The sequence below is a fragment of the Streptomyces sp. NPDC002886 genome, assembly GCF_042888445.1.
In the GTDB taxonomy this organism is placed as follows: domain Bacteria; phylum Actinomycetota; class Actinomycetes; order Streptomycetales; family Streptomycetaceae; genus Streptomyces.
The window spans coordinates 1-48116 of the sequence record NZ_JBIAPV010000021.1; the positions used below are offsets into that span (position 1 = coordinate 1).

A 48116-nucleotide genomic window follows, 5' to 3' on the forward strand; every position below is an offset into this window, starting at 1 on the left:
TTTAGGCGCCCTGCCTCCGACTCCGACAGGGTGCGGGGTGCTCTAGCGCCACAAATCACGTTTTACGTCCAGGCCAACACCCCACCCCGCCCCCGTCCCCGACCCCGGTACGCAGCCTGAGCCATTTCAGCCGTCCGGCGTTTGAGGACCGGGGTCTGGGGCGGAGCCCCAGGGGTCCGGGCGCAGCCCGGGACCTCTTTGCTTTTAGCCCGTCCGGCGTTTGAGGACCGGGGTCCGGGCAGCGCCCGGGGAACGGTGGAAGGGCGGGTAGGGGAACTCCGCCCCGCAGGGCCCACCCAGTCGCACCCGCCCACCGGACCCCGCGCCGGGACGGCGGTGGCGAGCACCCCGACCGGCCACCGCCGGACGGAGTCCGGCGCAGCGCGGCGCGTCAAGGAGGGGCGGCCCGCCAGGGACGCATCGTGCGAGCGGTGCCTGGGAGGGGCGGGGCTCAGTGGCAGATGGCGAGCGCGTCCAGCGCCACCGCCCCCTGCCCCCGCGGCAGCACCATCAGCGGGTTGATGTCCAGCTCCGACAGCTCGTCGCCCAGTTCCATCGCCATCCGCTGGACCCGGAGGATGACCTCCACCAGCGCGTCGACGTCGGCGGGGGGCGCCCCCCGTACGCCCTCCAGCAGTGCGTGCCCGCGCAGCTCCCCGAGCATCGCCCGCGCCTGGTCCTCGCCGAAGGGCGGCACCCGTACGGCCACGTCGTGCAGCACCTCCACCAGGACTCCGCCCAGGCCCACCGTGACGGTCGGGCCGAAGAGGTCGTCCTGGGTGACCCCGACGACCATCTCGACTCCGCGTTCCACCATCTGGCACACGAGGATCCCGTCCAGCGGGACGTTCTCGTAGCGGGCGATGTCCGTCAGTTCGCGGTAGGCGTCCCGGATCTGGCTGGCCGAGGTCAGGCCGATCTTGACCAGTCCCAGTTCCGTCTTGTGCGCGAGCTGGGGCCCCGAGGCCTTCATGACGACCGGGTATCCGACGAGTCCGGCCGCCCGTACGGCCGCTGCGGCGCTGGTCACCAATTGCTCGCGGGGCACCCGGATCCCGTAGGCGCGCAGGAGTTGCTTCGCCGCGTGCTCGCTGAGCTGCTGGCCCGGGCGCATGAGGGCCTGGGCCTTGCGGAAGGAGGGGGAGGTGGTGCGGGGGGCGTCCTCGAAGGGGGAGCGGTAGGCGGCGGTGAAGCGGTGGTGGCCCAGGTAGGCGCGGACGGCGGTGATGCAGTTGCCGAAGGTGCGGAAGGTCGCGACCCGGGAGGAGCCGAGGAGGGTGGTGCGGTAGGCCTCCTCCGTGCCGACCGGGGAGCCCCAGATCACGCAGATCAGCTTGTCGGTCTGCTCGGCGGCGTCCACCAGGTCCTGGGCCAGTTTGTCGCTCATCGGGGGGAAGGGGCCCGTGATCGGACAGATCAGGACTCCTACGGAGGGGTCCGCGAGGATGGCGTCGATGATCTTGCGGCCGCGCCAGTCGCCCACCGGGTGGCCGCCGTTGTCCACGGGGTTGGAGACGCCCAGGTACTCCGGGATCCACTGGTGCAGTTCGTCCTGCTTGGCCTGCGAGAGGGTGGGGATGCTGAGGCCCGCCTCGGTGGCCAGGTCGGAGAAGTGGGCGCCGGTGCCGCCGGAGATGGAGTAGACGACCACTCCGTCAGCGAGGGGCTTGCGGGCGCGCGCCAGGAGGGCCGCGGTGTCCTGGAGTTCGTCGAGGCCGTCGACCCGGATGACGCCGAACTGGCGCATGGCGGCGTCCACGACGGTGTCCGCGCCGGTGAGCTTCCCGGTGTGGGAGGCGGCCATGCGGGCGCCGGTCTCGGTGCGGCCGACCTTGACGGCGACGACGGGGACGCCGTTGCGGGCGGCGCGGTCGGCGGCCAGGAGGAACTGCCGGCCGTCCTTGAGGCCTTCGACGTAGCAGGCGATGGCTCCGACCTCGGGCTGCTCGGCGAAGTAGGAGATGAAGTCGGAGGTTTCGAGGTCGGCCTCGTTGCCGGTGGGCGCCCAGTGGGAGAGGCGGATGCCCAGCTCCTGGAGGGTGTAGACCGGCCGGCCCTGGTGGCCGGACTGGGTGATGAGCGCGATGGCCGGGCCGTCGAGGTCATCGCGGAACTTCTCGAAGGCGTTGAGGTTCGTGTTGGGGCCGAGCAGGCGCAGGCCGGAGCGCCGTACGGCGGCGCCCAGGCGGGCCTGTGCGGCGGCGCCCTCGTCGCCGGTCTCGGCGAAGCCGGAGGCGAAGGCGACGGCGAACTTGACCTTGGCTTCGGCCAGTTGCTCCACGATGGGGAGCGGGTCGGCGACCAGGAGGACGGCGAGGTCCACCTGTTCGGGCAGGTCGGCCACGGAGGCGTGGCAGGGCAGCCCGAAGACCGTGGCCCGGGTGGGGTGCACGGGGTGCAGCCGGGCACCTACGCGTTCCGCCCAGGCGATGAGCTGGCGGGTGATGCCGGTGTTCGGTCTGCCGTCGGCGTCCGAGGCGCCGATGACCGCCACGGACTCGGGCCGGAAGAACCGGTCCAGGTCGGGGGCGTCGGCGTGCAGGGGTCGACCGCTGACGTCCAGCGCGACCGTGTCCTCGGCGGACGGGGCCGCTGTGGAGTGGACGGCCGTCCTGGGGGTCTCCCCGCAGGCCTCGACACGTGCGCGGAAGTCGGTGGTGAGGGTGCCGTGAGTAGATCCAAGCATCGTTCCGCCCGCTCCTGCTCGATGAACCTCGACGAATCTCAATAACTGACGCGTAGTCAGATTACTGAACTGACGTGCCGTCAGGAACAGGGATGCACAGGAAAGCTGGTGGAGGTGATGTGTGGAACGCCCACGGCCCGGCTTCCGGGGTGCGGTGTACGGGCGTTCAGGGAACGGTCTCAGATTGCCGGGGGCCGGTCCAGACCAGTATTCGGCCGAGGTCAGAGGGCGTGTGGGCCGCGCCGCTCACCGGGTGCTCACCACTCGCGGGGGGCGATGAGCTCCTCTATGTCCGCGTCCGGGAATCCGTAGGCGGAGGCCACGAACGCGAAGTCCTCGGCTATCTCCTCGCGCGCCACGGTCTCGATCTCGCTCCCGGCGGCCTCGAACTCCGCTTCCAGCAGGTTGAACTCCTCGGTCGCCGCCCCCGTCAGCACGTACAGCGCGGCCAGGTGCGGGGGCTGCTCGGCCTCGATGCGCGCGCAGAGGCGGAGCAGGATCTCCCGGCCCTTGTCGAGGACGTGATCCGGGTAGTACGCGTCCGCGTAGAGCGGCTTCAGGAAGGAACGGCCCGCCGCTTGCTGGTTCGTGATCGACACGATGTCCCCCGTGGTTCCGCCGGATCCGTGGGCGGTCGGTCCGTCCGTTCGTCCGGCATTCCGATGGTCCACCAGACCACTGACAACGGGTCTCGACGAGGAGTCCCCTCGGCCGGATGCCTGCACGCGCACCCCGGCCTAGGTGCGGACCCTCCGGGCGATGGACTTGGCGATCTTCTCCGCGTCCAGGGCCAGTTCGCGGAGGTTGCCGCTGATCGGGTTGGTGAAGCCGGTGAAGTACAGGCCCGGGGCGCCGGGCGGGGTCGTGGCGCCGTGCGTGCGGGGGCGGCCGCGGTCGTCCAGTACGTCGAGGCCGTCGAGCAGGCCCTCCAGGGCGCGGCGGTAGCCGGTGGCCGCGATGACGGCGTCCGGGGTGATCCGGGAGCCGTCCGCGAGGACCACCTCGGCTCCGTCGAAGGAGTCGACGGCCGCCACGGGCTCCACCCGGCCCGTGCGGACCGCGTCGATCAGGCCGACGTCCTGGATCGGGATCGCCCCCTGCTTGACCCTGCTGTACAGGCCGGTGGTGGGGCGCGGGAGTCCGTACGCGGACAGGTCCGGGACCGAGGCCCTGCCGACGATCGCGCCGAGCCGGTCGACCAGCCGGACGGGCAGGCGCCGGACCAGGATCCCGGTCCGCTGGGAGGGCCAGCCCGCGGTGGAGCGGCGCAGGATGTGCGGGGCCGTGCGCACCGCGAGCCGCACGCGGGAGGCGCCGCCTTCGGCGAGGTCGACGGCGATCTCGGCACCCGTGTTGCCGACGCCGACGACGAGGACGTCCCGGCCGGCGTAGGGGGCCGGATTCCGGTACTCGGCCGCGTGCGCGAGGGGGCCCGGATAGGCGTCCCGACCGGGCCAGTCGGGCACGAAGGGGGTGTGGTTGAAGCCCGTCGCGATCACGACCGCCCGCGCCGCCATGACGCGGCCGCCGGTGGCGTGCAGGGTCCAGCCGGGGGCGCCGGTGCCGTCGGGGCCGGAGTCCGCGGAGGGCTCGATGTGGGTCACCTCGATGCCGGTGGCGATCTCCAGCTCGTGGAACTCGGCGTACTTCTCGAGGTACCGGACCACGTTCTCGCGCGCCACCCAGCGTCCGAAGCGGCGCGGTATGGACAGGCCGGGCAGGGCGGAGAGGCGGCGCGTGGTGTGCAGGTGGAGGCGGTCATAGTGCCTCCGCCACGAAGCGCCGACCGACTCGGACTTCTCCACGACCACCGCACGGACCCCGCGGGCGCGCAGCGCGGCGGCGACGGCGAGGCCGCCGGGGCCGGCGCCGATCACGTAGACCGGGCGGGGCTGGGTGGACAGGTCGGGTGCTGCGGGGACTCCGGGCATGAGGTGTGAGCGTATCGCCGTACGGGGGCGGTGGGTCTCGGACGAGGAGGGAATCGGTTGCGGATCGATTACGGGGAGTGGTGGGGCCGCGCCGTGGGAGCCCGGGGTGCGGGAGCCGGGGCGCGGGGCCCCGGGGGTGGGGACTTGTGGGATGGGGCGGGATCCGGTGAACTGACGGTACGTCAGGTCAGTGGATGGTGTGCCCCGGAGGAGTGGTGTCGTGAGTACTGGAGCCGGTACGGCTGCGCGGTTCGACCTGCCGGAGATCGACGATTTCACGCGGCCCTACTGGGACGCGGCGGCACAGGGCCGGCTGCTGCTGCGCCGCTGCGGGGAATGCGGCAAGGCGCACCACTACCCGCGGGAGTTCTGCCCGGCCTGCTGGGCGGGGGAGGACCGCGTGACGTGGGAGACGGCGAGCGGGCGGGCCACGCTGTACACCTGGTCGGTGATCCACCGGAACGACCTGCCGCCCTTCGGGGAGCGGGTGCCGTACGTGGCGGCGGTGGTGGACCTGGCGGAGGGCCCGCGCATGATGACCGAGGTCGTGGGTGCGCCGGGGCCGGAGCTGCGGGTGGGCATGGACCTGGTGGTGACCTTCCGCGAGGCGGCGGAGGGGATCTGGGTGGCGGTCTTCACCCCGGCGGAGCCGGCGGCCTGAGGGCCGCCGGCGCGATCGCCGGGCACGGCCGCCGCGACGGCCGCCGCCGGGCCGCCGCCGCCTTGGACCCGGGGTGTCACGGCCACAGGAGGTGGTGGGTCCAGGGGGTGGTGGGCGTACGGGTGTAGTGGAGGCGGGTGTGGAGGCGGGCGGCGTCCCCCTGGAAGAACTCGATCTCCGTGGGGGCGAGGACGTACCGGGTCCAGGTCGGCGCCGGGGCATCCGGCTCCGCACCGGCCCGCTCCCAGGACCGCGCCGCCGCGGCGACCAGCTCCTCCCGGGAGGCCAGCACCTCGCTCTGCCGCCCCGTCAGCGCCGCCGCCAGCGCCCCGCGGGTGCGGGCCGCGAGGTCGGCCCGGCTCTCCACCGCGTCGCAGGCGGTGACCCGTCCCCGAATGCGGATCTGGCGGGCCACGGCAGGCCAGTAGAAGCCCAGCGCCGCGTCCGGCCGCCCGGCGAGCTGGCGGCCCTTCGCGCTGGTGGCGTGCGAGGCGAAGTGCAGGCCGCGCTCGTCGGCGTCGTGCAGCATCAGCGTCCGTACGTCGGGCCGCCCGTCCGCGTCCACCGTCGCCAGGCTCATCGTGTGCGGCTCGGGCTGCCCCGCCTTGGCGGCGTGCGTGAACCACTCCCGGAACAGTTCGAGCGGATCGGCCGGCGCGGTGGCCGGGTCGAAGGAGGGCAGCGGGCCGTCCCAGACGCGCAGGGAGTGCAGGGTGGTGTGGAAGTCGCCCAGGTCGCTCGGGTCGCTCATGTCGTTCGGCTCACTCGTCATTTCCCAATCGAACACCACGCGGCTCGGCCGTCACTACGATGTGTGCGTTTTACGTGCTTTACGTGAGTCGTGAGGGTGGGGAGACATGGGAATGGACAAGCGGGTCGGCGTCATACGAAGAGCCCTGGTGGCACTGCTCGTTGCCGGAGTCGCGGTGGCCTGCGGGCCCGCGTCGGGGGGTGGCGGGGCCCCGGCCGTCCCGTCGGGCTCCGCACCGGCCACCTCCGCACCGGCCACCTCCGCACCGGCGAGCTCCGCGCCGGCGAGCTCGCCCCCCGCCAGTTCGTCCCCGCCGACCTCCGCGGCGCCGACACCGGCTCCGACGAAGGCCCCGCCGCAGACCCGGACCCCGGCTCCCGCCGATGCGAAGCCGGCTCCGAAGCCCAGCCGCAGCACGGCGAAGCCGCCGGTCGCGAGCAAGACGCCGCAGGAACCTCCGAGCGGGGTCTGCGAGATCGTCTCCAACGCCGGGAACTGCTACAAGGCCGGTCAGTTCTGCCGCAAGGCCGACGTCGGACGCTCCACCCACGCCGCGAACGGGCGGATGATCTACTGCCGCATGGACGGCGCGCAGCCCCGCTGGCAGTACTAGGAACGCAGGGCGCACTGCGCGACGGGGGCGCTCCGCCCGGCCGTAGAGGTCGGGTGGAGCGCCCCCGTCAGGGCGTCACCGGATCAGTCGAGGACGTCCGGGATGGGCTCGGTGGTGGCGCTGCGCTGCAGCGACGACGTGGTGGCCGGGCCGGCGGCCCAGTCGATGAGCTTGATCGCGTCCGCGTAGCGCTCCTCGTCCTTCAGCAGGACGCCGATGACGGTCTTGCCGTTGCGGGTCGCGGCGAAGACGATGCACTTGCCCGCGGCCGTGCCGGTGCCGGTCTTGACGCCGATGGCGCCCGGGATCCCGTACCCGGTGGGACGGGGCTGGATCAGCAGGTTGGTGTTCTTCCACGTGGCGACGGTGGACGTGCCGCCACTGCTGTACGCGGTGGTCTTCACGATCGCCTTGAAGTTCGTGTAGCGCATCGCGGCGCGGGTGAGCTTCGCGAGGTCGCGCGCGGTGATGTGGTTGTTGCCGCGCGAGATGCCGTCGAAGGTGTCGTAGTGGGTGTTCGTCATCCCAAGGTCTTTCGCCTTGGTGTTCATCTTCGAGATGAAGCTCTGGACGCGTGCCGCCCGCGTCGAGCCCTGTCCGAAGGTGTCGGCGAGCGCGTAGGCGGCGTCGCAGCCCGAGGGCAGCATCATCGCGTACAGCAGCTGGCGGACGGTGGGCTTGGCGCCGGCCTTCAGGTAGGCCGAACTCGCGCCCTCCCGGGCGACGTAGTTCAGGTGCTCCTGCTGGATCGTGACCTTCTTGTCGAGGTCGAGGCCCGTCCTGGTGAGGACGACCAGGGCCGTCATGATCTTCGTGGTGCTGGCCCCCTCACGCTTGACGTCGCCCAGCTTGCTGGTGAGCGTGGCGCCCGTGGAGGCGTTCATCACGAAGGCGGAGGCGGCGGTGGTCGGCGGCGCGGAGGCGGCCTGGGCCGGTGAGGCGACCGTCAGGAGGGCGCCGGTGGCGACGGTGACGGCGAGAGCGGCGCGCGAGCGCCGCAGCAGGTTCGATATCAAGTCAGTTCCCGTGATGGCTGGAGGTTCCCCGAGCGGGCCGCGGACACCTGGGCGCCGGACCCTCCGGGAGCTTACGCAGCCGGACCGGAAAGGAGGCCGGTCGCGTCCGGGATTGAGGGTGCCCGGGGAACGGAACAGCCGCCCGCGGCCGAGGGGATGGACCGTTGTGGGGGTTTCGCGGTGTTTTGCGTACACGGCCCGCGTGCCCGCCTCGCTGCGGGGATGCGGGGGCCGCGGGGGATGCGGAACGGGGGCGCCCCGCCCGGCCGGAGAGGTCGGGTGGAGCGCCCCCGTGGATGTCACGACATCAGGGCGTCACCGCATCAGTCGAGGACGTCCGGAGTGCGATCGATGCTGCGCTTGGCCGGGGCACCGGCGGCCGGGCCGAGGGCCCAGTCGGTGAGCTTGATCGCGTCCGGGTAGCGGTCGTCGGACTTCAGCAGGACACCGATGATCGTCTTGCCGTTGCGGGTCACGGAGAAGACGAGGCACTGGCCCGCTGCCGTGCCGGAACCGGTCTTGACGCCGATGGCGCCGGGGGTCTGGTAGGCGTGTCCGGGCTTGATCAGCAGGTTGGTGTTGGTCCACGTGGCGTCCGTGGAGGTGCCGTCGCTGCTGTAGGAGGTGGTCTTCACGACCGACTTGAAGGTGGTGCCCTTCATCGCGGCGCGGGTGAGCTTCGCGAGGTCGCGGGCGGTGGACTGGCCCTTCCCCGCGGGCGAGATGCCGTCGAAGCTGTCGTAGGTGGTGTTGGCCATACCGAGGGTCTTCGCCTTGGCGTTCATCTTCGCGATGAAGTCCGCGACGCGGGCCGCCCTGGTCGTGCCCGAGCCGAAGGTGTCGGCGAGCGCGTAGGCGGCGTCGCAGCCCGAGGGCAGCATCAGCGCGTACAGGAGCCGGCGGACGGTCGGGGTGGCGCCGGCCTTCAGGTGGGCCGAGCTGCCGCCCTCCCGGTAGACGTAGTCCAGGTACTCCTGCTGGACGGTGACCCGCTTGTTCAGGTCGATGCCCGGCGTGGTGAGGACGACGTAGGCCGTCATGATCTTCGTGGTGCTGGCGACCTCGCGCTTGGTGTCCCCCAGCTTGCTGGAGAGCGTGGTCCCCGTGGTGCCGTCCATCACGAAGGCCGAGGCGGCCAGGGTCGGCGGCCCGGAAACGGCCTGGGCGGGCGAGGCGACCGTCAGGATGGCGCCGGTCGCGACGGTGATGGCGAGAGCGGCGCGCGAGCGCCGCAGCAGGTTCGATATCAAGTCAGTTCCCCGTGATGGCTGGAAGTTTCCCCGAAGAGGGCCGTGGGCACCGAGGTGCCCGGCCCGTCCGGGAGCTTACGCAGCCGCACCGACAGGACGATCAGTCGCGTCCCAGGATCACGGTGCCCGACGAGCAGAACCAGCCGCCCGTGCCCGAGGCGATGGCCACCTGTGGGAGGGTTCCGCCGCGTTTGCGTACTTGGCCCTCGCCCGCCTCGCCGCGGAGTTGGCGTACCGCTTCGACGAGGAGGAAGAGGCCGCGCATGCCGGGGTGGCAGGCGGAGAGTCCGCCGCCGTCCGTATTGACCGGGAATTCGCCGTCCCGCAGGAGGCGGCCTTTCTCCACGAACGCACCGCCTTCGCCCTTCGCGCAGAAGCCGAGGTCCTCCAGGGTGACGAGCGTCATATAGGTGAAGGCGTCGTAGATTTCGGCGAGGTCCACGTCCGCCGGGGTGAGCCCGGCGCGGGCGAAGGCCTGGCGGCCCGAGACCGCCGCCGGGGAGACGGTGAAGTCTTCCCACTCCGACATCGTGGTGTGCGAGACGGCGGTGCCGGAGCCGAGGATCCAGACGGGCTCCTTGGCCGTGTCCGGCACGTAGTCCTCCGCGGCCAGCAGGACCGCGCAGCCGCCGTCCGAGCGGATGCAGCAGTTCAGCTTCGTGAAGGGGTCCGCGATCATCCCGGAGGACAGGACGTCGTCGACCGTGATGGGGTCGCGGAACATCGCGTCCGGGTTGGTGGCGGCGTTCGCCCGTGCCTGGACGGCGACTTCGGCGAGCTGCTCCAGCGTCGTGCCGTACTCGTGCATGTGGCGGCGCGCGGCCATCGCGTACTTGGAGACGAGGGTGTGCCCGTACGGGACCTCGAACTGCAGCGGTCCCCGCGCCCCGAAGGAGAGGTTCGAGGTGCGGCGGCGGGCCTTGATGTCGGCGCGCGCGGTGGATCCGTAGACGAGGAGGACCGCGTTGGCGTGGCCGGCCGCGATGGCGTCGGCGGCGTGGGCGGCCATGACCTCCCAGGTGGAGCCGCCGACCGAGGTGGAGTCGACCCAGGTGGGGCGCAGGCCCAGGTACTCGGCGACCTCCACGGGCGCCAGGATGCCGAGGCCGGCCGAGGCGAAGCCGTCGATCACCGAGCGGTCCAGGCCGGAGTCGGCCAGGGCCCGGCGGGCGGCCTGTGCGTGCAGGGCGTACGGGGTGGGGCCGTCCACCCGGCCGCAGTCCGAGAGGGCGACACCGACGACGGCGACCCGCCGGCGGGGCGGGGCCTGATGGCCGGCGGTGGCGGTGGTGGCGGGTGCGGAGAGAGGTCCAGGCATGCCCTGACGGTACAACTGACGAACCGTCAGATGCTAGAGGGTCCGGATGGGTTGAGTGGGCCGCGGCGCCCTCCTATGCTGCGCCGCGTGATGGAGGCCGCTGAGGTGCTGTCCGTGCTGGAGCTGCTGCGCGGGGCGGGGGTGGACGTCTGGGTCGGGGGCGGGTGGGGGATCGATGCGCTCCTGGGGCGCCGGACCCGGGATCACCGCGACCTGGACCTGATGCACCGGCGGGAGCATGAGCCCGCCCTGCTGGCGGCCCTCGCGGGGGCGGGGTTCACGGAGACCGTGGACTGGCGCCCCGTGCGGTTCGTCTTCGCGCACGCCGACGGCCGGGAGATCGACCTCCATCCCCTGGTCTTCGCGGCCGACGGCTCGGCGGTCCAGGCGTCGCTGGAGCCGGAACGCCCCTTCCGCTACCCCGCCTCGTGCTTCGTGACGGGCGCGATCGCGGGGGTCGCCGTCCCGTGCCTGTCCGCCGAGCAGCAGGTGTACTTCCACCAGGGCTACGAGCCCACCGACCGCGACCGGCGGGACATGGCCCAACTCCGGCGGGCCTTCGGGGTCACCACCCACTTCTGAGGCGGTGGCTCCGTGGCGGCCGGGCGGGGCCCCGCCCCCTCCGCTCCGGCGATCGGCTTCGGGGTGGTCCGCCCCCTGTGCTTATGGCGCCGCTCGCCCTAACATGACGGCCCGTCAGATACGGGGAGGAGCCCGACGATGGATGCCGCCTTCACCGCGGAGCAGGACGAGATACGGCGTACCCTGCGCGAGATCCTGGGCAAACGCTGCGGCCCGGACGAGGTCAAGGCCGCCGTCCGCACCGCCGCCGGACACGACCGCGAGTTGTGGCAGCAGCTCGCCCGCCGGCTGGGGCTGCCGGGCATCGCCGTGGCCGAGGAGTACGGGGGCGTCGGCTGCGCCCCCGCCGACCTGGTCCTGGCCTGCGAGGAGACCGGGCGGGCGCTGCTGCCCTCACCGCTGCTGGCCACCGCCGTGCTCGCCGTGCCGCTGGTCACCGCCCTGGGCACCGGCGACCAGCGCTCCGCCCTCCTGCCGCCGCTCGCGGCGGGCGGGCTCACCGGCGCGCTCGCCGTACCCGGCCCCGCGCTGGCCACCGCCCTCGCCCTGACCGGGGACAACGCCCCGGGCGAATGGGCCGGTGGCGGCCGGGCCGGCGGGGTGCAGGCCCGCGCCGTGGACGGCGGCTGGCGACTGTACGGGGAGGTGGCCCAGGTGCTCGACGGTCACAGCGCCTCGCTGCTGCTGGTCGCCGCGCACACGGGAGGCTTCGCCCGCAGCCGCACCCTGCTGTTCCTCGTCCGGGAGGACGCGCCCGGCCTCGTACGGACCCGGCAGACCACCCTGGACGAGACCCGCCCGCAGGGCCGCATCCAACTCCGTGACGTCGAAGCCGAGTTGTTGGGTGGCGAAGACGCCGACGTGGCCGGGGCCCTCGCCGCCACCGGGCGCGGCGCCGCCGCCGCCCTGGCCGCCGAGGCGGTCGGCGCGGCCGCGCAGGCGCTCGCCCGCACCGTGGAGTACGTGCGGCAGCGCGAGCAGTTCGGCCGGGCCATCGGCTCGTTCCAGGCGGTCAAGCACCGCCTCGCGGACCTCTACGTACAGGTCCAGGCGGCCCGCTCCGCCGCCTACTACGCCGCCTGGGACCCGGAACAGGGCGGGCTCGCCCTGGCCCAGGCCCTCGAGGCGCTGCGGATCACCGCCGGGGAGGCCATCCAGCTGCACGGCGGCATCGGCTTCACCTGGGAGCACGACGCGCACCTCTACTTCAAGCGGGCGGCCGCCGACGAACTGCTCTTCGGCCCCGTCCACCGGCTGCGCGCCCACGCCGCGGAAGCCGCCGGGCTGTTCGCGCCCCTCGCGCCCGCGCCCGTACAAGCCCCCGCCCCCGCCCCACGGAACGAGAAGGTGGCCGTCTGATGGCGCCCGGAGTCAAGCTGATGCAGAAGGTCTCCTCGACCATGCTGTTCGCCAAGATCGCACCGCACTTCATCCCCGCCATGGACAAGGCGGTGCACAAGCTGACCCGCGGCAAGGTCATCCTCAGCGCCCAGATGCTCCCCGGCGTGATCCTCACCGCCAAGGGAGCCAAGACCGGCGAACCGCGCACCACCCCGCTCGCGTGCATGCCGGAGCAGGACGGGGCGAGCTGGATCCTGATCGGCTCGAACTTCGGCCGCCCCGGACACCCGGCGTGGACCGGGAACCTGCTCAAGAACCCTGATGCAGACGTGAGTTGGAAGGGTCAGGACATCGCCGTACGCGCCCGCCTGCTGGCGGGTGAGGAACGCGCGGCGGCGTGGCAGGCGGTACTGAAGTTCTGGCCGCCGTACGCGGCGTACCAGGCGCGCATCGAGCGCGAGATCCGGTTGTTCCGCCTGGAGCGTCGCTGATCGCGGCGGAAGTCCCGTGAGGCCGGGGTCCGGTGAGGCCGGGGTCCCATGAGGGCGAGGCCCCGCAAGGGCGAAGCCTCGCAAGGGCGAAGGCCCGTAAGACCGAAGCCCCGTGAGGCCGAAGGGGCGGCGGACCCGGTGGGGGTCCGCCGCTTACTTCGTGGGCTTCTTGCCCGTGATGCCCAGGTGGACCAGGAGCGCCAGGTTCGGCTTCAGTTCCGCCTGCTTGACGCCCCAGGTCTGGAACCCCTTCTGGTGCGAGGCGACCGCCGCCAGCATGGCGACCAGCGAACCGGCCATCGCCGCCGGACTCACGTCCTTGTCGACCTTGCCCTTGGCCTGGAGCTCCTTCATCGACTCCGTGAGGGAGTTGGTGACGGAGTTCAGGATCTTCATGCGGATCTTGTAGAACCGCTTGTCTCCCTCGGCCGCGCCGAGGTCGACGACCCGCAGGATTGCGTCGTTGCGCCGCCAGAACTCCAGGAAGCCGTCCACGAGTTCCTCGGCCGCCGCCCAGCCCGCCTTGCCGACCCACGCGCGCCCCTCGACCAGTGAGGTCAACTGGGCGCCCTCGTTGGCCATGCGCTCCGCGATCTCCAGGACGGCGCCTTCGACGTCCGGGAAGTACTGGTAGAAGGTCGCGGGGGAGGTACCGGCCTTGCGGGCGACGTCGATCACCTTGACGTCGCGGTACGGCGAGGAGCTGAGCATCTCGCTGAGGCAGTCGAGCAGCTTCTGCCTCGTCGCCTGACCGCGCCGGCCGGCAACGCGACCGTCGACGGTGCGTACTTGTCCTGTCATGCCGTCAGCTTACCGAGGGGTGATCGGCGCGCGATTCGGCCGCCTGCAAATGGGGTTACGGGACGCCTGGCCTGGGCGTACGCCGCTCCCGACCCGTCACGGCGACCGATTCCGGCCGCGTGGGGGCCCCGGGCGCGCCGTCCGGCTTCGGAGCCTATCCCCCGAATAGTCTTATCAACAGGCTGTGGACAAGTTTTCGGGCACATCATGATCCGGAGGACATGGCTGGGCGAGCGAGGCAGAACGTGCGCGGACGGTGCACACCCTTGCACACCCCCGCACAACGGAAGGAACCGGGCTCATGGCCGCATTCGCGGAAGGCTCACCCTGCTGGGTCGACGCCTCGCTGCCGGACGTGGAAGCCGGCAAGCGCTTCTACGGTGAGCTCTTCGGGTGGACCTTCGCCGACAGTGCGGGAGCCGAGTACGGCCACTACACCCAGGCCTACAGCCGCGGCCGCAATGTCGCCGCCCTCGCCCCCAAGCCCGACGGGCGCATGCCGACCGTCTGGGGGATCTACCTCTACACCACCGACGCGTACGCCTGCGCCCAGCGCATCCGCGCCGCCGGCGGCCAGATGGTGATGGACCCGATGCCGGTCGGCCCCTACGGGACCGCCGCGATGGCCGCCGACCCCGGCGGGGCCGTCTTCGGGCTGTGGCAGCCCGGCACCCACCACGGCTTCGACGCCCAGAACGAGCCCTACACGTACTGCTGGTCCGAGGTGTACACCCGGGCCCGCGATGCCGTGGACGTCTTCTACGCCAAGGTCTTCGGCTACGTCCCCGAGGACCAGAACGACGACGTGTCGGGCATCGAGTACCGCGTCTGGTCCCCGCCCGGCAAGGCGCCCGGCTCGGAGACCGCCGTCCTGGGGCGCAGCCTGATCACCGACGCCTTCCCGGAGATCATGCCCGCGCACTTCCTCGCGTACTTCGCCGTGCCGGACTGCGACCAGTCCGTGGCGATGGTGCAGCGCCTCGGCGGCCGGGTGACCGCCGACCCCTTCGACACTCCGTACGGGCGCATCGCGGTGGTCGCGGACAACCAGGGGGCGGTCTTCGGCCTGCTCTCGGAGCCGCGGACCAGGACGGGCCGCTAAGCCGTCTGTCCTGGTCCCGGTCCCGGTCCCGTCCCGTACGGGCTACGGCTTCACGGTGACGTCGTCCCGGCGGCTCTCGGCGTCGAAGTGCTTGCCGTCGGCGTCGCGGTAGCGGGCGATCCAGGCGCCGGTGCCCTCGGCGGTGAAGGCGTGGGAGAAGGCCCCGTCGTCGGTGGTCACCGAGTGGCCCTTGTAGACGTACTCCTGGCTGCCGGCGGGCTGGAAGTAGAACAGCACGAGCTGGCCGCCGTAGGCCTCCTCCGGGGTCCCGTGCCGCAGGGTGCCCTTGACGGAGAAGGTCTCGCCCTCGCGCAGCGGCTCCGGACCCGCGTTGAACTTCGTGAACTCCGTCGCCGTCCGGGTCAGCCGCACCGGCTCGGTGACGGAGCCCTGCATGCGCGCCGCCGCGGCGTAGCGGAGTCGCCAGTAGCCGTCCGCCTCGCCCGGCAGGGTTTGCTCGAAGCGGGCGGAGACCAGGTCGACGGTGAACACGTCGCGGGTCTTCCAGTCCGTCTTGCCGTCGGCCGAGTACTGCACCTCGACGAGGGTCGGGGCCGGGCTGAGCGGCTTGTGCGCGAGCCCTCCGCCGAAGGTCACGCCGTCGGCGCCGATCGTCGTCTTGACGTCCGTGAAGTAGCTGACCTCGACGACCTCGACCTTGGTGGCCGCGCTGACGTACCGCAGCCACGGGGACCTGCCGCCCGCCCACGTGGTCTTCACCGGGCCGCGGTGGACCGTCGTCAGCTGCCGCTCGAACCGGCCGTCCGCCGTCGTCTTCGGCTCACCAGTGAGGTCCGCGAGCATCGGCGTGCCCTCGGGGACGGGCTTCTGCGTGCCGTCCGCGGCGGTCCTGAGGGCTTGGCCCGTGATCGTGGTGGTGGCTCCGTAGCGGGCCTTGATCTTCCGGGACTCGGGGTCGAGGACGATCTCGGCCTTCTGGCGGACCGCGCGGGCGGTCTCGCTGCCGCTTCCGGGGCTCAGGTCCGGGGTTTCCGGGACGTCGACGCGCACATCGGTGTGGTCCTCCGTGCCCTGGAAGGTGAACGGAGCGGACACGTGGCCCCGCGCGTCGGTGGTGGCCTCCTGCGAGGTGCGGTCACCGGAGATGAGGACCTTGGTGTTCTTCAGCGGTGCGGTCGCCCCGGTGCGCGGGTCGAGGGTGGTGACGTCCGCGGACACGGTGGTCCCGAGCTTGTCGAGGGACACCCCGTCCGCCGCGTCCACGTTGCCGACCACCGAGCGCAGCCGGTAGTCGAAGTCCCCGCAGACGACGGGCTCGGCGGCGGAGCCGAGTTCGAGCGTGTACATCCCGAGGTCGGCCGGCTTGAGCGGCTCCGAGACCAGCTGGAAGTCGGGGAAGACGCCGTCCGGGTCGGTCACCTTGCGGAACGTGTCGACGGAGGCCACGCGCAGCCCCGTCTTCTTGTCCCGCAGGTGGACGACGAGGCCTTCGGGCACGCCCGTCCCGTCCTGCGCGCTGTGGACGCTGAGGGATCCGTCCTGCTTGGCGTACATGTCCGGCGGGCAGACGGGGGGCGCGGGTGCCGCGGGGACGGCGGCGGATTCGGGGGAAGGATCGACGTCGGGGGCGGACGCACCCGGTGCGCCGGACCCACCGGGCCCCTCGGCCGCGGCGTGCACCGACCCCGGCACGGCCAGGCCCCCCCAGCAGCGCAGTGGCGGCGACTACGGCTGAAGTCAAACGGTGACGCACGGATCCCCCCGGACCTTGAACGAGACGAGCTGAACGGGGGCTTAGACCCATGGCACCCGCGATGGGTTGTACGCCTTTCCCTACGCCTTTCCGCGGGCCCCTCCGCACGCCCTTTCCGTACGGATTGCGGGTTCACCGCGATCTCGGCCCGAAGCCCCGGCCCCGGCTCGCCCGCCGTGCCGGGGCCGGACCAGGCGCGGGCCTGACAGAATCGGGGGTGCGCGACCCGGGCGGCCCCCGGGGGTGAGACGCTGCACGGGGCAGGGCCCCGCGGCGGCTCGCGCGCATCCGGTGACGTGACGGCGATGACGGCGACGCCACCGGCGACGGCTGGAAGAGCGGGGACCGCGTGGGACCCCGTACGGGGATGGGTGTGGAGGCGAGTGGTGGAGCAGCTGACGCAGCACGACCCGAGACGGATCGGCCCCTTCGAGGTGCTGGGACGGCTCGGGGCCGGCGGCATGGGGCTGGTCTATCTCGCCCGGTCGGCGTCCGGACGCCGGGTGGCGATCAAGACGGTGCGCACCGAACTCGCCGAGGACCAGCTGTTCCGGGTCCGTTTCACCCGTGAGGTGGAGGCGGCCCGCGCCGTCTCCGGCTTCTACACCGCGGCCGTGGTCGACGCCGACCCGCGCGCGGCCGTGCCGTGGCTGGCGACCGCGTACGTACCGGCGCCCTCCCTGGAGGAGATCGTCCACGAGTGCGGGCCCATGCCCGCCCAGGCCGTACGGTGGCTCGCCGCCGGCATCGCCGAGGCGCTCCAGTCGATCCACGGGGCGGGCCTGGTCCACCGCGACCTGAAGCCCTCCAACGTGCTCGTCGTCGAGGACGGCCCGCGCGTGATCGACTTCGGCATCGCCAGCGGGGTCTCCAACACCCGCCTGACCATGACGAACGTCGCCGTCGGCACCCCCGCGTACATGTCGCCGGAGCAGGCCAAGGACTCGCGCAGCGTCAAGGGCGCCAGCGACGTGTTCTCGCTCGGCTCCACGCTGGTCTTCGCCGCCACCGGGCATCCGCCGTACCACGGGGCGAACCCGGTGGAGACGGTCTTCATGCTGCTGCGCGAGGGCCCCAACCTGGACGGGCTCCCCGACGAGCTCCGCCCGCTGATCGACTCCTGCATGCAGATGGACGCCACGCAGCGGCCGACCCCGGCCGACCTGCAGGCGCAGCTGGCCCCGCACCTCTTCGAGGGCGGCGACGAGAGCGGTACCGCCTCGGCGTGGCTGCCCGAGCGGGCCGTCGCGATGATCGAGGCCCGGCGGGCCGGCCACCGCAACGCGGCCGCCGCCGCTGCCGCCGCAGCCGCGGCGGTGCCGAGGCCGGCGTTTCCCCGGGCCGGGATCTCCGCGCCCATCGAGAGCGCCGGTCCGGCCGCCGGCCACGCGTCCGGTCCCGCCTCGGGGCCCGCCACGCACCGCCGCCAGCGCGGCGGAGCCGACCCCTGGACCGACCCGCGCACCGGCCAGGCCGTCCCGCAGCGCCCCGAGCACCCGCCGATGGCGCCCTCGGGCGAGCCCGTGCGGCTCGGCGGCTCCCCGGTGCCGATCGGCCCCGGCCCGCAGGCCTCCGCCTCCGCGCCGGCCGCCCACGCCGCCGCCTCGGACTCCGCGACCGGCTGGATCCGGCCGCCCGCCGGCACCCCGGTGGCGGGCCCCGCGCCCTCGGTCCTCGTACCGAACCCGGGCCCGGCCCCCGACAGCGGCCGGTGGCGGCCCTGGCGGTTCCGGATGTCCAACGAGGTCTGGGGCACCCCGACCGTCGCCGGCGACCTGCTCTACGTCACCTCCTTCGAGGTGCACGCCCTGGACGTGGCCAGCGGCCGCCGCCAGTTCAAGACCCGCGACGTCGCCTGGTCCATGGCCGTCTCCGACGGGCGCATCCACGCCTCCGACGGCCCCTCCCTCTACGCCCTGGACGCCACCGACGGCTCCGAGCGCTGGCGGCTGTCCGCCGACGCCTGGGTGTACGCGCTGCGCGCCGAGCGGGGCACCGTCGTCACCGCCACGCGCGGAGGCGGCGTACAGGCCTGGGAGTCGTCCAGCGGGCACAAGCTGTGGGAACTGACCGGCGCGCAGAGCGAGTTCGAGACCACCGAGGCGGCTCCCGTCCTGCACGACGGCACGGTCTACGTGTGGCAGGACGCCCGGCTGCGCGCCCTCGACGCCCGCTCCGGCCGGGAGTCCTGGTCCTACCCGATCGGCGACTCGGCCTCCTGCGGGAACGTGCCCGTACGGGTCACCCCCGCCCCCGACGGCAACGTCTACGTGGCCGCCGGCACCCGGGTGATCTCCATCGACCGGGCCTCGGGCCGGGTCCGCTGGCACTTCGAGGCCCCCGCCGTGTTCCTCGCGCCCCCGGCCTTCGCCCCCGGCGCGGCCGTCACGGGCGGCGGGGTCTACCTCGCGGACTACCTGGGCACCGTCTACGCCCTGGACGCGGCCACCGGCAAGGACCGCTGGCGCATCGCCACCGAACCCCGCCAGTCCGCCGACCCGGTCCTGGTCGCCGCCGGCAACGTCCACCTGGCCGCGGGCAGCGCCGTCTACACGCTCGACGCGGTCACCGGGACCCCGAAGTGGCGGTTCGCGGCGGGCGGGGAGATCACCGGTTCCCCGGCGGTCGCGGACGGCCGCGTGCACTTCGGATCCGCCGACCACTGCCTGTACACCCTCGACGCGTCGGGTGGCCAGCTCCGCTGGAAGCTGGCCACGGGCGGGGAGATCACCGGAGCCCCGGTGGCCGAGGCGGGCGTGGTCTACGCATGCAGCAAGGACCGCTGCGTCTACGCACTGGACGCCGCCAAGGGCACGGGAACCCGTACGGGAGGATGACGCGGCTCAGCTGCCGTCTGAGCTGCGGCTGAGCCGTTCGGGGGCCCGGTCGCGGCCCGGTCGCGGCCCCCTCGGGGTCGCGCACCGCACCGGGAGTGACAGGATGGACCCCATGAGCAACGTATTCTTCGACATCAACATCGACGGCAAGCCCGCCGGTCGCATCGTCTTCAACCTCTTCGACGAGGTCGTCCCGAAGACCGCCCAGAACTTCCGCGAGCTGTGCACGGGCCAGAACGGCTTCGGCTACGCCGGCTCCGGCTTCCACCGCGTCATCCCGCAGTTCATGCTGCAGGGCGGTGACTTCACCAACCACAACGGCACGGGCGGCAAGAGCATCTACGGCGAGAAGTTCGCCGACGAGAACTTCACCCTGAAGCACGACCGTCCGTACCTGCTGTCGATGGCGAACGCCGGCAAGAACACCAACGGCTCGCAGTTCTTCATCACCACCGTCGTCACCGGCTGGCTCGACGGCAAGCACGTCGTCTTCGGTGAGGTCACCGAGGGCAAGGAGATCGTCGACGCGATCGAGAAGCTCGGTTCCCCCTCGGGCTCCACGCGCAGCAAGATCGAGATCGCGGCTTCCGGCGTCGTCGAGGCCTGATCTCCACCCCGCCCGCAACGGCTGGCCGGCCCCGCCCCCTCAGGGGGACGGGGCCGCCGTCATGTCAGGAGGCCGGGGCCGCCGGGCGGGCGGCGGAGGGCCCCATGACGGCGCGCACCTCGGCACTGCTCTCGGCCAGGCCGCGCAGGACCGCTTCCATGGTGGCGGAGGACTGCTTACGAGTGGTCCTTCGGCGGAGGCGGCCAGGCCGACGGGGCCGGGGGATGGGCGGGGTCCTCGACCGGCTCCGGGGCGGGCTCCGTGTAGGGCGGCTCCGGGGCCGTCTCCCGGGTGACCCGGTCGCGGCGGCGGGGCCGGCCGCTCATCACGGCCGCCGCGAGGATGAGCAGGGCGCCCGCGCCGAAGGCGTTGGCGAGACCGTCGCCGAGTCCCTCGCCGTCGCCGCCGCCGACCGAGAGGCTCCCCGCGGCCTGCCCTTGGCGGACCATCCAGAGCACGGCGAAGCCGAGGACGACGACCCCGGAGAAGGCCATCAGCAGCCGGGAGCGCAGCACGACGGCGACCAGCGCGAGCACGGCGGCGAAGAGGAACGGCAGCAGCAGCGAGCCCAGCAGGGCGGCCTTGTCGTCGGTGATCCCGGCGGAGTCGAAGAGTTCCTCGATGCGGTAATCGCGTCCGTGACGGCCGTCGTACCAGGCGCGGAAGGGGCTCCAGACGGCGGCCGTCGCTCCGATCAGACCCATGATCGAGCCGAGTACGTTGCGGATCATGCCCGGCCCTCCGGGGGGAGTGGGTCTGGATCTCGATCCCGACGCTACGCCCGCCCCCGGAGTCCCGCACGCGGAGTCCCGCCCCGGCCGCTACGAGGGCAGCGCCGGCGGGAAGACCCGTACGACCGGCGCGCCGGCCAGCAGGGACGCCGTACGGGACAGGGCTTCGGTCAGGTGCGGGGAGGCCAGGTGGGCCTCCCAGGAGGCGGCGTCCGCCCACTCCTCCAGGACGACCCAGGTGCCCGGAGCGGTCGGGTCCTCGTACGCGCGGTAGGAGACGTTCCCGGCTTCCGCCCGGGTCGGCGCGACCAGGGACAGGGCCTGGGAGCGGACCTCCTCCTCCAGACCGGGCCGGGCCTGGAGGCGGGCGATCGCGGTGATGACGCCGGCGGCATCGGCGGTGGTGTCGGCGGTGGTGGTGGTCTCGTCGGTCATGCGGTGTCCCCCCGGAGAGCGGCCGAGCGCGTTCGCGGCTCGTGGCGGTCACCGTACCGGTGCGCTTTCCACCGCCTGATAGCGTGCCGCCGGTTGTCCAACGGGGAGGGGTTCGGGCCATGGTGGTCACGGGGCGGCGGGTCAGGCTCACGGCGGTACTGGTGGGCGTGGTGCTCGCGTTGACGGGGTTCTCGTCGACGGGCGGCAGCGGCGGCAAGAGCAAGAGCAAGAGCAGCGGGGGCGGATGCTCCAGCTCCAAGAGCAAGTCGAAGAAGAAGAGCTACAGCGGCACGGGCGGCAGCGGCAGCGGCTCCACGGCGACACCCACGGCCACGGCGACCGAGACCCGGCCGCTCGCGCACGCCGAGGTCGTCACCTGCGCCGGGCCGTCGGTGGCGAAGGCCACCGTCAAGGTCACCTCCGACGCGACGTCCGGGTACACCTTCCGCGTCCCGCTGGTCTTCGAAGGAGCCTCCGGCCGGATCGACTCCGGCTCCGTGGACCTCACGCTGAAGGCGGGCGAGAGCCGGACGGTCGACCTGCCGATGACGAGCGCGGCCCAGGCGGGCGACGTCCGGCGCTGCACCCTCGGCCCGGTCCGGACCCTCTCGACCGCGTCGCCGACCCCGACCTCCACGTCCGGGTCGGGGACCTCGGGGTCCACCACAGGAGGCAGCACCGGCGGCAAGACGCCGACCAAGCCGAAGCCCAGGTCCACGCGGAAGACGCGCTAGCGGCGCCGGGCCGGCCCCGCACTACGGGGCCGGGCCCGGTCCCTCAGCGGATCCGCGGCTCCGGTCCCGCCCCGCTCCGCCGGCCGGCGAACAGTTCCGCCTGCCGTTCGGGCGGGAGGTTCCCCAGGGCCACCAGCCCCGGAGCCTGGGCCAGTGCCTGCTGGAGGGTGGCCTGCTTCGCCGCCCACAGGGACCGTACGGTGCCCTGCACGGCCTCCGTCGGGAAGCCGGCCAGCGTCTGCGCCGCCCGCAGGGCCGCCGGGAGCAGCGCCTCGGGCTCGGCCAGCTCCGAGACCAGACCGATCTCGTACGCCCGCCGCGCGGAGAGCCGCTCCGCCGTGCCCATCAGGGACATCCGGGCGGCTTCGCCGAAGGGCATGCGCTGCGCCATGTAGATCGCCTCGTACGCGCTGACCATGCCGTAGCTGGTGTGCGGGTCGAAGTAGGTCGCGGACGCGGAGGAGATGATGAACTCCGATTCGCCCAGCAGGTAGAACGCCCCGCCGCAGGCCATGCCGTTGACGGCGGCGACCACCGGCTTCCACAGGTCGTTCGCCTTCGGCCCGATGGCGACGAGCGGGTCGTCCACCGAGTACGGCGAGGACGGCTGCGGCACCTCCACGCCCCGGTCGATCCCGGTGCAGAAGGCAGCCCGCCCGGCGCCCGTCAGCACGATCGCCCGTACGTCGTCCTCGTAGCGGAACTCCCGCCACACGGAGGCCAGTTCGGCGGCCGTCGCCAGATCGATCGCGTTGTGCTTGCGCTCCCGGTCCAGGGTGACGACCGCGACCCCGGTGGTCTTGTCCCGCTCCACCCGCAGTCCGGGTGCCCGGCCGGCGACCGTCACGACTTCTCCAGCACCCAGCGCGGCACCGCGATCCCGCCCGTCTCGGTGAACACCACCTGGACCCGCGCCCCGATGCGCAGCCGCGCCGGGTCCATCGAGTCCAGCGGGGCGTCGGCGGAGGTGACCAGGTTCCCGACGAGGCGGATCTGCGGGGCGTCGGCCAGCTCCACGAGGATCACGTTGTACGGGGCCTGCGCGGCGTACGCGGGCAGCAGCGGCGGGTGCGGCCGTACGTACGACCAGATCCGGCCCCGGCCGCTCATCCGGCGCCATTCGGAGTCGAAGGACCGGCAGTGCGGGCAGCAGGGGCGGGGCGGGAAGCGCAGTTTCCCGCAGTCGGGCGCCGCGCAGGCCTGGATGCGGAGTTCGCCCTGGGCGGCGTACTCCCAGAAGGGCGCGCCGTCCCCGTCGGGGACGGGGAGGAGCAGCTCGTCCGCGGGAGTGGTCGTGGTCTGCGTCGTCATGGATTCCTCGGCTCCTCAGGATCGCAGCAGGATGGCGGACGTGGGGACACCCTCACCGGCGGTGACCAGGCAGGTCGCGGCGTCGGGCACCTGGGCGGTGGAGATCCCGCGGAGCTGCTTGACGCCCTCGTTGATCAGGTTGAAGCCGTGCACGTAGGCCTCGCTGAGGCCGCCGCCGCCGGTGTTGATGGGGAGCCGGCCGCCCATCTCCAGGGCCCCGCCCTCGGTGAAGGCGGCCCCCTCGCCGCGCCCGCAGAAGCCGTAGCCCTCCAGGGAGAGCGGGATCAGCGGGGTGAAGGCGTCGTAGATCTGGGCGACGTCCACGTCCTGGGGGCCGAAGTCGGCCTGCTTCCACAGGTGTCGGGCGGCGGTCCAGGCGGGGCCGGACAGCGGGTCGTCGTTCCAGTAGTTGACCATGCCGTGGTGCTGGGAGGGCAGGCCCTGGGCGACGGAGTGGACGTAGACGGGCTTCTGGCGGCAGTCGCGGGCGCGCTCGGCGCTGACGATGACGCAGGCCAGCGCGCCGTCGGTCTCCAGGCAGTTGTCGAAGAGGCAGAGCGGGTCGCTGATCATGCGGGCGGTCATGTACATCTCGCGGGTCAGCGGGCGTTCGTACATCATCGCGGCCGGGTTCTCGTTGGCCCGGTTGCGGCAGGCCATCGCGACGTTGAAGAGGTGGTCGCGGGTGGCGCCGTACTCGTGCATGTAGCGGCGGGCCAGCATGCCGATCTCGTCGGCGGGCCGCAGCAGGCCGAAGGGGCGCGTCCACTGGCCGGGGGTGGGGAGCTGGACGGCCGTGTTCTTCCACGGCCGCGGCCCCGAGCCGCGCTTGCGCGAACGCCAGGCCACGCCGACGCTCGCCTGGCCGGTGGCGACGGCGGCGGCCAGGTGGCCGACGGTGGCGCAGGAACCGCCGCCGCCGTAGCCGATCTTGGAGAAGAAGGTGACGTCGCCGGCGCCGATGGCCTTGGCGACCTCCACCTCGTCGGTCTCCTCCATCGTGTAGGAGGAGAAGGCGTCGACCTCGGACGGGTCTATGCCCGCGTCGTCGAGCGCCGCGAGAATGGCCCGGCAGGCCAGTTCCTTTTCGGACTGCGGCAGTTGTTTGGCAAAGGCGGTCTGCCCGATGCCGACTATCGCCGTAGCGTCCTTGAGCGTTGCCGCCATCGCCACCTCCGGGGTGCACCAGTACTGACAGCCGCGAAGGCTACAGCTAATCTGACGGATAGTCAGCTACTGGTGTTGCAGGGAAGGGCGGACGATGACCGAGGACGAGGACGAGCGCGGGCGCGGGATCGTGAACACGGCGACCGCTACGGACACGGCGACCGCTACGGACACGGCGACCGCGACGGACACGGCGACCGCGACGGACGTCACGGAGGAAGCGACGGCCACGCCCGAGGAAGCGACGGCCACGCCGGAGGACGGCCGGGCCGATCTCGCCTGGACCAGCATCGGCGGACTCGTCCGGCACGCCGCCGCGCGCTACGTCGGCCGCGAGGCCGTCGTCGACGGGCGGGTCCGGATCGACTACGCGCAGCTCGGCGAGCGCGTCGAGCGGGCAGCCGCCGCCTGCATGGCCGCCGGCGTGGAACCGGGGGACCGGGTCGCCGTCTGGGCGCCCAACACCCTCGAATGGATCGTCTCCGCCCTCGGCGCCGTCTCCGCCGGAGCCGTCCTCGTCCCCCTCAACACCCGTTTCAAGGGCTCCGAAGCCGCCTACGTCCTCCAGCGCAGCCGCGCCCGGCTCCTCTTCGTCACCGGCACCTTCCTCGGTACCTCCTACGTCGCCTCCCTGCGCCGCGCCGCCGCCGAGGGCGAGGGTTCCGGGCCGCTGCCCGGCCTGCCCCACCTGGAACAGGTCGTCGTCCTGTCCGAGGACGCCCCGGATTCCTTCCGCACCTGGAAGGAGTTCCTGACCGGCGGCGACTCCGTATCCGCCGAATCCGTGCGCGCCCGTACGGACGCGATCCCCGCCACCGCCCCCTCGGACATCATCTTCACCTCCGGCACCACGGGCAGCCCCAAGGGCGCCGTCATCTCCCACGCCCAGTCCCTGCGCTGCTACGAGGTGTGGAGCGAGCTCGCCGGTCTGCGCGAGGGGGACCGCTACCTGATCGTGAACCCCTTCTTCCACACCTTCGGCTACAAGGCCGGGGTCATCGCCTGCCTGATGCGCGGGGCCACGATGGTCCCCCAGCCCGTCTTCAACGTGGACACCGTCCTCGCCAACATCGCGGCCGAGCGGATCTCCGTACTCCCCGGCCCGCCCACGCTCCACCAGTCCCTCCTGGACCACCCCCAGCGCGACCACCACGACCTCTCCGCCCTGCGCCTGGTCGTCACCGGAGCGGCCGTCGTCCCGCTCCAGCTCGTGGAACGGCTGCGCGGCGAGCTGCACATCGGCACCGTCCTCACCGCGTACGGGCTCTCCGAGGCGAGCGGCATCGTCACCATGTGCCGTCGCGGCGACCCGGCGGAGATCATCGCGTCGACCTCGGGCCGGGCCATCCCCGGGACGGAGGTCAGGATCGTGGACGCGGACGGCGGGTCCCAGCCCACGGGCCGGGCCGGGGAGGTGTGGGTGCGCGGCCACAATGTCATGCGCGGCTACTTCGAGGACCCGGCCGAGACCGCCGAGGCCATCACCCCCGAGGGCTGGCTCCGTACCGGGGACGTCGGCGTCCTCGACGCCGCCGGGAACCTGCGCATCACCGACCGGATCAAGGACATGTTCATCGTCGGCGGCTTCAACGCCTATCCCGCCGAGATCGAGCAACTCCTGGGCCTGCACCCGGACATCGCTGACGTCGCGGTGGTCGGCGTCCCCGATCCGCGCCTGGGCGAGGTCGGCAAGGCGTACGCGGTCCGCCGCCCGGGAGCGGTCCTCACGGCCGACGACCTGATCGCGTGGTCACGCCGGGAGATGGCCAACTACAAGGTCCCGCGCGAGGTGGAGTTCGTATCCGAACTCCCGCGCAACGCGAGCGGCAAGGTCCTCAAACGCGAACTCCGCACCCGCTGACGCCGCGAAGAGCTGCGCGACCGCGAGTTCCACGGTCACCCCGTGGCTCGCCCGCCGGGAGGCGGAGAGGGGCGCGATCGCGCGCCGCACCTGACGGAGAGCGTCGGCCGGTGGTGGGAGGAGTTGGCGTACGAAGACGCGCCGTCGCCGTTCCGGTGGTGGTGGGGCACGGAGGCGGAGAGCCGGGCCGCCTGCACGAGGTCAGAACATGGCTGGCCGCCCGGACCCGTGCATGACCTCGCGGGGGCGCCGGTCGGCTACGCGGGCACGCTGACGGGTCAGTCGCCCTCCCCGGAGCGCGTGGCGATGCGGCGGCCCGCCGCTTCGCGCTTCGAGAGGCGGGCGTGCTCGCGGTCGGCCCAGCGGCGCACCCGGTCGGGGTCCAGTGGGGCGCCGTGGCCGACGTGGAGCCGGCTGGGGGCGAGGTCGAGCATCTCGCGCAGGCTGACGAGGTTGCGCCACGGGTCGTCGTGGAAAGGCGGGTTGGCCGGCTTGCCCGGGATGAGGCCCATGAAGGAGTTGGCGACCAGGTCGCCGGCGACGAGGTCCCCGTCGTCGGTGAGCACGGAGACCGACCCGGCGGTGTGTCCGGGGGTGGGCATGATGCGGCCCGCGATCCCGAAGTCCTCCAGGGAGGTCTCGCCGCGGATCAGGACCTGGGGTTCGACGGGCTCGGCCCGGACGTGCAGCTCCTTGTTCCGGTCCATGATCCGGCCCATCGGGCCGGTGGGCAGGTACGGCTCGCGCACCCGGCCGCTGCGGTACGGGCCGAGGTCGGCGATGTGCCCGGCGACGGGAGCACCGGTGAGACGGTGCAGTTCGGCGGCGGACCCGAAGTGGTCGATGTGCCCGTGCGTGAGGACGATCAGCGAGACGTCGCGGGGGTCCACTCCGTGCTCGGTGATCCGGTCGTGGATCTTCCGCCCGCTGCCGGGTGTCCCGGCGTCGACGATCACGGGCCTGCGCCCCAGGATCAGGTAGGCGTTGATCGCGGTACGGCCCATGACGGGGATGGGGATGACCTTCGTACGGGACACGGTGTCCTCCGTGAGGCGAGGTGAGGCGAGGCGACGCGACTGGGGCGCTGCGGGCATGCGGGCATGCCGGGGATCCGCCGGGGTGTCGGCGGATGGGTCGGGCGGGTGGAGGAGAAGAGGGACTAACGGAACCGGCGCCGGTACTCCGCGGGTGTGGTCCCCAGCCGGCGCTGGAAGGAGCGGTGCAAGGTCTCCACCGAGCCGAGCCCGCTGGCCGCCGCGACCTCGGGGAGGCCGTCGTCGCCCTCCTCCAGCAGCCGCCGGGCGGCTTCCAGGCGGGCGGATTCGACGTAGGCGGCCGGCGTGCTGTCCGTACGCAGCCGGAACAGCCGGGAGAAGTGCCGCACGCTCAGGTGCAGTCGAGCGGCCAGGGCCTCCGCGGCGAGGTCCTCGGTGAGGTGGTCGGCGATCCACACGCGCAGGTCGTCGATCCGGTCGCCGGACGTGGCCGGAGCGGAGAGCGGAACACTGAACTGGCTCTGCCCGCCAGAGCGTTTGACGTACATGACCATCATCCGCGCGGTGGCCAGGGCAAGGGCCTGGCCGTGGTCCTCGGCGACCATCGCCAGCGCCATGTCCAGCCCCGAGGTGACACCGGCGCAGGTCCACACGCTCCCGGACCGGATGAAGATCGGGTCGGGATCCACCGCGACCGCGGGATGGTCGGCGGCCAGCCGTGCGGCGGTGAGCCAGTGCGTGGTCGCGGAGCGTCCGTCCAGCAGGCCCGCGGCGGCCAGCAGGTGCGCTCCCGCGCAGATCGACCCGGTCCTGCCCGCCGGAGGCGCCGCGGCACGCAGCCAGTCGGTGACCACGCCGTCGATCACCGGTTCCACCCGGTCGCCCACCAGGTCGACCGCACCGGCCACGAGCAGGGTGTCGACCCGGCCGTGCACCTCGTCCAGGGCCAGGTCCGCCAGCAGCCGGACCCCACTGGAGGTGGCCACCGCCCCGCCGTCGGCGGTGGCGATCTGAACGAGATAGCCGGAGCTGTCACTGCTTCCACTGCTGTTGCCGCTGTTACTGGCGGCGACCCGTGTGGCGACGGAGAACACCTCGGCCGGGCCGGTGACGTCGAGCAGTTCGGTACCGGGGAAGGCCACGATGACGACTCTGTGCGGTACGGGCATGCGCTGATCCTTGCGCCCCGCCGTGATGGCCGCAATGACGAGGTTCTGTCAGATTCGGACACGGCTGGTCCGATCGGTCGGATCTGACGGTGGGTCGCGCCGGGACACTCCGGGCGGCCGTGGAGCCGGGGCTAGGAATGGGTCGCCCCCCATCCATGAGCCTCGAGCCCGACCTCAGGAGCCCCCATGCGCCCCATCAGAACAGCCACTCTCGGCACGGCCACCGCACTGGTCGCCCTCCTCGCCTGCGCCCCCTTCGGCTCCGCCCACGAGAACGACAAGGGCAACGGCAACGGCAACGACAAGGGCCAGGTCATCACCCTCACCGGCCGGCTAGCGGAGCAGTCGCGCTTCCCCGTCAACCCCGGCGGCGCCGCGGCCCAGGGCGACCGGACCGTCTTCCGCTCGCTCCTCTTCGGCAAGGACGGCAGCCAGGTCGGCGAGACCGGCGGAACCTGCACGACCACCCGGGTCGACAACGGCGGAGCCGAGGCCTGCGTCGTCACCTACAGCCTCCCGGGCGGCCAGATCGCCGCCCAGGGCATGGTCTTCGGCCACCTCGTCCCGGGCCCTCCGCCCGCGTTCGACAACGCGATCACCGGCGGCACCGGAAAGTACGACCGGGCCCGTGGCTCGATCCACGCCGAGACGATCGCTCCGGGCGAGCGGCGCTTCACGATCGACCTCGAGCGCTGACGCTCCCTGAGCACCGCATCCCCTGCACTTGGCCCCGGGCGTCGGACTGCGGAAGGCGCGCTCGCAGTCCGGGCAGATCACGAAGGGGTCCGGCGGTACGAAGGCAGGCGCGCGGGGCACCGGTACCAGCGACGGTGGCAACTGGGCCGTGAGCCGGTGGGCGATCAGCCCGGCCGGGTTGCGCAGCCCCACCGGCAGCTTCGCCGCGAGGGAGGCCACCATGGCCTGCACCCCCGCCCCGCGCTCCAGCCAGGCCTCGACCCCGCCCGCGAGGTACCGTACGTCCCGCTCCCCGAGCAACAGCCGCGGATCGACCCGCCGCAACTCCGCGAGCACCTCACACGCGAGCCGCCGCCGCCCGGGGTCGTCCGGCACCCGTGGCGCGGGCAAGCGCCCGGCGGGCGCGGATGGCCCCACCTCCACCTCCACCTCCACCTCCACGTCCGCCGGCGCGGCGGGCTCCGGCACGGCCTCGACCGGCGGCGCAGGCGCCTCCGTGTCCATCGGCGCCGGGGGAGGGGGTACGGGCAAGGGTTCCTCGGCCGCGGTGCCGGCGGGGCCGTGCCCACGACGCGCCGCCACGACAACGGCGGCCCGGGGGTGGTTGTAGGACACCGTACGGGTGACGATCCGCCCACCCGGCAGGCTCTCCAGGGACCGGTCGAGGTACCCGAACGCCATCAGCTCCCGGAGCCCGTTGGAGATGGAGGTCTCCCCGAGCGGCAACCGCCTGACCAGGTCCTTGATGCCGATGGGAGTCCCGCTCGGCAGCGACTGGATGTAGATCCCCAGGATCCGTGCGACCGCCGACATCTCGGGATGCTGAATGAGGTCGTTGCTCACGACGGTGAACCGCGCGGTGAGCCGGACGTTGGCGTGCCGAACGCCGTATGCCGCGCGCGAGGGCGCGGTAAAGTGCACTGAAGCCATGGGGAAGGGCTACTTCCTCGTTGGTCAGGCCCTCGATCGGGATTCGCTGTCCCGGCGGGGGCCGTCTCATTCTCTGAGTTGTCGGGGCGAGCATATGCCAGACAACCACCGCGAAATCCAACCCAGTTGGCCGATTCACCCGTGTGAGTGAGCGGCCTCCCGGCGGGAGGCTGGAGGGGTCTGGGAGGGGTTCTTTCCCCAGTACTCAGACCAAAAGAAGCATCGCGCCCCACCGGGTCCCGGCCGGCCGGGACCCGGTAGGTTCGGTCTCCAGAACCCAAGTTCGAGACAGGCGGGACCCTCGTGATCATCGCGGAAGAGGCCGAGTTCGACCCCCGGGAGATCTTCGAGCTCTACGACTCGGTCGACTGGCAGGGCTACACCCGCGACCCCGAAAAGCTGTACCGGGGCCTGGCCAACTCGCACCTGGTCATCACCGCCAGGGACGAGTCCGGCGCACTCCTGGGACTGGCCCGCACGCTCTCCGACGACGAGGCCATCTGCTACGTACAGGACCTGCTGGTCAACCCCAAGTACCACCGTCAGGGCATAGGCCGGAACCTCATGGAGCACTTGAAGCAGCGGTACGCACACTGCCGCTTCTTCCTCCTCTCGACCGACCACGAGTCAACCCCGGAAGGCCCCCGCAACCACGCCTTCTACCGCTCCCTCGGCTTCCTCTCCTACGAGGAAAAGAAAATGTCGGCCTTCGGCCTCCCACGGGACCGTTGAGCCCCCGTGCATTGCTGGGCGGTCATGCTGTCGCGTGGTGGGAGTCCAGAGTCGTGAGTTCGGCCTCGGACAGGCGCAGGCTGCCGGCGGCCACGTTCTGCGCGAGGTGGTCGGGGTCGCCCGTGCCGGGGATGGCCAGGACGTGGGGGCCCTGGTGCAGGGTCCACGCGAGCCGGATCTGGGCTGTGCTCACCTGGTGGGCGCGGGCTATGGCGTGCAGTTCCTGACCGTCGTCAGTGGTCGCACCGCCCTCGCGTCCGGTTCCGGCGATCGAGTAGAACGGCACGAACGCGATGTGCTGATCACCGCAGATGCGGAGGAGCTCCCCCTGGTCGGGGGATGCGCCGATGCCGTACATGTTCTGGACGCAGACCACCGGTGCGATGGATTGGGCCTCGGCGAGATGGTGGGGGCGGATGTTGGACAGGCCCAGGTGACGGATGAGCCCGGCCTCGCGCAGGTCGGCGAGCGCGCCGAAGCGTTCGGCGACGGAATCGGTGCCCACGATGCGCAGGTTCACCACGTCGAGGTGGTCGCGGCCCAACTGGCGCAGGTTCTCCTCGACTTGGCCGCGCAGTTGCTTCGGGGTCGCGTGCGGCAGCCAGTTGCCGGCCGGATCACGGCCCGGTCCGACCTTGGTGGCGATGACGAGGTCGTCCGGGTAGGGGGCCAGTGCGCGGTTGATCAGTTCGTTGGCGGAGCGCAGCGGTGAGAAGTAGAACGCGGCGGTGTCGATGTGGTTCACACCGAACTCGACCGCACGGCGCAGCACGCCGACCGCCTGGTCACGGTCGCGCGGGGCGGAATCGGCCGCGAACGCCGGGCCGTGCTGCGGCAAGCGCATCGCGCCGAACCCGACCCGGTTGACCGTCAGGTCGCCGAGCTCGAAGGTGCCCGATGCCGCCGCTGTGATCGTCTGTGAGGTCATGGCGAGATGATCCGTGCACGGTAGGCTGGCCCGCCATTGATTCACATATGGGTGAATCCATTGAGGGGCGGTCATCCTGGCGGCGCTGGCGTTCTCGGCGAGGGACCTGGCGCGGGTCCGGTTCGCCGTCTCGCCCATGTGGGAGATCGCGCCGAGCTTCCGACTGCTGAGGTCGCACACCACGCATTCCGTCCACCGGTCCTGGGTCGAGCAGGTACGGCCACGACTGGTGGCCGCCGGGCTGGACCGGGGCTGGCTCCGCGAGCTGATCCCGCCCACCGGCTACGTTCCCGACTTCCTCAATCCCGCTCCCACCGGGCCGGCCCCTGCGCCGATGGACGAGTGGGACGCGATCCGGGCCTCGCCCGCCGACCGGGTACGCCAGGACCTCGATCACCTGGCCCGCCACCAGGGAGCCCTCGGTCCCCGACTACGGAGCCTGCATGCCGACCCGCGGACCCGCTTGGCCGACATGACGGAAGAGATCGAGGCGTACTGGGAGCTGGCCCTCGCTCCCTACTGGGCACGGATCCGGGCCGTACTGGACGCGGACATCTTCTACCGGACCCGCATGGTCGCCGAGCAGGGCGCGGGCCGTCTCCTCAACGACCTGCACACGTCGGTGACCTGGGACGACCACGCGCTCCGGATGGCCGGCCGAAAGCAGCCGCTGACCCGTGCGGCATCGGGCACGGGACTGCTGCTGATCCCCTCGGCCTTCACCGGGCCGGCCCTGCGCACCCGAACGACGCTGCCGGATCCGCCCCAACTCGTCTATCCGGCACGGGGCATCGGCACCCTGTGGGCTGCGCGACCCGCCACCCGGGCCGGAGCCCTCGCCGCCGTACTCGGCCGCTCCCGCGCACTCCTGCTGACCGACTTGGACAGCCCGGCCTCCACGACGCAGCTGGCCCACCGCACCGGTCTCTCGCCCGCCGCGGTATCCCGCTATCTGACCGCACTACACAACGCGGGCCTGCTCAGCGCCCACCGCGCCGGCCGCTCCGTGCTCTACGCCCGCACCGCGGCGGCCGAGACCCTCCTCCAAGCCGCCTCCACCTGAGACGTGGTGCCTGGGGGGATGCGGTGGGAATCCGGTCCGACCGGGGTCCGACCGGGGCCGGCATCCGCCATCCCGATGCGGACGATGCCCGGGGCTCGTGCGGTCAGCCCGTGAAGGGTTCCAGGGCGAAGCGGCCCCAGGTGACGAAGGTGGCCAGGAGGACGTAGGCCAGGTCCACCGCCATGTACGTCGGCTCGTGGCGGCGGTAGCGGGTGAGGGTGGCGCCCAGCATGAGCAGGACCAGGCCGAGGGCGGCCAAGGGGACCAGGACCGGTGCGGTATTCAAGGCGGCCGGGAGGATCAGGGCCGTGGCGGCCAGCATCTCCACGGCTCCGATGGCCTTCACCGAGCCGGGGATGAAGTCCTCGACCCACTTCGCGCTGGCGCCGCTCGCGGCGATCTTCTCCTTCGGCGTGAACACCTTGAAGGCGCCGCCCAGGAGGTACGCGACGGCGAGCAGGACGGTGACGATCCAGAGTGCGATGTTCATGGGAGTACTCGGTCCTTGTGGGAGGGGCGGAGCCCGGTGCCGGGGCCGGAGCCGTGGTGCGCGGGGGTCAGTGCTGGAGGGTGCCGGGCTGGTAGTCGCCGGCCGGGGTCTGGACCATGACGTTGCCGCGGTTGAAGGCGTTGATGAGCGCGATCTGGGTCACCAGGGCGGCGAGCTGCTCGTCGTCGAAGTGCTTGGCGGCGTTCGCCCAGACCTCGTCGCTGACCCCGCCGGCCGCGTCCGCGATGCGGGTGGCCTCCTCGGTCAGGAGCAGGGCCGCGCGCTCGGCTTCGGTGTACACCGTCGCCTCGCGCCAGGCCGCGACCAGGTGGAGGCGTACCGCGGTCTCGCCCGCGGCCGCCGCGTCCTTGGTGTGCATGTCGATGCATCCTGCGCAGCCGTTGATCTGGCTGGCGCGGAGCATCACCAGTTCGCGGGTCGAGGCCGGCAGGTTCGACTCCCCGAGCGCCTTGGACGCGGCGATGATGTGCTTCCACGCCTTGACGGCGACCGGGTCGGCGAAGAGGTTCAGGCGAGCGGTCATGGTGGATTCCTTTGCTGTGGAGGGGCGTTCGGCGTGTGTGCTTCGTTGTGCTCCCTCTAAGACACGGCACCCCCGCGCCCTGTGACAGCAGGGTGGTGTGACCCGGGTCACGGGCTCTTTTCATGATCGATTGGTCGAGTCCCTCGGATAACCTGCCCGACGGCGCGCAGCGAATCGGGGGAGGGTTTCGTGCAGGGATCAGTGGACGTGACAGACGTGGCGGACGCGGCGAGGTATCGGCCGTTGCTGTTCTCCATCGCCTACGGGATGACCGGGTCGGTGGGTGACGCGGAGGACATCGTCCAGGACGCGTTCCTCGGGCTCACCAAGGCGCGGCAGGCCGGGACCGGGATCGCCGCGCCGAAGGCGTACCTGACCACGTCGGTGACGCGGCTGGGGATCAACCACCTGAGCTCGGCCCGCGTGCGGCGGGAGACGTACGTGGGGGAGTGGCTGCCCGAGCCCGTCGTCGTGTCCGACGAACGGCCGGGCCCGGCCGAGCACGCCGAGCTGGCCGACTCCCTGTCGATGGCGTTCCTCGTCCTGCTGGAGGCCCTGTCCCCGGTGGAGCGCGCGGTGTTCATGCTGCGCGAGGTGTTCGGGTACGCGTACCCGGAGGTGGCCCGGGCCACCGGCAAGTCCGAGGCGAACTGCCGCCAGATCTTCGCCCGCGCGAGGAAGCACATCGCCGCCGCGGGCACGAAGACCCCGGCCCGGCGGGCGGAGGGCGAGGAGCTCGCCCGTACGTTCTTCGAGGCCGCGGCGGGCGGTGAGTTGGACGCCCTGCTCGACATGCTCGCGCCCGACGTGGTCTACCACGGGGACGGCGGCGGCAAGGCCCGCGCCGTCGCGCGGTCGGTGACCGATCCGCACCGCGTCGGACAGCTGCTCATCGGCGGACTCCGCCGGCTCCGCTCGCTCGGTGCCTCGCTGCGGCCGGCCCTGATCAACGGCCGGCCGGGCGCCCTGATCGTCGACGCCGAGGGGCGGGTCGCCAGCGTGGTCGAGCTGGACATCGCCGATGGCGTGGTCCGGGCGCTCCACACCGTGTCCAACCCCGACAAGCTCGGCCACCTGGGCCCGGTCTCCGACATCGGCCGCCTGCCGGAGAGGGAGTAGCGGTACGGCTCAGGCCGGTCGGCGGGCCAGGACCAGTCGCCAGCTCGGCGTGCCGTCCGGGCGGCGGGCGAAGTGGTCCAGGGGGAGCGTCTCCACCGTGAACCCGGCGGCGCGCAGGTCCGTACGGACCCCGCCCAGCGGGAAGGTGCGGTAGTACATGACGAACGGCGGGCGCCAGACGGCGTTGCGCAGGCGCATCGCCGCGTCGAAGCCGGACAGGGCCCACCACGCCGGGCGGCTCGGCGGGATCGGGGCGCCGATCGGGAAGGCGAACACACCGCCGGGGCGCAGCGCCGCGTGGACCCCGGAGAAGACCGCGGGGCGCTCCGCCGGGAGGAAGTGGCCGAAGGCGCCGAAGCTGACGGCCAGGTCGTACGAGTCCCCGAGCGCGGCGGGCAGGGAGCGCGCGTCGGCGCGCAGGAGGTCCACCCGCTCCTCGGGGTGGGCGAGTCCGGCCTCGGCGAGCATGCCCGAGCTCAGGTCCACCCCGGTCACCCGGCCCCGGCACAGCCGCCGCAGCATGCCGAGGCCCGCGCCCGTGCCGCAGCACACGTCGAGTCCGGCGTCGAAGGGGCCTTCGTGGCGGGCGAGCGTCTCCTCGACCGCGTCGAGCATCCGGTCGGGGGTGCGGAAGGGGGTCCGGTCGAACTTCGGGGCCAGGAGGTCGTAGCCCCGCTCGACGGAGGACAGGGCCTGTACGGCCAGTTCGCGGAGGGTCGGGCCCTGGGAGGTGAACACACGGTCAGCCTAGTCAGCGACGGCGCGGCCGCCCGGCATTTCGGGCCCTTCGGCCCCGGGCAAAACGGGCATCCCGTGACGTAGGGTGAATCGAAGCGTTTTGCCAACCCTTGGGGATTCCGTGGCCAATGCCATACGAAGTGAGGTGCCGGGCCGGAGCATGGATCGGGGCATGATCCACGGCGTCGGCGTCGGCGTCGGCGTCGGCCACGGGAACGGCCACGGGAACGGGAACGGCAGTGGTGGTGGGAGCGGCACCGCCCTGGAGAAGACCCTGCGGATCACCGAGGCGCTGGCCGCGTTCGGCGGCCCGCACCGGCTCGCGGAACTGTCCGCCGCCGCCGGGATACCCAAATCCAGCACCTACCGCATCCTGGTCTCCCTCGTCGAGCAGGGCTACGCCGTCACCGACGGCGAGGGCAGCTACGGCGTCGGCCTGCGGCTGCGCACCCTGGCCGCCGAGATCTCCGCCGACCGGCCCGAGGGCATCGTCGAGCTGCTCGAATTCCTCCAGAAGTGCACCGGCCAGGCCGTTCACCTGGCCCTGCGCAGCGGCAACGCCCTCACGTACATCCGCAAGATCGAGAGCGTCGGGTCCCACCGGACCTCCGCGCGCGTCGGCATGCGCGTCCCCCTGCACGCCACCGCGATCGGCAAGGCCGTACTGGCGCACCTGCCGCCCGAGGAGATCGAGGGCGTCCTGCGGCCCCTCACCGGCCGGGAGGGCCTCGCGGACGAACTGCGGACGGTCCGGGAGCTCGGCTACGCCGTCGACGACGCGGAGCACGAGCGCTCGGTCCGCTGCCTGGGCGCGCCGGTCTTCGACCGTGCGGGCCTGCCGGTGGGCGGGGTCAGCCTGACCACCGCCGCCTCGTTGAACACGCGGGCGGAGCTGGAGCGGTTCTCGCCGGCGCTGCTGGAGGCCGCGCGGGGCGTCCAGCGGCTGCTCCAGCTCGGCGGCTGAGCCCTCCCGCCGCGCCGACGCCCCCACCGACGCCGCGCCGACGCCCCGCCAATGCCCCACCGACGCCCCGCCGATCGCGCGCACGCGCACGTGCGGCGGCCGCGGTGGTCCCCCTCCTGGCCACCGCGGCCGCCGTTCCCCCGTGCACCCCGTTGGTCCCCCGTGACCCCCGGTCCCCCGTGGTACGTCCTGCGGTACGGCCCGGATCCCCCGTTCCCCCGTGTTCCCGGGCCGTACGCGTCTGTGAGTCCTGAGGCCTACGCCCCCACCTACAGGCCGCCGCCGGCCGCGTGGTTGTCCATCGTCACGATGTCCTCGCCCGCGGCGTGGTTGTCGAGCGGCTTGATCTCCACGCCCGCGGCGTGGTTGTCCAGAGGTTTGATGTCGACATCCGAAAGCTGGTTGTCGAGCGGACCGGTTTCGCCGTCGGCCGGCTTGATGTTCTCGTTCGTCGTCATCGGTTCTCCTGATGGGTGGGTGGGTCCCGTTCGGCGATTCCCCCGCGGACCGCCGAACGGGTCGTCCTCCGGTCGACCCGGGAGTGCCCCCCGACACGTCGAGTCGATGAACCCCATCCTGGCGGGTGGTGATAAACGAACGATGAACGCCTCGTTCAGCAAGGCGTCAGGCATGGCTCAGGCGGCGATCTCCGCCGCCAACAGCGCCTGCACCTCGGCCAGTTCCGGCGACTTGAGCTGCGTGAACACCACCTCGGCGTCCCGCCAGCACACCCGCGCCCGGTCCCGCTGCCCCAACTGGCGCAGGGCCCGGCCGAGCACGGTCAGCACCCGGGCACGATTCCACTCGCCGCCGATCCCCCGCAGGGCGATGGCCTGTTCGGCGTGCGAGGCGGCCAGCGTGGGCCGGCGCGCCGCCAGGTGAACCTTGGCGAGCCGGAAGTGCGTCACGCCCTCCCACAGGGGCTGTCGGTTCTCGTGGAACAGCGCCAGCGCGTCGTTGAGTTGGGAGTGCGCCTCGGTGAGCCGGTCGGCCTGTGTGAGGGCGATGCCCAGCGCGTAGCGGCCGTTGGCCAGGCGCAGGGTGAGTCCCATCCGGTCGTAGATGGCGATGCCCTGCTGGGCGAGGTCGATCGCGCTGGAGAGCCGGCCCTGCTCCACGTGGATACGGGAGAGGTTGCACAGGGCGCTCGCTTCGCCGACGTGGTTCCCGTCGGCGCGGAAGTTCGCGATGGCCTCCAGCAGGTACCGTTCGCCGTCGTCGTAGCGGCCCTCGTAGATCGCGATGATGCCCCGGTCGTTGGGCGCCCAGCAGCTGGGCAGCACGTCCCCGGCCGTACGGGCGAGCGACGTGGCCCGGCTGGCCTCGGCGTCGGCCTCGGCGAAGCGGCCCGCGACCAGGTGGGTGTTGGTGAGCGTGGTACGGGCGCGCCCCTCGGCGTACGGGTCCTTCGCGGCCTCGGCGGCTTCGCACAGCGCGGCGGCGGCCGACTCGTACTGCTTGGAGTTGGCCCCCGACTCGGCGAGGTCCTTGGCCGCCCACAGCAGGTCCACGGCCCGGCGCAGCAAGTCCTGACGCCCGGTCGTGCGTACGGCGGCCTGCCGCGCGCAGGCGAGGAGCGGGTCGGCCTCGGCGTACAGCCAGTCCTGCGCGGAGTGCGGCTCGGTGAAGCGCAGGCCGGGGTGGCGCGTGGCCGAGAGGTGGGCCACGAGCCGGTCTCCGGGCCGCTCCAGGGCGTACACCCCGGCGGCGGTGGCCAGGTAGAAGTCCAGCAGCCGGTCGAGGGCGCCGTCGCACCCGCTCGGCGGCTGCTCGTCGCGCTCGGCGCAGGCGCGCGCGTAGAGGCGTACGAGGTCGTGGAAGCGGTAGCGGCCGGGCGCGGCCGATTCGAGGAGGGAGCAGTCCACTAAGGCTTCGAGCAGGTCCTCGGTGGCGTGCTCCGGCAGGTCGAGCACGGCCGCCGCGGCCGCCAGGGAGATGTCCGGCCCGTCGGGCAGCCCCAGCAGCCGGAACGCGCGCTGCTGTGCGGGCTCCAACTGTCCGTAGCCCAGCTCGAAGGTGGCCTTGACGGCGAGGTCGCCGGCCTGGAGCTCGTCCAGGCGGCGGCGCTCGTCGGCGAGCTTGGCGGCGAGTACGGAGACGGTCCACGTGCGGCGGGCGGCGAGCCGGGAGGCGGCGATGCGGATGGCCAGCGGCAGGAACCCGCAGGCGCCCACCACGTCGAGGGCGGCCTGGCGCTCGGCGCCGACCCGCTCGGCCCCGACGATCCGGGTGAACAGCTGGAGCGCCTCGTCGGGACTCATCACGTCGAGGTCGACGAGGTGCGCGCCGGCCAGGCCCGCCATCCGGACGCGGCTGGTGACGAGGGCGGCGCAGCCCGCGGTGCCCGGCAGCAGCGGGCGGACCTGTGCCGCGTCGCGGGCGTTGTCGAGGAGGACCAGGACGCGGCGGCCGTCGAGGGTGGAGCGGTAGAGCGCGGCCCGTTCGGCGGGTGAGTCCGGGATCGAGGCGTCGGGGGTGCCGAGGGCGCGCAGGAAGGAGCCGAGGACGGCCTCGGGCTCTGCGGGGCGGGCCTCGGTGCCCTGGAGGTCGACGTAGAGCTGCCCGTCGGGGAAGTGCGGGCGGGCGGCGTGCGCGACGTGCACGGCGAGGGTGGTCTTGCCGACGCCCCCGATGCCGGCGAGGGCGGAGACCGCCATCACCTGACCCTCGGCGCCGGAGAGGATCGCGCCGAGGTCCCTGACGAAGCTGGAGCGACCGGTGAAGTCGGAGACGGTGGCGGGCAATTGGGCGGGCCTCACGTGTGCGGGGACGGCCGCCGGGGCCGGGTCCTCGGCTCGGGCGAGTTCGGAGTCGGCCCGCAGGATGCGCTGTTGGAGCGCGGCGAGTTCGGGGCGCGGGTCCACGCCGAGTTCGTCGGCGAGCAGCCGGCGGGTGTCGGCGTACACGGCGAGGGCCTCGGCCTGGCGGCCGCTGCGGTAGAGGGCGAGCATCAGCAGCTCGCGCAGCCGCTCCCGCAGGGGGTGGGCGGCGGTGAGCGCGGTGAGCTCGGAGACGGCCTCGGCGTGGTGGCCGAGCTCCAGGTCCAGGTCGAGGCGGGTCTCCAGCAGCTGGAGGCGCCACTCGGCGAGCCGGGTGCGCTCGGTGTCGGCGTGCGGCCCGGGTACGCCGGCCAGCGGTTCGCCGTCCCAGACGTCCAGGGCGCGGGCGAGCAGCGTACGGGCGAGGGCGCGGTCGCCCTTGCCGGCGGGGGTGGGGACGGGGGGAGAGGCGGGGGTGCCGGGGGTGCTGGGGGTGCTGTGCGTGCCGTGCGCAACGGCCGAGGGCTTTCCGGTGCCGTCGGCCTTCGGCCGGCCGGCGCGTGCGGCCTCGGCGTCGGCGGCGAGGGCCCGGGCGATGCCGAGGTCGAGGGCCTCGGGGTGGGGCAGGCGGATCGCGTAGCCGCCGGACTCGCTGACGAGGAGCCCGGGTTCGAGGATCTTGCGCAGGCGGGAGGCGTACGTACGGATGGTCGCGAGGGCCTGCTGCGGCGGGTCCTCGCCCCAGATGGCGTCGATGAGCTCGGGCGCGGTCGCGGTGCGGCCCTCGCGGAGCAGGAGCACCGCGAGCAGCGCCCGCTGCTGCGGGGTCCCGGAGCTCAGCGCCTCGCCGCCGCGCCAGGCCCGGATGGGGCCGAGCACGGAGAACCGGTTGCCGCCGGTGGCGGCGGTCGTGGCGGGGGCTGTGGGGGCGGGGGTGGCGGCGGGGGGCGGGGTCGCGTCGACGGCCTCGGCGGCGCGGGCTTCCACGGCGGGCGCCGCTTCGCCGGCGGGGTCTGCTCCGGGGCCTGTTCCGGGGCCGGCTCCGGGGCCTGATCCTGCTCCGACGCCTGCTCCGACGCCGGTTCCGACTCCGGTTCCGGCTACGGCTCCGACTCCGGCGGCTGCGGCAATGGCGGTGTCACCGGACTCGGGGTGGTTCCGCTGGTGCGGGATGGCCGGTGTGCCGTCCATCTGGTCTCCCCCCTGCCTTCCATAGGTGTAAGGGCCAGTCTGCCCTGTGTTGCGCGTACACGTCAGTCCGTAGTGGACCCAGTCCATACGGATCCGGCGGCCGGTCCGTGCGGATCCGGTGCCGGGTCCGTGTGGATCCGGTGCCGGTCGGTGCCGGTCGGTGCGGATCCCGCGGCCCGGTCCGTACCGATCCCGCATCCGTCCCTGTTCAACTAGCTGACGGTTCGTCAGATTGACGCTACCGTGAGGACATGGAGACCTTCCCGAAGATCATCTCGGTGGACGACCACACGGTTGAGCCCCCCAACGTCTGGCGGGACCGGCTCCCGTCCAAGTACCACGACGTCGGCCCCCGCGTCGTCCGCGCCCCCCTGAAGGAAATGACCTTCCTGGGAGGCAAGTTCGCCCCCGTCATGGGGGCCAAGGGCGACGACGGACCGATAGGCGACTGGTGGGTGTACGAGGACCTGCACCGACCCCTCACCCGCCTCGACACGGCCGTCGGCTACAGCCGCGACGAGATCAAGCTCGAAGTCATTACCTACGAGCAGATGCGCCCGGGCTCCTTCTCGGTTCCCGACCGGCTCGCCGACATGGACGTCAACCACGTCCAGTCGGCCCTCTGCTTCCCGACCTTCCCGCGCTTTTGCGGTCAGACCTTCACCGAGGCCAAGGACCGCGAACTCGGCCTGCTCGGCGTGCGCGCCTACAACGACTGGATGGTGGAGGAGTGGTGCGGCCCCGAAGCCGCCGGCCGTCTCATCCCGCTCACCCTCATCCCGCTCTGGGACGCCCGCCTGGCCGCCGCCGAGGTCCGTCGCAACGCCGCGCGCGGGGTCCGCGCGGTCGCCTTCTCGGAGATCCCGCCCCACCTCGGGCTCCCCTCCATCCACACGGACGAGTGGGACCCCTTCCTGGAGGCGTGCAACGAGACCGGCACGGTCATCGCCATGCACATCGGCTCCTCCTCGCGCATGCCCTCCACCTCGGCGGACGCACCGCCGGCCGTCGGATCGACCATCACCTTCGCCAACTGCTGTTTCTCGATGGTGGACTGGCTGATGAGCGGCAAGTTCGAGCGCTTCCCGAACCTCAAGATCATGTACGCGGAGGGCCAGATCGGCTGGATCCCGTACATCCTGGAGCGCGCGAACGTGGTCTGGGAGGAGAACCGCGGCTGGGGCGGCGTCGCCGACAAGGTGCTGCGCCCGCCGTCGGAGCTCTTCGCGGAGCACGTCTTCGGCTGCTTCTTCGACGACGCCTTCGGCCTGAAGAACCTGGACTCCATCGGCGTCGCCAACGTCCTCTACGAGACCGACTACCCCCACTCCGACTCCACATGGCCCAAATCCCGTGAGGTCGGCGAGTCCCAGATGGGTCACCTGTCCCCGGACGTGGTGGACCGGATCGTGCGCGGCAACGCGATCGATCTGCTGAGCCTGACCCCGGAAGGCCTCTGGCCGGGGGCGTAGCGGGTGGCGGTCGGCGTGTGGCGGGCGGCGGCCCCGGGGATCTCCCAGGGGCCGCCGCCTTCTCCGTGGTGTGCGCGCGCTGCGGCCTCACCCGAGTGCTACTTAAGGACTAGATCCGGATCCCACTCCATGGCGTGATGTGCCGGTGAGCTTCCCTCGCGAGACTGAGGTCATCACCAAGATCCCTCCACGCCAAAGGAGCAGCACGATGTCCGACCAGATCGCGAAGGCCCCGCGCACCGTCGTACCGGCGCTCCGGGTGTGGGGTGCGCAGGCCACCCGCCCGGTCCTGGCGCTTCCCGCGGGGCTCGCCGGCCTCGCCCTGGGCCTGACCGGCCAAGGGCGGCGGGCCGCCCGGCTCCAGACGCGGGCCTCCGGGGTCCCGGGCTGGACGCTCCCGCGCACGGCGGCCCGCACCCTGCTGGGCCTGCCCCTGGACATAGCCGCCCTGGTCCTGGGCGCCTATGCGGTGTTCAACACCGTCCGCAATCTCGGCTACCCCCTCTGGTACGGCGACACCGACTACCACCAGGCCTGGGGCGGCCCGACCCTGACCGGCGTCTGGCTGGTGCACGCCTTCGGCTGGCTGGCCTGCTTGTACGCCATCGGCTGGATCCTCCGGGCGATAGGCCGCGGGCAGCAGGCGATCACGCGACGGGTCGTCGTCGGAGCCGCCGCCGGGTGACCTGCGCCCCTGCCCGACCTGACGGGCCCGGTCGAACCGGCCGCGGAGGCCGGCCCGGCCGTCGGAGTCCGCGGTGGGTGAGGCGCCGTCAAGGGCTGGGGAGAGTGTCAGCCTTGCGGGGGCCGTCACAGGCAGGGCATGCTTCGCCGGAGCAAAGGGGGAGGGTGTCTGTGGTGGACAAGCGGACCGTGGTGACCGCGGTGCTCTGCGCGGCGGTGGCGCTGGGCGCGTCCGCGGCCATGACGAAGGTGGTCCCGGCCGACGACGGCAAGGCCCGCGGCTCCGGGAAGGCGGCCCCTAGGGCGACGTCGGCACCGACGTCGGCGCCCGCTCGGCCGTCGTCCGCTCAGCCATCACGTCCGTCGGGGTCGCCGTCGCCGCCGGCATCGCAGTCGCAATCATCGGGGCAGGCTCGGCGGTCCGATGGCCGGACCCCCGGGGCGTCGGTCTCGCCCGCCACGCCGGGTGGGCCCGTGGCCTTCGCCGGGGCGCTGTTCGAGGGCGATGCGACCGACGATCACTACTGTTCGGCGACCGTCGTGCACAGCCCCGGGCGGAACCTGATCGCCACCGCCGGCCACTGTTTGCTCGCCGGCCGGGCCGGCGAAGGCGGAGCCTCCTTCGCACCCGCGTACGCGGACGGGCGGGCCCCGTACGGCACCTGGAAGATCGCCGAGGTGTTCGAGGACCCGCGCTGGTCGGACGGGACCAACGACGACTACGACCTGGCTTTCGCCCGCCTCGCTCCCGACGACGCGGGGCGCAACGTCGAGGACGTCACCGGCGCCGCCGTCCTGGACACCACGGGCCGCACGGACGAGCAGGTCACGGTGACGGGCTACCCGTCGCACCGCAAGGACCCGCGCACCTGCGAGTCCCGTGCGGTACGGATCAGCACCACCGAACAGCGCTTCGACTGCGCGGATTTCCCCACCGGTACGAGCGGCAGCGCGTGGATCGCGACGGACGGAAAGATCATCGGCGTCCTGACCGGAGGCGACACGGACGACGTCTCGACGAGCACGATCCTGACCGGCTACGCGGCGGATCTGTACGCACGGGCGACGGCCGGCTAGGGAGGGGGCGCCGGAGGGGGGACCAGCAGATGAGCCGGTACTACGACCTCGGCGCGGAGACCCTCTGGAACCCCTCGAACGGCGCTGCCCGCTTCTTCGGCCGCCAAGCGGCCCTCTTCGAGGCGGAACTCGGCCTCGCGGCGGGCATCGGCCCGATGGAGAACGACGGGTGCCGGATCGACCTGGCCGCGTCAGGCGAGCAGCCCCAGGTGGACCGGCTCGGTGGGGGCCTCGTCGAGCAGCTCGGCGAGGCGCGGCGGCCATAGCGGTTCGCCGAGGGTGGCGAGGTTCTGCGGGGACAGCCACCGCCAGTGGGCCCCGGCGTACTCCGGTACCGGATCGCGGTGGGGGCCGGTGGTCACGTAGATGTGCTCGTACTGGCGCACCGGGATGCCCGTGTGGGTGAAGTCGTGCTCCCAGGTGCAGAGCAGCCGCTCCGGTTCCAGGTCCGTCCAGCCCGTCTCCTCCCGCAACTCCCGCCGCACGCACTCCTCGGGCGTCTCCCCGGGATCGATGCCGCCGCCGGGCGGCAGCCAGTGGATGCCGACTTCCACGTTGTTCTCGCGGAAGAGGAACACGGATCCGGCGGGGTTGAGGACGACGATTCTGGCTGCCTGCCGCGGAGTTCGAGGTGAAGGGTGCATCAGACCAGCGTACGACGGGGGGTGTGGGGGGTGGGAGAGGTCGGATGCGAGTGAGGAGCGGGGGTGGGGAGAGGCGCGGGGAGGTGCGGAGGGCGCGGGCCCCGGGGGTCAGGCGTGTTGGGGCGTCGGCGGACCGTCCCAGGCCGGGGAGCGCTTCTGGGTGAAGGCGCGGGCCCCTTCAGTGGCGGCGGTGGTGGCGAACACGGGGGTGCTGAGAGGGTCTTGGACGGAGAAGGCGGCGTGGTCGTCCAAACCGCGGGTGTTCTGGACGATCTGCTTCGTGATGTGGACGGCGTGGGGGGAGTGCTCCTGGATGCGGGCGCTCAGGGCGAGGGCCGCTTCGAGGGCCTGGCCCGCGGGGGTGAGGCGGTTGACCAGGCCGTAGCGGGCCGCGTCGGCGGCGGGCAGGGGGGCCGCGGTCAGGAGCATCTCCATGGCCACGTGGTACGGCAGTCGGCCGGGCAGACGGATCGCTCCGCCTTCGGCGGCGATCAGGCCGCGGGCCACCTCGGGCAGGGCGAAGAACGCGGTGTCCGCAGCGGTGATCAGGTCGCAGGCGAGTGCCAGCTCGAAGCCGCCGGCAACGGCCGCACCCTCGACGGCGGCGATGAGCGGCTTGCGCGGCCGGGCCCGGGTCAGCCCCGCCAGCCCGCGCCCGGCGACGACGGGGACGCCTTCGGCGGGGAAGGCCTTGAGGTCCATGCCGGAGCAGAAGTGGCCGTCCGCGCCGGTGAGGATGCCGACGGCCAGCGACGGATCCTCTTCCAGCCGGGTCAGGGCCGCGTCCAGGGCCTCGGCGAGGGGTCGGTCGACGGCGTTGCGGACGTGCGGCCTGTTGAGGGTCATGAGCAGGACGCCGGGGGTGGGTTCGGTCGTCAGTACGGCGGGGTCGGGCATGTGGGTGCTCCTGGGGGGGGGCGAGAGGGAGGGAGGGAGGGAGGGAGGGAGGGAGGGAGTGTGGCTGCTGAGGTGCTGAGGTGCTGAGGCTGAGGTGCTGAGGTGCTCGGGTGGCCTGGTGGTTCTGGGGGAGTTCAGTTCCGTACCACCGGCAGCGCGGCCAGTCCGCGCATGACGCGGGTCGGCCGCCAGGGCAGTTCGTTGACGGACTTGGCCAGTGCGACGCTGCCCAGGCGCTGGAGGAGGAGCGGGAGCGCGACGGCGCCTTCCAGGCGGGCCAAGGCGGCGCCGATGCAGAAGTGGGGCCCGTAGCCGAAGGCCAGGTGATCATTGGGCGTCCGGCCGAGATCGAGCCGGTCCGGCTCGAGGAAACGGTCGCCGTCCCGGTTCGCCGAGCCGATGAGCAGGCTGACGATGTCCCCCTCGCCGATCCGCTGTCCGTGGAGGGTGATCGATTCTGCTGCGCAGCGGAAGGTGGCGTCCCGCACGGGGGAGTCGTAGCGCAGGAGCTCTTCCACGGCGGTGGTGACGAGGTCGGGTGCCGTCACGCCCGTCCCACCCGTCCCACCCGTCACACCCGTTACCTCCGTGAGCCGAGTGGCCTCGGCGGGGTTGTGGAGCAGGGCGAGGGTGCCGTTTCCGATGAGGTTCATGGTGGTGTCGTGTCCGACCAGGAGGAGGAGGTACGCGGTGGACCGCAGCTCCTCTTCGGTCATCGCGCCGCTTTCGTCGCTGGCCCGTACGAGAGCGCCCAGCAGGTCCACTCCGCTCTGCTCGTCGCCCGTACGTTTCGTGGCGACGAGCCGGTCGAGCAGCGCGTGCAGCGCGCCTTCCACCCGTGCCGGATCCAGACCGGGAGCGGGCGCGATGGTGGCCATGAGGGTGTCGCGGGTCTCCGCGTTGTCCAACTCGTCGGGGACGCCGAGGATCGCGCAGATCATCCGGAAGGTGAGGGGCGCGGCGAAGTCCCCGATCACGTCCACGTGGACGTGGCCCTCCACGCGGTCGAGGAGCTGGTGTGCGGTGGATGCGATGAAAGGTTCCAGCTGGGCGATGCGGCGGGGCACGAAGGCCGTGTTCACCAGGGTCCGCAGTCGGGTGTGGTCCGGCGGATCGGCATGGACGAGATGCCGGTTCAGCCCGGCCGGCCCCGCCACGTAGCCGGGCACCCGCCCCGGGTCCTTGCTCAGCCGCTCGTCGGTGAGCAGCGCCCGGACGTCCTCGTAGCGGGAGACCTGCCACACGGTGGGGCGTCCCTCTCGGCGCTCCGCACGGACGGGCGCATGGCGGCGCAGCCAGGCGAAGTAGGGATACGGGTCCCGAACCCGCGCGGCCAACAGGTCGGGGGGCGGGGTGGAAGAGGGCGGGGTGGAGAGGGGCACTGATGCTCCGGAATCGGCAATCGACAAGGACGCCGGTTCAACGGGCACGTGTGGGAGGAGGATGCGGATCTAGGGGATCTGGGGTATCTGGGGGATCCGGGGGATCTACGGGTTGAGGCTCAGGTGTCGTCCAGGGGGCGGCTCTTGTGCCAGGCCCCTCTCTGAGGGCTTCGAGTTCGAAGCGGGGGAAGTGCTCACCCCACGTGCCGCGGTACCCGCTCTCCCCGTACGTCCGCGCGACCTCGTCGAAGCAGCGCACGACTGCGCGAGCCACGGTGCCGATGCTTTGTTGGCTCGACCAGATTTCGGTTCCGGCGTTGTCGTGCATGCTGCCGTCGGCCAGTTCCAGCACCCGAATCCACACGTCGGTGCCCTCGCGGTAGAGGATCCAGCGGAACGCGGTGGGCTCCGCCTCGAACTGCACGCGCACCTCGGCTTCACCGGCGACGAGCCGGGCCACCGCCGTCAGCAGGTCCTCGGGGGCCGTGGAGATGTACGAGGCCTCGATCTCGGCTTCCGCCTGATGATCGGAGATGGCGCAGTCGGCCCATCCCGGCCCGCTGAGGGTCCAAACGAGCTGCATGTCAGCCGCCATGACCGGCTTCCTGGCCGAGGAAGTGCCGGACATCGGCCGCTAGAGCGGACATCTGGGCGCCGGCTTCCAGCCAGGTGGTGACGGATGCCTCCCAGCTGCCGACGGACGCGCGCCACGGACGCAGGGTCCAGGTCAGCCCGACATGACCGCCCGAGCGGAAGACCGCTCTGACCGTGAGATCGCGGTCGATGGCCTGCCAGACACGCTCTCCGTCCCAGCCCCGGAAGTCCTCGGAGAGCTTCTCCAGGAAGGGAGCCAGGCCGGCACTCCAGTTCCAGGCTGCCACGCCGTCCAGGCGAGCGTTCAGACCGGCCGCGCAAGCCTCGATGGCGTAGTGGACGCAGTCTCCGTCCTCATCGAAGAGGTCACAGAACTTCACGGAGACAGCCCGGTCGTCCTGGCAGCGGACGGTCAGTTCAGTTGGTTCGTGCAGGGCGGCACCGAGGTAGTTCATCCCAGGAACGGTAGGTCAAGGAGATGGCTGCCGTCACTGTGATTGCAGGTCAGACGGGTCGGGCAGGTCGGGCGGGTCAGTGGTCAGCGAGATGGACCTGCACTCACTGACCACCGCTGCGGACTCCGAAGACATGAGCGACCCACTGATTCATCCGGGTTCCGAAGTCCGTTGGTGAGGCGATGTCCGAGGCCGGGAGAGCACCTCCGTGGGTGAGGCCGTCGATGAAGTCCACGTCGGCCCAGCCACCCCGGAACAGCACAACCGACAGCTCGGCCCCTCCCGGACCCGAGATGACCACGCCAAGCGAGTCGGGGTCCTTGGCCCGAGCCCTGTCGGCCTCTAGGGGCTGCGGCCACGACGCCTCGGCATCCCTCCAGGTCACCTGGCCCACCTCGAGGCCGGCCGACGTCCAGCCCACCGTCTGGGCAGCCAGAACTGCCGCCACCTCATCAAGATCCACGACCCTGTCCATGCGGTGATCATCTCGCATGGCCCGCGGTCGTTCTCGGAATCCGCTGGCAACCGTTCCTGCTTCTGACCTGCGCAGCAGTCGGTGGGCTTGTGCTGCGGTCCGGTCGGTGGCGTTGACATGGTCCGGGGGGAGCCCGGCAGTCCAGTGTCCTTTCGGTGCGGGCCGGTCCCTCAAGGGC

General features: G+C 72.3%; 46 protein-coding genes and 1 pseudogene. 19 read left to right on the forward strand and 28 right to left on the reverse strand.

Going from position 1 to position 48116, the window contains the following annotated elements; translation table 11 throughout:
- Nucleotides 1-451 precede the first annotated feature (451 nt).
- The 3 genes from ACFYYB_RS41745 to ACFYYB_RS41755 form a co-directional block, all read right to left on the reverse strand.
- A complete protein-coding gene (locus ACFYYB_RS41745) occupies nucleotides 452-2686 on the reverse strand; it encodes an acetate--CoA ligase family protein (RefSeq protein ID WP_389443899.1) in 2235 nt (744 codons plus the stop codon).
- A 257-nt stretch (nucleotides 2687-2943) separates the two neighbouring features.
- Complete coding sequence (locus ACFYYB_RS41750) at nucleotides 2944-3285, reverse strand: DUF5713 family protein (RefSeq protein WP_389443901.1); 342 nt, start codon at nucleotides 3283-3285, stop codon at nucleotides 2944-2946.
- A gap of 138 nt (nucleotides 3286-3423) precedes the next feature.
- Nucleotides 3424-4617: a flavin-containing monooxygenase gene (locus tag ACFYYB_RS41755; RefSeq protein ID WP_389443903.1), complete on the reverse strand. Its 1194-nt coding sequence runs from the start codon at nucleotides 4615-4617 to the stop codon at nucleotides 3424-3426.
- 220 nt (nucleotides 4618-4837) lie between these two features.
- Here ACFYYB_RS41755 and ACFYYB_RS41760 point away from each other — a divergent pair, with 220 nt between their 5' ends.
- On the forward strand, nucleotides 4838-5278 hold the full coding sequence (locus tag ACFYYB_RS41760; protein ID WP_389443905.1) for a Zn-ribbon domain-containing OB-fold protein: 441 nt from the start codon (nucleotides 4838-4840) through the stop codon (nucleotides 5276-5278).
- A 76-nt stretch (nucleotides 5279-5354) separates the two neighbouring features.
- Here the strand turns inward: ACFYYB_RS41760 and ACFYYB_RS41765 are convergent, their stop codons facing one another.
- On the reverse strand, nucleotides 5355-6050 hold the full coding sequence (locus ACFYYB_RS41765; RefSeq protein WP_389443907.1) for a pyridoxal 5'-phosphate synthase: 696 nt from the start codon (nucleotides 6048-6050) through the stop codon (nucleotides 5355-5357).
- Nucleotides 6051-6135: 85 nt separating this feature from the next.
- Here ACFYYB_RS41765 and ACFYYB_RS41770 point away from each other — a divergent pair, with 85 nt between their 5' ends.
- A complete protein-coding gene (locus ACFYYB_RS41770; RefSeq protein ID WP_389443909.1) occupies nucleotides 6136-6642 on the forward strand; it encodes a hypothetical protein in 507 nt (168 codons plus the stop codon).
- Nucleotides 6643-6725: 83 nt separating this feature from the next.
- Here ACFYYB_RS41770 and ACFYYB_RS41775 read toward each other — a convergent pair whose 3' ends face one another.
- The 3 genes from ACFYYB_RS41775 to ACFYYB_RS41785 all read right to left on the reverse strand — a co-directional run bounded on the left by ACFYYB_RS41775 (nucleotide 6726) and on the right by ACFYYB_RS41785 (nucleotide 10226).
- The gene (locus tag ACFYYB_RS41775) at nucleotides 6726-7658 is read right to left on the reverse strand and encodes a D-alanyl-D-alanine carboxypeptidase family protein (protein ID WP_389443911.1); all 933 of its coding nucleotides are present in this window, start codon (nucleotides 7656-7658) and stop codon (nucleotides 6726-6728) included.
- Between the two features lie 323 nt (nucleotides 7659-7981).
- The gene (locus ACFYYB_RS41780; RefSeq protein ID WP_389443913.1) at nucleotides 7982-8908 is read right to left on the reverse strand and encodes a D-alanyl-D-alanine carboxypeptidase family protein; all 927 of its coding nucleotides are present in this window, start codon (nucleotides 8906-8908) and stop codon (nucleotides 7982-7984) included.
- Nucleotides 8909-9008: 100 nt separating this feature from the next.
- Nucleotides 9009-10226: an acetyl-CoA acetyltransferase gene (locus ACFYYB_RS41785; RefSeq protein WP_389443915.1), complete on the reverse strand. Its 1218-nt coding sequence runs from the start codon at nucleotides 10224-10226 to the stop codon at nucleotides 9009-9011.
- 90 nt (nucleotides 10227-10316) lie between these two features.
- Here ACFYYB_RS41785 and ACFYYB_RS41790 point away from each other — a divergent pair, with 90 nt between their 5' ends.
- The 3 genes from ACFYYB_RS41790 (at nucleotide 10317) to ACFYYB_RS41800 (ending at nucleotide 12640) form a co-directional block, all read left to right on the forward strand.
- Nucleotides 10317-10808, forward strand: a complete 492-nt coding sequence (locus tag ACFYYB_RS41790) for a nucleotidyltransferase domain-containing protein (RefSeq protein WP_389443985.1) — start codon at nucleotides 10317-10319, stop codon at nucleotides 10806-10808.
- Nucleotides 10809-10946: 138 nt separating this feature from the next.
- A complete protein-coding gene (locus ACFYYB_RS41795) occupies nucleotides 10947-12167 on the forward strand; it encodes an acyl-CoA dehydrogenase family protein (protein WP_389443917.1) in 1221 nt (406 codons plus the stop codon).
- The gene (locus tag ACFYYB_RS41800) at nucleotides 12167-12640 is read left to right on the forward strand and encodes a nitroreductase family deazaflavin-dependent oxidoreductase (protein WP_327253356.1); all 474 of its coding nucleotides are present in this window, start codon (nucleotides 12167-12169) and stop codon (nucleotides 12638-12640) included. The genes ACFYYB_RS41795 and ACFYYB_RS41800 overlap by 1 nt, the downstream gene beginning before the upstream one ends.
- A gap of 153 nt (nucleotides 12641-12793) precedes the next feature.
- On the opposite strand, the gene ACFYYB_RS41805 is transcribed toward ACFYYB_RS41800, so the two are convergent.
- A complete protein-coding gene (locus tag ACFYYB_RS41805; protein WP_250742709.1) occupies nucleotides 12794-13441 on the reverse strand; it encodes a TetR family transcriptional regulator in 648 nt (215 codons plus the stop codon).
- Between the two features lie 301 nt (nucleotides 13442-13742).
- Here ACFYYB_RS41805 and ACFYYB_RS41810 point away from each other — a divergent pair, with 301 nt between their 5' ends.
- Complete coding sequence (locus tag ACFYYB_RS41810) at nucleotides 13743-14543, forward strand: VOC family protein (RefSeq protein ID WP_389443920.1); 801 nt, start codon at nucleotides 13743-13745, stop codon at nucleotides 14541-14543.
- A 42-nt stretch (nucleotides 14544-14585) separates the two neighbouring features.
- Here ACFYYB_RS41810 and ACFYYB_RS41815 read toward each other — a convergent pair whose 3' ends face one another.
- Complete coding sequence (locus ACFYYB_RS41815) at nucleotides 14586-16058, reverse strand: hypothetical protein (protein ID WP_389443922.1); 1473 nt, start codon at nucleotides 16056-16058, stop codon at nucleotides 14586-14588.
- A gap of 585 nt (nucleotides 16059-16643) precedes the next feature.
- Between ACFYYB_RS41815 and ACFYYB_RS41820 the strand changes: the two genes are divergently transcribed.
- Together ACFYYB_RS41820 and ACFYYB_RS41825 are read left to right on the forward strand one after the other, a co-directional pair.
- The gene (locus ACFYYB_RS41820; RefSeq protein WP_389443924.1) at nucleotides 16644-19094 is read left to right on the forward strand and encodes a PQQ-binding-like beta-propeller repeat protein; all 2451 of its coding nucleotides are present in this window, start codon (nucleotides 16644-16646) and stop codon (nucleotides 19092-19094) included.
- 112 nt (nucleotides 19095-19206) lie between these two features.
- On the forward strand, nucleotides 19207-19701 hold the full coding sequence (locus tag ACFYYB_RS41825) for a peptidylprolyl isomerase (protein WP_389443926.1): 495 nt from the start codon (nucleotides 19207-19209) through the stop codon (nucleotides 19699-19701).
- 176 nt (nucleotides 19702-19877) lie between these two features.
- Here the strand turns inward: ACFYYB_RS41825 and ACFYYB_RS41830 are convergent, their stop codons facing one another.
- Complete coding sequence (locus ACFYYB_RS41830; RefSeq protein WP_389443928.1) at nucleotides 19878-20432, reverse strand: hypothetical protein; 555 nt, start codon at nucleotides 20430-20432, stop codon at nucleotides 19878-19880.
- A 90-nt stretch (nucleotides 20433-20522) separates the two neighbouring features.
- Complete coding sequence (locus ACFYYB_RS41835; RefSeq protein WP_389443930.1) at nucleotides 20523-20867, reverse strand: putative quinol monooxygenase; 345 nt, start codon at nucleotides 20865-20867, stop codon at nucleotides 20523-20525.
- Between the two features lie 119 nt (nucleotides 20868-20986).
- Here ACFYYB_RS41835 and ACFYYB_RS41840 point away from each other — a divergent pair, with 119 nt between their 5' ends.
- Nucleotides 20987-21601 carry a hypothetical protein gene (locus ACFYYB_RS41840; protein WP_389443932.1) on the forward strand — a complete coding sequence of 205 codons (615 nt, stop codon included), beginning with the start codon at nucleotides 20987-20989 and terminating at the stop codon, nucleotides 21599-21601.
- 43 nt (nucleotides 21602-21644) lie between these two features.
- On the opposite strand, the gene ACFYYB_RS41845 is transcribed toward ACFYYB_RS41840, so the two are convergent.
- From ACFYYB_RS41845 to ACFYYB_RS41855, 3 genes are read right to left on the reverse strand one after another with little or no spacing between them, the layout of a single operon-like run.
- Nucleotides 21645-22448, reverse strand: coding sequence for an enoyl-CoA hydratase/isomerase family protein (locus ACFYYB_RS41845; RefSeq protein WP_389443934.1), 804 nt, complete (start codon nucleotides 22446-22448; stop codon nucleotides 21645-21647).
- Entirely contained in the window at nucleotides 22445-22912 is a 468-nt protein-coding gene (locus ACFYYB_RS41850) for a Zn-ribbon domain-containing OB-fold protein (protein WP_389443936.1), read from the reverse strand. The genes ACFYYB_RS41845 and ACFYYB_RS41850 overlap by 4 nt, the downstream gene beginning before the upstream one ends.
- 15 nt (nucleotides 22913-22927) lie before the next feature.
- Entirely contained in the window at nucleotides 22928-24079 is a 1152-nt protein-coding gene (locus ACFYYB_RS41855; protein ID WP_389443938.1) for a lipid-transfer protein, read from the reverse strand.
- 94 nt (nucleotides 24080-24173) lie between these two features.
- Between ACFYYB_RS41855 and ACFYYB_RS41860 the strand changes: the two genes are divergently transcribed.
- Entirely contained in the window at nucleotides 24174-25940 is a 1767-nt protein-coding gene (locus tag ACFYYB_RS41860; protein ID WP_389443940.1) for a FadD3 family acyl-CoA ligase, read from the forward strand.
- A gap of 278 nt (nucleotides 25941-26218) precedes the next feature.
- On the opposite strand, the gene ACFYYB_RS41865 is transcribed toward ACFYYB_RS41860, so the two are convergent.
- Both ACFYYB_RS41865 and ACFYYB_RS41870 read right to left on the reverse strand, forming a co-directional pair.
- Nucleotides 26219-26977 (reverse strand): MBL fold metallo-hydrolase, encoded by a 759-nt coding sequence (locus tag ACFYYB_RS41865; RefSeq protein WP_389443942.1) that lies wholly within the window; start codon nucleotides 26975-26977, stop codon nucleotides 26219-26221.
- Between the two features lie 122 nt (nucleotides 26978-27099).
- On the reverse strand, nucleotides 27100-28104 hold the full coding sequence (locus tag ACFYYB_RS41870) for a GlxA family transcriptional regulator (RefSeq protein WP_389443944.1): 1005 nt from the start codon (nucleotides 28102-28104) through the stop codon (nucleotides 27100-27102).
- Between the two features lie 186 nt (nucleotides 28105-28290).
- Here ACFYYB_RS41870 and ACFYYB_RS41875 point away from each other — a divergent pair, with 186 nt between their 5' ends.
- The gene (locus ACFYYB_RS41875) at nucleotides 28291-28800 is read left to right on the forward strand and encodes a hypothetical protein (RefSeq protein WP_389443946.1); all 510 of its coding nucleotides are present in this window, start codon (nucleotides 28291-28293) and stop codon (nucleotides 28798-28800) included.
- A gap of 1233 nt (nucleotides 28801-30033) precedes the next feature.
- A complete protein-coding gene (locus tag ACFYYB_RS41880; protein ID WP_389443948.1) occupies nucleotides 30034-30462 on the forward strand; it encodes a GNAT family N-acetyltransferase in 429 nt (142 codons plus the stop codon).
- 22 nt (nucleotides 30463-30484) lie between these two features.
- Here ACFYYB_RS41880 and ACFYYB_RS41885 read toward each other — a convergent pair whose 3' ends face one another.
- Entirely contained in the window at nucleotides 30485-31390 is a 906-nt protein-coding gene (locus tag ACFYYB_RS41885) for an aldo/keto reductase (protein ID WP_389443950.1), read from the reverse strand.
- Nucleotides 31391-31526: 136 nt separating this feature from the next.
- On the opposite strand from ACFYYB_RS41885, the gene ACFYYB_RS41890 reads away from it, so the two are divergent.
- Nucleotides 31527-32453: an ArsR/SmtB family transcription factor gene (locus ACFYYB_RS41890; RefSeq protein WP_389443952.1), complete on the forward strand. Its 927-nt coding sequence runs from the start codon at nucleotides 31527-31529 to the stop codon at nucleotides 32451-32453.
- A gap of 103 nt (nucleotides 32454-32556) precedes the next feature.
- Here the strand turns inward: ACFYYB_RS41890 and ACFYYB_RS41895 are convergent, their stop codons facing one another.
- Nucleotides 32557-32943, reverse strand: a complete 387-nt coding sequence (locus tag ACFYYB_RS41895) for a DoxX family protein (protein WP_389443954.1) — start codon at nucleotides 32941-32943, stop codon at nucleotides 32557-32559.
- A gap of 67 nt (nucleotides 32944-33010) precedes the next feature.
- Nucleotides 33011-33487, reverse strand: a complete 477-nt coding sequence (locus ACFYYB_RS41900) for a carboxymuconolactone decarboxylase family protein (RefSeq protein WP_389443956.1) — start codon at nucleotides 33485-33487, stop codon at nucleotides 33011-33013.
- Between the two features lie 207 nt (nucleotides 33488-33694).
- Here ACFYYB_RS41900 and ACFYYB_RS41905 point away from each other — a divergent pair, with 207 nt between their 5' ends.
- Nucleotides 33695-34606: an RNA polymerase sigma-70 factor gene (locus ACFYYB_RS41905; RefSeq protein WP_389443958.1), complete on the forward strand. Its 912-nt coding sequence runs from the start codon at nucleotides 33695-33697 to the stop codon at nucleotides 34604-34606.
- Nucleotides 34607-34615: 9 nt separating this feature from the next.
- Here ACFYYB_RS41905 and ACFYYB_RS41910 read toward each other — a convergent pair whose 3' ends face one another.
- Nucleotides 34616-35344, reverse strand: coding sequence for a class I SAM-dependent methyltransferase (locus ACFYYB_RS41910; RefSeq protein ID WP_389443960.1), 729 nt, complete (start codon nucleotides 35342-35344; stop codon nucleotides 34616-34618).
- A gap of 172 nt (nucleotides 35345-35516) precedes the next feature.
- Here ACFYYB_RS41910 and ACFYYB_RS41915 point away from each other — a divergent pair, with 172 nt between their 5' ends.
- Nucleotides 35517-36308, forward strand: a complete 792-nt coding sequence (locus ACFYYB_RS41915) for an IclR family transcriptional regulator (protein WP_389443962.1) — start codon at nucleotides 35517-35519, stop codon at nucleotides 36306-36308.
- A gap of 269 nt (nucleotides 36309-36577) precedes the next feature.
- Here ACFYYB_RS41915 and ACFYYB_RS41920 read toward each other — a convergent pair whose 3' ends face one another.
- Nucleotides 36578-36766 carry a hypothetical protein gene (locus ACFYYB_RS41920; protein ID WP_327306188.1) on the reverse strand — a complete coding sequence of 63 codons (189 nt, stop codon included), beginning with the start codon at nucleotides 36764-36766 and terminating at the stop codon, nucleotides 36578-36580.
- A gap of 177 nt (nucleotides 36767-36943) precedes the next feature.
- Nucleotides 36944-40258: a BTAD domain-containing putative transcriptional regulator gene (locus tag ACFYYB_RS41925; protein WP_389443965.1), complete on the reverse strand. Its 3315-nt coding sequence runs from the start codon at nucleotides 40256-40258 to the stop codon at nucleotides 36944-36946.
- Between the two features lie 251 nt (nucleotides 40259-40509).
- On the opposite strand from ACFYYB_RS41925, the gene ACFYYB_RS41930 reads away from it, so the two are divergent.
- From ACFYYB_RS41930 to ACFYYB_RS41945, 4 genes and pseudogenes are all read left to right on the forward strand, one after another.
- Nucleotides 40510-41730 (forward strand): amidohydrolase family protein, encoded by a 1221-nt coding sequence (locus ACFYYB_RS41930; RefSeq protein WP_389443967.1) that lies wholly within the window; start codon nucleotides 40510-40512, stop codon nucleotides 41728-41730.
- Between the two features lie 208 nt (nucleotides 41731-41938).
- Nucleotides 41939-42415: a hypothetical protein gene (locus ACFYYB_RS41935; RefSeq protein ID WP_389443969.1), complete on the forward strand. Its 477-nt coding sequence runs from the start codon at nucleotides 41939-41941 to the stop codon at nucleotides 42413-42415.
- Nucleotides 42416-42888: 473 nt separating this feature from the next.
- Nucleotides 42889-43491 carry a trypsin-like serine peptidase gene (locus ACFYYB_RS41940; protein ID WP_389443971.1) on the forward strand — a complete coding sequence of 201 codons (603 nt, stop codon included), beginning with the start codon at nucleotides 42889-42891 and terminating at the stop codon, nucleotides 43489-43491.
- Between the two features lie 29 nt (nucleotides 43492-43520).
- Nucleotides 43521-43688, forward strand: a pseudogene (locus ACFYYB_RS41945) (DUF6086 family protein); the annotation flags it as partial.
- Here the strand turns inward: ACFYYB_RS41945 and ACFYYB_RS41950 are convergent.
- The 6 genes from ACFYYB_RS41950 to ACFYYB_RS41975 form a co-directional block, all read right to left on the reverse strand.
- Nucleotides 43683-44135, reverse strand: coding sequence for an NUDIX hydrolase (locus ACFYYB_RS41950; RefSeq protein ID WP_389443973.1), 453 nt, complete (start codon nucleotides 44133-44135; stop codon nucleotides 43683-43685). The pseudogene ACFYYB_RS41945 and the gene ACFYYB_RS41950 sit on opposite strands and share 6 nt — an antisense overlap.
- Before the next feature lie 108 nt (nucleotides 44136-44243).
- Nucleotides 44244-45032, reverse strand: coding sequence for a crotonase/enoyl-CoA hydratase family protein (locus ACFYYB_RS41955; RefSeq protein ID WP_389443975.1), 789 nt, complete (start codon nucleotides 45030-45032; stop codon nucleotides 44244-44246).
- A 134-nt stretch (nucleotides 45033-45166) separates the two neighbouring features.
- Complete coding sequence (locus ACFYYB_RS41960) at nucleotides 45167-46414, reverse strand: cytochrome P450 (protein WP_389443977.1); 1248 nt, start codon at nucleotides 46412-46414, stop codon at nucleotides 45167-45169.
- Nucleotides 46415-46451: 37 nt separating this feature from the next.
- The gene (locus tag ACFYYB_RS41965; protein WP_389443979.1) at nucleotides 46452-47009 is read right to left on the reverse strand and encodes a hypothetical protein; all 558 of its coding nucleotides are present in this window, start codon (nucleotides 47007-47009) and stop codon (nucleotides 46452-46454) included.
- Nucleotides 46999-47463 (reverse strand): DUF6228 family protein, encoded by a 465-nt coding sequence (locus tag ACFYYB_RS41970; protein ID WP_389443981.1) that lies wholly within the window; start codon nucleotides 47461-47463, stop codon nucleotides 46999-47001. Before ACFYYB_RS41970 ends, ACFYYB_RS41965 begins: the two co-directional genes overlap by 11 nt.
- Before the next feature lie 103 nt (nucleotides 47464-47566).
- Nucleotides 47567-47938, reverse strand: coding sequence for a hypothetical protein (locus ACFYYB_RS41975; RefSeq protein WP_389443983.1), 372 nt, complete (start codon nucleotides 47936-47938; stop codon nucleotides 47567-47569).
- Between the last annotated feature and the right edge of the window lie 178 nt (nucleotides 47939-48116).

Excerpts from the sequence above, each read along its gene's own strand:
- ACFYYB_RS41745 (WP_389443899.1), bottom strand. The coding sequence starts at position 2,686 with ATGCTTGGATCTACTCACGGCACCCTCACCACCGACTTCCGCGCACGT.
- ACFYYB_RS41755 (WP_389443903.1), bottom strand. The coding sequence starts at position 4,617 with ATGCCCGGAGTCCCCGCAGCACCCGACCTGTCCACCCAGCCCCGCCCG.
- ACFYYB_RS41765 (WP_389443907.1), bottom strand. The coding sequence starts at position 6,050 with ATGACGAGTGAGCCGAACGACATGAGCGACCCGAGCGACCTGGGCGAC.
- ACFYYB_RS41770 (WP_389443909.1), top strand. The coding sequence starts at position 6,136 with ATGGGAATGGACAAGCGGGTCGGCGTCATACGAAGAGCCCTGGTGGCA.
- ACFYYB_RS41785 (WP_389443915.1), bottom strand. The coding sequence starts at position 10,226 with ATGCCTGGACCTCTCTCCGCACCCGCCACCACCGCCACCGCCGGCCAT.
- ACFYYB_RS41790 (WP_389443985.1), top strand. The coding sequence starts at position 10,317 with ATGGAGGCCGCTGAGGTGCTGTCCGTGCTGGAGCTGCTGCGCGGGGCG.
- ACFYYB_RS41795 (WP_389443917.1), top strand. The coding sequence starts at position 10,947 with ATGGATGCCGCCTTCACCGCGGAGCAGGACGAGATACGGCGTACCCTG.
- ACFYYB_RS41800 (WP_327253356.1), top strand. The coding sequence starts at position 12,167 with ATGGCGCCCGGAGTCAAGCTGATGCAGAAGGTCTCCTCGACCATGCTG.
- ACFYYB_RS41805 (WP_250742709.1), bottom strand. The coding sequence starts at position 13,441 with ATGACAGGACAAGTACGCACCGTCGACGGTCGCGTTGCCGGCCGGCGC.
- ACFYYB_RS41810 (WP_389443920.1), top strand. The coding sequence starts at position 13,743 with ATGGCCGCATTCGCGGAAGGCTCACCCTGCTGGGTCGACGCCTCGCTG.
- ACFYYB_RS41815 (WP_389443922.1), bottom strand. The coding sequence starts at position 16,058 with ATGTACGCCAAGCAGGACGGATCCCTCAGCGTCCACAGCGCGCAGGAC.
- ACFYYB_RS41825 (WP_389443926.1), top strand. The coding sequence starts at position 19,207 with ATGAGCAACGTATTCTTCGACATCAACATCGACGGCAAGCCCGCCGGT.
- ACFYYB_RS41830 (WP_389443928.1), bottom strand. The coding sequence starts at position 20,432 with ATGATCCGCAACGTACTCGGCTCGATCATGGGTCTGATCGGAGCGACG.
- ACFYYB_RS41835 (WP_389443930.1), bottom strand. The coding sequence starts at position 20,867 with ATGACCGACGAGACCACCACCACCGCCGACACCACCGCCGATGCCGCC.
- ACFYYB_RS41840 (WP_389443932.1), top strand. The coding sequence starts at position 20,987 with ATGGTGGTCACGGGGCGGCGGGTCAGGCTCACGGCGGTACTGGTGGGC.
- ACFYYB_RS41850 (WP_389443936.1), bottom strand. The coding sequence starts at position 22,912 with ATGACGACGCAGACCACGACCACTCCCGCGGACGAGCTGCTCCTCCCC.
- ACFYYB_RS41855 (WP_389443938.1), bottom strand. The coding sequence starts at position 24,079 with ATGGCGGCAACGCTCAAGGACGCTACGGCGATAGTCGGCATCGGGCAG.
- ACFYYB_RS41860 (WP_389443940.1), top strand. The coding sequence starts at position 24,174 with ATGACCGAGGACGAGGACGAGCGCGGGCGCGGGATCGTGAACACGGCG.
- ACFYYB_RS41870 (WP_389443944.1), bottom strand. The coding sequence starts at position 28,104 with ATGCCCGTACCGCACAGAGTCGTCATCGTGGCCTTCCCCGGTACCGAA.
- ACFYYB_RS41875 (WP_389443946.1), top strand. The coding sequence starts at position 28,291 with ATGCGCCCCATCAGAACAGCCACTCTCGGCACGGCCACCGCACTGGTC.
- ACFYYB_RS41885 (WP_389443950.1), bottom strand. The coding sequence starts at position 31,390 with ATGACCTCACAGACGATCACAGCGGCGGCATCGGGCACCTTCGAGCTC.
- ACFYYB_RS41890 (WP_389443952.1), top strand. The coding sequence starts at position 31,527 with ATGTGGGAGATCGCGCCGAGCTTCCGACTGCTGAGGTCGCACACCACG.
- ACFYYB_RS41895 (WP_389443954.1), bottom strand. The coding sequence starts at position 32,943 with ATGAACATCGCACTCTGGATCGTCACCGTCCTGCTCGCCGTCGCGTAC.
- ACFYYB_RS41900 (WP_389443956.1), bottom strand. The coding sequence starts at position 33,487 with ATGACCGCTCGCCTGAACCTCTTCGCCGACCCGGTCGCCGTCAAGGCG.
- ACFYYB_RS41915 (WP_389443962.1), top strand. The coding sequence starts at position 35,517 with ATGATCCACGGCGTCGGCGTCGGCGTCGGCGTCGGCCACGGGAACGGC.
- ACFYYB_RS41920 (WP_327306188.1), bottom strand. The coding sequence starts at position 36,766 with ATGACGACGAACGAGAACATCAAGCCGGCCGACGGCGAAACCGGTCCG.
- ACFYYB_RS41925 (WP_389443965.1), bottom strand. The coding sequence starts at position 40,258 with ATGGACGGCACACCGGCCATCCCGCACCAGCGGAACCACCCCGAGTCC.
- ACFYYB_RS41930 (WP_389443967.1), top strand. The coding sequence starts at position 40,510 with ATGGAGACCTTCCCGAAGATCATCTCGGTGGACGACCACACGGTTGAG.
- ACFYYB_RS41935 (WP_389443969.1), top strand. The coding sequence starts at position 41,939 with ATGTCCGACCAGATCGCGAAGGCCCCGCGCACCGTCGTACCGGCGCTC.
- ACFYYB_RS41950 (WP_389443973.1), bottom strand. The coding sequence starts at position 44,135 with ATGCACCCTTCACCTCGAACTCCGCGGCAGGCAGCCAGAATCGTCGTC.
- ACFYYB_RS41955 (WP_389443975.1), bottom strand. The coding sequence starts at position 45,032 with ATGCCCGACCCCGCCGTACTGACGACCGAACCCACCCCCGGCGTCCTG.
- ACFYYB_RS41965 (WP_389443979.1), bottom strand. The coding sequence starts at position 47,009 with ATGGCGGCTGACATGCAGCTCGTTTGGACCCTCAGCGGGCCGGGATGG.
- ACFYYB_RS41970 (WP_389443981.1), bottom strand. The coding sequence starts at position 47,463 with ATGAACTACCTCGGTGCCGCCCTGCACGAACCAACTGAACTGACCGTC.
- ACFYYB_RS41975 (WP_389443983.1), bottom strand. The coding sequence starts at position 47,938 with ATGGACAGGGTCGTGGATCTTGATGAGGTGGCGGCAGTTCTGGCTGCC.